Source organism: Azohydromonas australica DSM 1124 (assembly GCF_000430725.1).
GTDB lineage: Bacteria > Pseudomonadota > Gammaproteobacteria > Burkholderiales > Burkholderiaceae_C > Azohydromonas > Azohydromonas australica.
Genome location: NZ_KE387203.1, coordinates 146,236 through 202,495, shown reverse-complemented (window position 1 = coordinate 202,495; position 56,260 = coordinate 146,236). Strand labels below are relative to the sequence as shown.

Annotated in this window: 50 protein-coding genes, 4 tRNA genes and 1 pseudogene (1 of these 55 cut by a window edge); 34 read left to right on the top strand and 21 right to left on the bottom strand. The window is 69.6% G+C overall.

Annotated elements, in window-relative coordinates:
* Positions 1-1,387, top strand: partial view of an efflux RND transporter permease subunit gene (locus H537_RS0120015; RefSeq protein ID WP_028999251.1) — the end only. It extends 1,715 nt beyond the left edge of the window; 1,387 of the gene's 3,102 nt are visible here — the last part of the coding sequence; the start codon falls outside the window, past its left edge; its stop codon occupies positions 1,385-1,387.
* A gap of 75 nt (positions 1,388-1,462) precedes the next feature.
* Here the strand turns inward: H537_RS0120015 and H537_RS0120010 are convergent, their stop codons facing one another.
* On the bottom strand, positions 1,463-2,089 hold the full coding sequence (locus H537_RS0120010) for a LysE family translocator (RefSeq protein ID WP_043459328.1): 627 nt from the start codon (positions 2,087-2,089) through the stop codon (positions 1,463-1,465).
* Between the two features lie 19 nt (positions 2,090-2,108).
* Complete coding sequence (locus tag H537_RS0120005; protein ID WP_028999249.1) at positions 2,109-2,642, bottom strand: FKBP-type peptidyl-prolyl cis-trans isomerase; 534 nt, start codon at positions 2,640-2,642, stop codon at positions 2,109-2,111.
* A 38-nt stretch (positions 2,643-2,680) separates the two neighbouring features.
* Here H537_RS0120005 and H537_RS0120000 point away from each other — a divergent pair, with 38 nt between their 5' ends.
* Positions 2,681-3,808: a JmjC domain-containing protein gene (locus H537_RS0120000; protein ID WP_028999248.1), complete on the top strand. Its 1,128-nt coding sequence runs from the start codon at positions 2,681-2,683 to the stop codon at positions 3,806-3,808.
* A 242-nt stretch (positions 3,809-4,050) separates the two neighbouring features.
* Positions 4,051-4,269, top strand: coding sequence for a hypothetical protein (locus tag H537_RS0119995; RefSeq protein ID WP_028999247.1), 219 nt, complete (start codon positions 4,051-4,053; stop codon positions 4,267-4,269).
* Positions 4,270-4,400: 131 nt separating this feature from the next.
* Here H537_RS0119995 and H537_RS44355 read toward each other — a convergent pair whose 3' ends face one another.
* From H537_RS44355 to H537_RS0119965, 6 genes are all read right to left on the bottom strand, one after another.
* Positions 4,401-5,177: an MBL fold metallo-hydrolase gene (locus H537_RS44355; RefSeq protein ID WP_051243073.1), complete on the bottom strand. Its 777-nt coding sequence runs from the start codon at positions 5,175-5,177 to the stop codon at positions 4,401-4,403.
* Between the two features lie 31 nt (positions 5,178-5,208).
* On the bottom strand, positions 5,209-6,342 hold the full coding sequence (bamC, locus tag H537_RS0119985; protein WP_211235046.1) for an NlpB/DapX family lipoprotein: 1,134 nt from the start codon (positions 6,340-6,342) through the stop codon (positions 5,209-5,211).
* 66 nt (positions 6,343-6,408) lie between these two features.
* Positions 6,409-7,290 carry a 4-hydroxy-tetrahydrodipicolinate synthase gene (gene dapA / locus H537_RS0119980; protein ID WP_028999245.1) on the bottom strand — a complete coding sequence of 294 codons (882 nt, stop codon included), beginning with the start codon at positions 7,288-7,290 and terminating at the stop codon, positions 6,409-6,411.
* A gap of 72 nt (positions 7,291-7,362) precedes the next feature.
* Positions 7,363-7,941, bottom strand: coding sequence for a class I SAM-dependent methyltransferase (locus H537_RS0119975; RefSeq protein WP_238446742.1), 579 nt, complete (start codon positions 7,939-7,941; stop codon positions 7,363-7,365).
* Between the two features lie 5 nt (positions 7,942-7,946).
* Complete coding sequence (locus H537_RS54535; RefSeq protein WP_169517056.1) at positions 7,947-8,084, bottom strand: hypothetical protein; 138 nt, start codon at positions 8,082-8,084, stop codon at positions 7,947-7,949.
* 16 nt (positions 8,085-8,100) lie between these two features.
* Positions 8,101-9,327 carry an MFS transporter gene (locus H537_RS0119965; protein WP_028999243.1) on the bottom strand — a complete coding sequence of 409 codons (1,227 nt, stop codon included), beginning with the start codon at positions 9,325-9,327 and terminating at the stop codon, positions 8,101-8,103.
* A 64-nt stretch (positions 9,328-9,391) separates the two neighbouring features.
* Here H537_RS0119965 and H537_RS0119960 point away from each other — a divergent pair, with 64 nt between their 5' ends.
* From H537_RS0119960 to H537_RS0119945, 4 genes are all read left to right on the top strand, one after another.
* Positions 9,392-11,374, top strand: coding sequence for a DNA topoisomerase IV subunit B (locus H537_RS0119960; RefSeq protein ID WP_028999242.1), 1,983 nt, complete (start codon positions 9,392-9,394; stop codon positions 11,372-11,374).
* Positions 11,375-11,460: 86 nt separating this feature from the next.
* Positions 11,461-13,797: a DNA topoisomerase IV subunit A gene (parC, locus tag H537_RS0119955; protein ID WP_028999241.1), complete on the top strand. Its 2,337-nt coding sequence runs from the start codon at positions 11,461-11,463 to the stop codon at positions 13,795-13,797.
* A 172-nt stretch (positions 13,798-13,969) separates the two neighbouring features.
* Complete coding sequence (locus tag H537_RS0119950) at positions 13,970-14,854, top strand: ThiF family adenylyltransferase (protein ID WP_028999240.1); 885 nt, start codon at positions 13,970-13,972, stop codon at positions 14,852-14,854.
* A complete protein-coding gene (locus H537_RS0119945; protein WP_028999239.1) occupies positions 14,844-15,926 on the top strand; it encodes a nitroreductase family protein in 1,083 nt (360 codons plus the stop codon). The genes H537_RS0119950 and H537_RS0119945 overlap by 11 nt, the downstream gene beginning before the upstream one ends.
* Here H537_RS0119945 and H537_RS0119940 read toward each other — a convergent pair whose 3' ends face one another.
* Genes H537_RS0119940 through H537_RS0119925 form a run of 4 tightly spaced genes read right to left on the bottom strand, consistent with a single transcriptional unit; the run spans position 15,927 to position 18,259 of the window.
* A complete protein-coding gene (locus H537_RS0119940; RefSeq protein ID WP_028999238.1) occupies positions 15,927-16,448 on the bottom strand; it encodes an RDD family protein in 522 nt (173 codons plus the stop codon). It abuts the gene before it with no gap.
* Positions 16,445-17,224: a DUF3106 domain-containing protein gene (locus tag H537_RS49520; RefSeq protein WP_051243015.1), complete on the bottom strand. Its 780-nt coding sequence runs from the start codon at positions 17,222-17,224 to the stop codon at positions 16,445-16,447. Before H537_RS49520 ends, H537_RS0119940 begins: the two co-directional genes overlap by 4 nt.
* Positions 17,225-17,234: 10 nt before the next feature.
* Positions 17,235-17,699 (bottom strand): DUF3619 family protein, encoded by a 465-nt coding sequence (locus H537_RS0119930; RefSeq protein ID WP_028999237.1) that lies wholly within the window; start codon positions 17,697-17,699, stop codon positions 17,235-17,237.
* A complete protein-coding gene (locus tag H537_RS0119925; RefSeq protein ID WP_028999236.1) occupies positions 17,696-18,259 on the bottom strand; it encodes an RNA polymerase sigma factor in 564 nt (187 codons plus the stop codon). Before H537_RS0119925 ends, H537_RS0119930 begins: the two co-directional genes overlap by 4 nt.
* Positions 18,260-18,508: 249 nt before the next feature.
* On the opposite strand from H537_RS0119925, the gene H537_RS0119920 reads away from it, so the two are divergent.
* The 8 genes from H537_RS0119920 (at position 18,509) to pbpG (ending at position 28,840) form a co-directional block, all read left to right on the top strand.
* On the top strand, positions 18,509-20,281 hold the full coding sequence (locus tag H537_RS0119920) for an acetolactate synthase 3 catalytic subunit (protein ID WP_028999235.1): 1,773 nt from the start codon (positions 18,509-18,511) through the stop codon (positions 20,279-20,281).
* A gap of 171 nt (positions 20,282-20,452) precedes the next feature.
* Complete coding sequence (ilvN, locus tag H537_RS0119915; protein WP_028999234.1) at positions 20,453-20,944, top strand: acetolactate synthase small subunit; 492 nt, start codon at positions 20,453-20,455, stop codon at positions 20,942-20,944.
* 44 nt (positions 20,945-20,988) lie between these two features.
* Positions 20,989-22,113 (top strand): ketol-acid reductoisomerase, encoded by a 1,125-nt coding sequence (ilvC, locus tag H537_RS0119910; protein WP_259375238.1) that lies wholly within the window; start codon positions 20,989-20,991, stop codon positions 22,111-22,113.
* 344 nt (positions 22,114-22,457) lie between these two features.
* Complete coding sequence (locus tag H537_RS0119905; RefSeq protein ID WP_051243014.1) at positions 22,458-22,874, top strand: diacylglycerol kinase; 417 nt, start codon at positions 22,458-22,460, stop codon at positions 22,872-22,874.
* 456 nt (positions 22,875-23,330) lie between these two features.
* Positions 23,331-24,170, top strand: coding sequence for a CDP-diacylglycerol--serine O-phosphatidyltransferase (gene pssA, locus H537_RS0119900; RefSeq protein WP_028999231.1), 840 nt, complete (start codon positions 23,331-23,333; stop codon positions 24,168-24,170).
* Positions 24,171-24,435: 265 nt separating this feature from the next.
* Positions 24,436-26,121: a 2-isopropylmalate synthase gene (gene leuA / locus H537_RS0119895; protein ID WP_028999230.1), complete on the top strand. Its 1,686-nt coding sequence runs from the start codon at positions 24,436-24,438 to the stop codon at positions 26,119-26,121.
* 13 nt (positions 26,122-26,134) lie between these two features.
* A complete protein-coding gene (locus H537_RS0119890; protein WP_028999229.1) occupies positions 26,135-27,676 on the top strand; it encodes a 2-isopropylmalate synthase in 1,542 nt (513 codons plus the stop codon).
* A gap of 162 nt (positions 27,677-27,838) precedes the next feature.
* Positions 27,839-28,840 carry a D-alanyl-D-alanine endopeptidase gene (gene pbpG, locus H537_RS0119885; RefSeq protein ID WP_043459322.1) on the top strand — a complete coding sequence of 334 codons (1,002 nt, stop codon included), beginning with the start codon at positions 27,839-27,841 and terminating at the stop codon, positions 28,838-28,840.
* A gap of 113 nt (positions 28,841-28,953) precedes the next feature.
* Here the strand turns inward: pbpG and H537_RS0119880 are convergent, their stop codons facing one another.
* The 4 genes from H537_RS0119880 to hpnC all read right to left on the bottom strand — a co-directional run bounded on the left by H537_RS0119880 (position 28,954) and on the right by hpnC (position 32,870).
* On the bottom strand, positions 28,954-29,727 hold the full coding sequence (locus H537_RS0119880) for an IclR family transcriptional regulator (RefSeq protein WP_028999227.1): 774 nt from the start codon (positions 29,725-29,727) through the stop codon (positions 28,954-28,956).
* Positions 29,728-29,857: 130 nt separating this feature from the next.
* Positions 29,858-31,174, bottom strand: coding sequence for a hydroxysqualene dehydroxylase HpnE (hpnE, locus tag H537_RS0119875; RefSeq protein ID WP_051243013.1), 1,317 nt, complete (start codon positions 31,172-31,174; stop codon positions 29,858-29,860).
* Positions 31,174-32,022: a presqualene diphosphate synthase HpnD gene (gene hpnD, locus H537_RS0119870; RefSeq protein ID WP_028999225.1), complete on the bottom strand. Its 849-nt coding sequence runs from the start codon at positions 32,020-32,022 to the stop codon at positions 31,174-31,176. The genes hpnE and hpnD overlap by 1 nt, the downstream gene beginning before the upstream one ends.
* Entirely contained in the window at positions 32,019-32,870 is an 852-nt protein-coding gene (hpnC, locus tag H537_RS44345) for a squalene synthase HpnC (protein WP_043459320.1), read from the bottom strand. The genes hpnD and hpnC overlap by 4 nt, the downstream gene beginning before the upstream one ends.
* Positions 32,871-32,994: 124 nt before the next feature.
* Between hpnC and H537_RS0119860 the strand changes: the two genes are divergently transcribed.
* The 7 genes from H537_RS0119860 to H537_RS0119830 all read left to right on the top strand — a co-directional run bounded on the left by H537_RS0119860 (position 32,995) and on the right by H537_RS0119830 (position 39,347).
* A tRNA-Leu gene (locus H537_RS0119860) sits at positions 32,995-33,081 on the top strand.
* A gap of 26 nt (positions 33,082-33,107) precedes the next feature.
* The gene (tig, locus tag H537_RS0119855) at positions 33,108-34,415 is read left to right on the top strand and encodes a trigger factor (RefSeq protein WP_028999224.1); all 1,308 of its coding nucleotides are present in this window, start codon (positions 33,108-33,110) and stop codon (positions 34,413-34,415) included.
* Positions 34,416-34,519: 104 nt separating this feature from the next.
* On the top strand, positions 34,520-35,128 hold the full coding sequence (clpP, locus tag H537_RS0119850; RefSeq protein WP_028999223.1) for an ATP-dependent Clp endopeptidase proteolytic subunit ClpP: 609 nt from the start codon (positions 34,520-34,522) through the stop codon (positions 35,126-35,128).
* 160 nt (positions 35,129-35,288) lie between these two features.
* Positions 35,289-36,551 (top strand): ATP-dependent Clp protease ATP-binding subunit ClpX, encoded by a 1,263-nt coding sequence (clpX, locus tag H537_RS0119845; protein ID WP_028999222.1) that lies wholly within the window; start codon positions 35,289-35,291, stop codon positions 36,549-36,551.
* Between the two features lie 100 nt (positions 36,552-36,651).
* Positions 36,652-39,081 (top strand): endopeptidase La, encoded by a 2,430-nt coding sequence (lon, locus tag H537_RS0119840; protein WP_028999221.1) that lies wholly within the window; start codon positions 36,652-36,654, stop codon positions 39,079-39,081.
* 77 nt (positions 39,082-39,158) lie between these two features.
* Positions 39,159-39,234, top strand: a tRNA-Gly gene (locus tag H537_RS0119835).
* A 39-nt stretch (positions 39,235-39,273) separates the two neighbouring features.
* Positions 39,274-39,347 (top strand) — tRNA-Cys (locus H537_RS0119830).
* A gap of 127 nt (positions 39,348-39,474) precedes the next feature.
* On the opposite strand, the gene H537_RS0119825 is transcribed toward H537_RS0119830, so the two are convergent.
* The 3 genes from H537_RS0119825 to H537_RS44340 are packed head-to-tail and all read right to left on the bottom strand — an operon-like array spanning position 39,475 to position 42,172.
* On the bottom strand, positions 39,475-40,575 hold the full coding sequence (locus tag H537_RS0119825; RefSeq protein ID WP_051243012.1) for a radical SAM protein: 1,101 nt from the start codon (positions 40,573-40,575) through the stop codon (positions 39,475-39,477).
* The gene (locus H537_RS0119820; RefSeq protein WP_051243011.1) at positions 40,575-41,489 is read right to left on the bottom strand and encodes a glycosyltransferase family 2 protein; all 915 of its coding nucleotides are present in this window, start codon (positions 41,487-41,489) and stop codon (positions 40,575-40,577) included. The genes H537_RS0119825 and H537_RS0119820 overlap by 1 nt, the downstream gene beginning before the upstream one ends.
* Positions 41,486-42,172: a PIG-L deacetylase family protein gene (locus H537_RS44340; protein ID WP_043459318.1), complete on the bottom strand. Its 687-nt coding sequence runs from the start codon at positions 42,170-42,172 to the stop codon at positions 41,486-41,488. Before H537_RS44340 ends, H537_RS0119820 begins: the two co-directional genes overlap by 4 nt.
* Before the next feature lie 227 nt (positions 42,173-42,399).
* Here H537_RS44340 and H537_RS0119810 point away from each other — a divergent pair, with 227 nt between their 5' ends.
* From H537_RS0119810 to H537_RS0119770, 9 genes are all read left to right on the top strand, one after another.
* A complete protein-coding gene (locus H537_RS0119810; RefSeq protein WP_028999218.1) occupies positions 42,400-43,563 on the top strand; it encodes an ABC transporter substrate-binding protein in 1,164 nt (387 codons plus the stop codon).
* Between the two features lie 92 nt (positions 43,564-43,655).
* On the top strand, positions 43,656-45,074 hold the full coding sequence (locus tag H537_RS0119805; RefSeq protein ID WP_238446740.1) for an efflux transporter outer membrane subunit: 1,419 nt from the start codon (positions 43,656-43,658) through the stop codon (positions 45,072-45,074).
* 80 nt (positions 45,075-45,154) lie between these two features.
* The gene (locus H537_RS0119800; RefSeq protein ID WP_028999216.1) at positions 45,155-46,465 is read left to right on the top strand and encodes an efflux RND transporter periplasmic adaptor subunit; all 1,311 of its coding nucleotides are present in this window, start codon (positions 45,155-45,157) and stop codon (positions 46,463-46,465) included.
* Between the two features lie 59 nt (positions 46,466-46,524).
* Complete coding sequence (locus H537_RS0119795; RefSeq protein WP_028999215.1) at positions 46,525-47,268, top strand: ABC transporter ATP-binding protein; 744 nt, start codon at positions 46,525-46,527, stop codon at positions 47,266-47,268.
* Positions 47,268-48,494 carry an ABC transporter permease gene (locus H537_RS0119790; protein ID WP_028999214.1) on the top strand — a complete coding sequence of 409 codons (1,227 nt, stop codon included), beginning with the start codon at positions 47,268-47,270 and terminating at the stop codon, positions 48,492-48,494. The genes H537_RS0119795 and H537_RS0119790 overlap by 1 nt, the downstream gene beginning before the upstream one ends.
* 72 nt (positions 48,495-48,566) lie before the next feature.
* Positions 48,567-49,664 carry an AI-2E family transporter gene (locus H537_RS0119785; protein WP_051243009.1) on the top strand — a complete coding sequence of 366 codons (1,098 nt, stop codon included), beginning with the start codon at positions 48,567-48,569 and terminating at the stop codon, positions 49,662-49,664.
* Between the two features lie 164 nt (positions 49,665-49,828).
* On the top strand, positions 49,829-50,893 hold the full coding sequence (locus tag H537_RS0119780; protein ID WP_028999212.1) for a 6-carboxytetrahydropterin synthase: 1,065 nt from the start codon (positions 49,829-49,831) through the stop codon (positions 50,891-50,893).
* Positions 50,894-50,910: 17 nt separating this feature from the next.
* On the top strand, positions 50,911-51,540 hold the full coding sequence (gene queE / locus H537_RS0119775) for a 7-carboxy-7-deazaguanine synthase (RefSeq protein WP_028999211.1): 630 nt from the start codon (positions 50,911-50,913) through the stop codon (positions 51,538-51,540).
* 67 nt (positions 51,541-51,607) lie between these two features.
* Positions 51,608-51,695 (top strand) — tRNA-Leu (locus tag H537_RS0119770).
* A gap of 173 nt (positions 51,696-51,868) precedes the next feature.
* On the opposite strand, the gene H537_RS55845 is transcribed toward H537_RS0119770, so the two are convergent.
* The gene (locus H537_RS55845) at positions 51,869-52,930 is read right to left on the bottom strand and encodes a PEP-CTERM sorting domain-containing protein (protein WP_084150831.1); all 1,062 of its coding nucleotides are present in this window, start codon (positions 52,928-52,930) and stop codon (positions 51,869-51,871) included.
* A gap of 445 nt (positions 52,931-53,375) precedes the next feature.
* On the opposite strand from H537_RS55845, the gene H537_RS0119760 reads away from it, so the two are divergent.
* The gene (locus H537_RS0119760) at positions 53,376-53,714 is read left to right on the top strand and encodes a hypothetical protein (RefSeq protein ID WP_028999209.1); all 339 of its coding nucleotides are present in this window, start codon (positions 53,376-53,378) and stop codon (positions 53,712-53,714) included.
* Positions 53,715-53,903: 189 nt separating this feature from the next.
* Positions 53,904-55,196: an MFS transporter gene (locus H537_RS0119755; protein ID WP_028999208.1), complete on the top strand. Its 1,293-nt coding sequence runs from the start codon at positions 53,904-53,906 to the stop codon at positions 55,194-55,196.
* Positions 55,197-55,211: 15 nt separating this feature from the next.
* Here H537_RS0119755 and murI read toward each other — a convergent pair whose 3' ends face one another.
* Positions 55,212-56,009, bottom strand: a complete 798-nt coding sequence (gene murI, locus H537_RS0119750; RefSeq protein ID WP_028999207.1) for a glutamate racemase — start codon at positions 56,007-56,009, stop codon at positions 55,212-55,214.
* A 102-nt stretch (positions 56,010-56,111) separates the two neighbouring features.
* On the opposite strand from murI, the pseudogene H537_RS53255 reads away from it, so the two are divergent.
* Positions 56,112-56,260: pseudogene (locus H537_RS53255) on the top strand (electron transfer flavoprotein subunit beta/FixA family protein); the annotation flags it as partial.

The window sequence follows — 56,260 nt, the reverse complement described above, 5'->3', positions numbered from 1 at the left end:
CTCCTTCCCGGCCATGGTGCAGCTGCAGGACCGCGCGGCCGAGATCATCCGGCGCGACCCCAATGTGCTGAGCGTCAACTCCTTCCTGGGCGGCAGCAACGCGACCAACAACGGGCGCATGTTCATCAACCTCAAGCCGCGCGGCGAGCGCAAGCCGATGAAGGCGGTGGTGGACGGGCTGCGGCGCGATCTGCGCGCGGTGGCGGGCCTCAACGTCTTCATGCGCCCGGTGCAGAACCTGCAGCTCGGCGGCCGGCCCAGCAAGGCGCAGTACCAGTACATCCTGCAGAGCGTGCAGGCCGGCGAGCTCAACGACTGGGCCGTGAAGCTGCAGGAGAAGCTGCGCACCGACGCGCTGTTCCGCGACGTCACCAGCGACGCGCAGCTGCGCGGGCTGCAGGCCTCGCTGTCCATCGACCGCGACCGCGCCAACACGCTGGGCGTGTCCATCGACGCGGTGCGCACCGCGCTGTTCAGCGCCTTCGGCGAGCGGCAGGTCTCCACCATTTACACCAGCGCCGACAGCTACCAGGTGATCATGGAGGCGGCACCCGAGGCCAAGCAGGACGAGGCGGACCTCTCGCGCATCTACGTGCGCTCCTCCGCCGGTTCGCTGGTGCCGCTGTCGGCCTTCGCGACGGTGTCGCGCACGGTGGGGCCGATCTCGATCAACCACGTGGGGCAGCTGCAGGCGGTGACGGTGTCGTTCAACCTCGCGCCGGGCGCGGCGCTGGGCGACGCCACGGCCAACCTGGAGCGCTACCGCGCGGAGCTGGGCATGCCCGAGTCGATCATCACGCGCTACGGCGGCGACGCGGCGGTGTTCAAGAGCTCGCAGGGCAGCCAGGCGATGCTGATCGTGGCGGCGCTGCTGGTGATCTACGTGCTGCTGGGCGTCCTCTACGAGAGCTACATCCACCCGCTGACGATCCTGGCCGGGCTGCCCTCAGCGGCGGTGGGCGCGCTGCTGATGCTCAAGTTCTTCGGCATGGACCTGACGCTGATCGCCACCATCGGCATCCTGCTGCTGATCGGCATCGTCAAGAAGAACGCGATCATGATGATCGACTTCGCGCTGGAGGCACAGCGCGAGCGCGGCATGAAGCCGGTGCAGGCGATCCGCGAGGCCTGCATCCTGCGCTTCCGCCCGATCATGATGACCACGCTGGCGGCGCTGATGGGCGCGCTGCCGATCGCCATGGGCATCGGCGCCGGCGCCGAGCTGCGCCAGCCGCTGGGCCTGGCGGTGGTGGGCGGGCTGGTGTTCTCGCAGGCGGTGACGCTCTACATCACGCCGGTGATCTACCTGGCGCTGGACCGCTTCAGCGGCAAAGGGCCGATCACGGCGGCGGAAGGCGAGGCGTCGCAGGAGGCCCACGCCGCCTGAGCGCGACGGCGGCCCGGGCCACCATGAAAAACGCCGGCCCGAGGGCCGGCGTTTCCTTTTGCGGCGGAGGCGCGATCAGCGCTGCGTCACCAGCAGCCGCAGGCCCAGGATCAGCATCAGCGCGCCGCTGAAGCGGAACATGCTGCACACCGCGCGCTGGTTGCGGCGCAGCGCCTGGCTCAGCGAGCCCGCCACCCAGCCTGCCAGCGCCTGCACCGGCACGCCGACGGCGCCAAAGGCCAGGCCCAGCATGACGGTGTCCAGCGCCGGCGAGGCGCTGTCAGCCGGCACGAACTGCGGCAGGAAGGCCAGGAAGAACAGCGCCAGCTTGGGGTTGAGCAGCGCCGAGAGCGCGCCCTGCAGGAACAGCGCCTTGGTGCCGAGCCGGTCGCCGGCGGCGTGGATGTCGATGCGCGGCGCGCTGCGCCACAGCTGCACGCCCATCCACAGCAGGTAGCACGCACCCAGGACCTTCAGCGCCGTGAACGCCAGCTCGGAGGTCTGCAGCAGCACCGTCACGCCGAAGGCGGCGAAGAAGGTGTGCGCCAGCACGCCCAGCGACAGCCCGGCGGCCGAGACCAGCGCGGCCTTGCGGCCCTGCGCCAGCGCGCGCGAGACGACGTAGATCATGTCCGGCCCCGGCGTGAAGGCCAGCGCCGTCGCGGCGGCGAGGAACAGGTCCCACTGGATGCCGGAGCTCATGGCGACAACCGCTCCCGGCTCAGTGCAGCGTCTCGTCGCGCGGCGCGCCGCCCGTGGGCGGCGCCATCAGTGCCAGCACGCTGTCGCCGACGCTGCCGGCCTCGATCTCCTCCTCGGTGGCCTCGCGCACGTCGCGCACCTTGATGTGCAGCTGCAGCGCGATGCCGGCCAGCGGGTGGTTGCCGTCGAGTACCACGTGCTCCGGGTACACCTCGGTGACCATGTAGACGGTGTCGGGCGGCATGTCGGTGGTGACGCTGCCTTCGGGCAGGCCCTCGAAGGCCATGCCGGGCTCGACCTGCTCGGGGAAGAGGTTGCGCGCCTCGAAGCACACCAGCTCGGGCTTGTAGTCGCCGAAGGCATGCTCGGGTTCCAGGTGCAGCCAGGCTTCGTGGCCGGCCTCGTGGCCCGCCAGGGCCTCCTCGACCTTGGGCAGCAGGTCCTCGCCGCCAAAAAAGAATTCGACCGGGGCTGCCAGCTCGTCGATGGTCTGGCCTTGTCCGTCGGCCAGCGTCCAGGTGAGGCTGACCACGCAGGGTGCGTTGATGTTCATCGTCCGAGGATGCCACAAGGGCCCTGACAATCCCGGAAATGCAGATTGACCAACCAATGACTTTGCTGGGCGGACTTTCGCCCGAGACCTTCATGCGCCGCCACTGGCAAAAGAAGCCGCTGCTGGTGCGCCAGGCGCTGCCCGGCGTGCAGCCGCCGGTGACGCGCACGCAGATGTTCGCGCTGGCGCAGCAGGAGGACGTGGAATCGCGCGTTATCGTCGCCAAGGGCGACACCTGGAAACTGCGCCACGGCCCGCTGCCGCGCCAGGCGCTGCCGGCGGTCAAGCAGCCGCGCTGGACGCTGCTGGTGCAGGGCCTGGACCTGCACGTGGCCGAGGCCCACGAGATGCTGTCGCGCTTCCGCTTCGTGCCGCAGGCGCGGCTGGACGACCTGATGATCTCCTGGGCCAGCGAGGGCGGCGGCGTCGGCGCGCACATGGACAACTACGACGTGTTCCTGATCCAGGTGCACGGCAAGCGGCGCTGGCGCATCGGCCCGGTGGCCGACGAGTCGCTGGTGCCGGGCGTGCCGCTGAAGCTGCTGGCGAACTTCGAGCCGACCGAGGACGTGGTGCTGGAACCCGGCGACATGCTGTACCTGCCGCCGCGCTGGGGCCACGACGGCATCGCCGTGGACGGCGAGTGCATGACCTGCTCGGTGGGTTTCCGCGTGCCTTGCGAGGACGACCTCGCGCGCGAGCTGCTGCAGCGGCTGCCCGAGCTGATGGACGAGGAGGAGAAGGGGCGCCTCTACCGCGATCCGAAGCAGCTGGCCACGGCCACGCCGGGGCAGATTCCGGCGGCGCTGTCGGACTTCGCGCGCCAGGCGCTGGAGCGCGCGCTGCGCGACCCCTCGCGGCTGCAGGCGGCGCTGGGGGAGATCCTGAGCGAGCCGAAGCCCAACGTCTGGTTCGAGCAGGACGGCGAGACCGACGTGGCGGGCGGCGTCGCGCTGCACCGGCGCAGCCGCATGATGTATGACGAGAAGTTCGTCTTCCTCAACGGCGAGTCCTTCCATGCCGGCGGACGCGATGCGCGCCTGATGCGACGCCTGGCCGACGCCGGTGCGCTCAGCGCGCGCGAGGTCGCGACCCTCAGCAACGACGCGCGTGAATTGCTGGAGGACTGGGCCGCCGCGGGCTGGGTGCAGCCACTCGGAAGCTGAGCCCGCGGCCGCTGGAAAACTCCCGATCAGGCGCAGGCACAAAAGTGATGCGCCGCCGCAACGCTCGCACCTTCACAGGGCGGCGCCGCTTGCCGTCAGTAAGGGCCTTCCCTAGTGCGACGGTATAATTTGGGGTTGGACAAGGTTCTCCAGTAACGATCCGCGTCTACGTGAGTCGGGGCTTCGAACACCCCAGCCGATCGGTAATTGTTCGACCACTTTTCGAATTCGAGGACATACAAATGAACAAGTCGCTCCTGCTGGCCGCCGTGATCGCTGCCGCTGCCCTGACCGCCTGCGGCAAGAAGGAAGAAGCTCCGGCTCCCGCTGCTCCGGCTCCCGCCCCGGCCGTGACCGACGCCGCCTCCGCCGCCGCTTCCGCCGTGGCCGGTGCTGCCGAAGCCGCTGCCTCCGCCGCCTCGGGTGCTGCCGACGCCGCTGCTTCCGCCGCCTCGCAGTAATTCGAGCCAGCTGGAACGCCAAAAGCCGCCTTCGGGCGGCTTTTTTGTGCCCGCCGCAGACGTAGCCGCTGCTGGCCTCGGCCCTGGCGGAGTGCGGTGTGCCTGCGGGCGGCCGAAGGCCGGGCTGAAGCTCAGTGCAGGTCCAGCCAGTCGCAGCCCAGCGCAGGGTCGGCCACGACGATGTCCTGCGCGCCCGTGCCCAGCGCCGCGGCCAGCGCCTGCGCGGCCAGCGCCGGGCTGTTGTTCTGGCGGCTCAGGTGCGCCGCGACCACGTGGCGCAGGCCCGCGTGGTGCAGCCGCTGCAGCAGCGCCGCGGCCAGGCCGTTTTCCAGGTGGCCGAAGCGGCCGCTGATGCGGCGTTTGAGCACCCAGGGGTAGGGGCCGGCGAGCAGCATTTCGCGGTCGTGGTTGGCTTCGAGCAGCAGCGCGTCGCAGCCGGCCAGCGCCTGCGCGACCGCGTCGGTGACCTCGCCCAGGTCGGTCAGCAGCCCCAGGTGGTGCTGGCCGTCGTGCACGCGCAGCTGCAGCGGTTCGCGCGCGTCGTGCGGCACCGCGAAGGGCTGGAGCTGCAGCGCGCCGACGTCCAGCGTGTCGCCGCAGGCCAGCAGGTGCAGCGACGCCGGGGCGCTGTCCTGCCGCAGCGCGGACCAGGTGCCCGCGCTCATGCACAGCCGCACGCCATGACGGCGCGCCAGCGTCAGCGCGCAGCCGACGTGGTCGCCATGCTCGTGGGTGACGAAGACGGCGTCGATCTGGCCCGGCTCCACGCCGCGCAGGGCCAGGCGCCGGGTGAGCTCGCGCAGCGAGAAGCCGCAGTCCACCAGCAGCCGCGTGGGCCGCGCGGGATCGCCGGCTTCCACCAGCGTGGCGTTGCCCGAGCTGCCGCTGCCCAGGTTGCTGAAACGCATCACGCGCGATGAAACCGCCGGGGAGGGCGGCTTACTTCAGGTCGTCGAGCAGCGACTTCACGATGCGCTGCGCGACCTCGCCGGTGTCGGGCGTGCCTTGGGCGTTCTGCACCGACACCGTGCTGGCGTTGCCCTCGGACTTGACGGCCACGCGGTAGCGGTCGGTGGTGGCGCGCTTCTGGTCGCGGCCGAAGAGGCGGCCAAAGAAGCCGGGCTCCTCGCGCTGGGCTTCCTTCGGGTCGACGTAGCGCACGTAGTACAGGCCGCTGGTGCGGTCGCGGTCCTCGACCGTGAAGCCGCTGCGGTCCAGCGCCACGCCCACGCGGCGCCAGGCGCGCTCGAAGCCGTCGTCCAGCTGCAGCGTGGCGCCCTGGCCGGCCACCGCGCGGGCACGCGGCGCCTGCACGGGCGCCTGGGCCACGGTGGTGCGGGCAACCTCTTCCTTGGCGCCGAGCTTGACCATCAGGCGGCTGAGGAACTCGGCCTCCAGCGCGGGATCGCTGGGGCGGCTGGTCCACTTGGTCTGGTCCTGGCGCTGGGAGGTGAAGACCTCCTCCATGCCGCGGTGCGTGATGGTGATCTCGGTGCCGCGCGCGGTGCGCTCCACGCGGGTGCGGAACATGTCGCGCTCGCTGGTGGAGTAGGCCCCGTCGAAGACTTTGCCGATGCTGCGGCGGATGAAGTCCTGCGGGATCTTGGCGCGGTTCTCGGCCCACTCGGTCTCGATCACACCGGCCTGCGCGTCCTCCTTGGCCAGCGCGAAGCCGCGCTCCTGCCAGAAGGCCACGAGCTGCGGCCACAGCTGCTCGGGCGTGGCCGAGCTCACCAGCCAGCGCTCGTTGCCGGCGCGCTCGATGCGCATGTCGCCCAGCGCCTGCGGCGCCACCGTGCTGGCGGCGGGCGTGGTGCCCGCGGCCGGTGCCGTGGCGGTGGCCGCCGGGGCAGCCTGCTGGTAGGCAGCGGCGCTGACCGGGCCGGTCTGCGGTTGGTAGCGCTGCTGCTCGCGGGAGAGCTGCGACAGGTCGGGCGGGACTTCCAGCGGCGCGGTCTTGGCGGCCTGGCTGCGGTAGTCCAGCTTGTCGCCGGAGAGCACGCCCTCCACGGAGGAGCAGCCGGCGAGTCCAAGGGCCAGCACCAGCGCGGACGGGACGACGAAACGGTTCATTTCAGGCATCGAAAACGCTGCCGCCGCGCGGCGGACGGTAAGTACGGACAAGAAGCGGGCCGAGGCTCAGAGCAGGCCGCTGTCGCGCAGCGCCTGTTCCACCAGCGGCTGCGCCGCCTCGGACAGGCCGGTGAGCGGCAGCCGCAGCGCGCCGCCGCAACGGCCCATGCGCGCCAGCGCCCACTTCACGGGGATCGGGTTGGGCTCGACGAAGAGCTGCTTGTGCAGCGGCAGCAGCTGCATGTGCAGCTCCACCGCGCGGCGGGCATCGCCGGCCATCGCGGCCTTGCACAGCTCGGCCATGGCGCGCGGCGCGACGTTGGCCGTGACGCTGATGTTGCCGTGGCCGCCGGCGAGCATCAGCGCGAAGGCGGTCGGGTCGTCACCGGAATAGATGCCGAAGCCCTTGGGCGCCTGCTTGATCAGCCAGGCGGCGCGGTCGATGTTGCCGGTGGCTTCCTTGACGCCGATGACGCCGGGCACCTGCGCCAGGCGCAGCACGGTGTCGTGCGCCATGTCGGCCACGGTGCGGCCGGGCACGTTGTAGAGCACCACGGGGATGTCCACCGCCTCGGCGATGGCGCGGAAGTGGCGGTAGATGCCTTCCTGCGTGGGCTTGTTGTAGTAGGGCACCACCTGCAGCGTGCAGTCGGCGCCGACCTTGCGGGCGAACTCCGACAGCTCGATGGCTTCGCGCGTGGAGTTGGCGCCGGCGCCGGCCATGACGGGCACGCGGCCCGCGGCCTGCTCGACGGCCACGCGGATGATCTCGCAGTGCTCCTCCACCGACACGGTGGGCGACTCGCCCGTGGTGCCCACGACGCCGATGCAGTCGGTGCCCTCGGCGATGTGCCAGTCGATGAGGCTGCGCAGCGCGGCGTAGTCCACGCTGCCGTCCTCGTGCAGGGGCGTGACCAGTGCGACGATGCTTCCGGTAATCGGTGTCATGGGAAAAGGGGAGAGGCTTCCTGGAATCGCGGGATTCTATCCGCGCTGTTTCATGCCCCCGCCGCCCGGGGACTACAGCGGATGGCGCGCCGGCGCGGCCTCCGCCGGGTGGGGCGCGTCGCGCATGGCGGCAATGCGTTGCACGAAGCGGGGCGGTCCGTCCAGGAAGCCGTCCTCGTAGGCCACCACGCGCAGGCCGCGCGCAGCTTCCAGCAGCTCGCCCGGGCGCAGCAGGAAGTCCGGGCTGCGCGGCCGGCCCACCGTCTCGTTGCCTACGGCGAAGGTTTCATAGAGCAGCACGCCGCCGTCGGCCAGGCTGTCCAGCAGCCGCGGCAGCAGCGGGCGCCACAGGTAGTTGGTCACCACCACCGCGCCGAAGCGCTCGCCGGGCAGCGGCCAGGGGCCGTTCTCGATGTCGGCTACCACCACGCGCGCCAGGCCGCGCAGCGGCGCCACGGCCTGCGCGTCGCGGTCCACCGCCACCACCTCGAAGCCCTGCTGCAGGAACCAGTGCACGTGGCGGCCGCCGCCGCAGGCCACGTCCAGCACGCTGCAGCCCGGGCGCAGCAGCGGCGTGAAGCGGCGGATCCAGGGCGAGGCGGCATCGGCGGGAGAGGAACCAGGGTGCATGGCGAAGGAGGTTTCAGGCATGAAGTTCAGAAGCAGCTCCAGAGCTGGTTCGCGACGCTGAACACCATCGCGGGCCGCAGGTAGGCCGCGAAGACCAGCGCCAGCGCCAGCAGCGCCGCGGCCCAGGTCAGCAGGCGCTTGAAGCGGGCGATGCGCGGCGGCATGGCGAAGGCCTCGCCGTCAGGCCGCGCTGGAGGCCGCGGCGGGCCGCGCGATGGGCTGCTCGCGCACCGGCTGGTTCACGAGCGCCGCGAACACGCCCAGCGCCACCGCGATCCACCACACCACGTCGTAGCTGCCGGTGGCGTCGTAGAGCTTGCCGCCCAGCCACACGCCCAGGAACGAGCCGAGCTGGTGGCTCAGGAACACGAAGCCGCCCAGCATCGACAGGAAGCGCACGCCGAAGATCTGGGCGATGACGGCGTTGGTGGGCGGCACCGTGGACAGCCACAGCACGCCCATCACCGCGGAGAAGACGTAGACGCTCAGCGGCGACAGCGGCAGCGTCACGAAGGCCGTGATGGCCACCGCGCGCAGCGCGTAGATGGTCGAGAGGATGTGGCGCTTGGCCAGGCGCTGGCCCAGCACGCCGGCGGCGTAGGTGCCGAAGACGTTGAACAGCCCGATGAGCGCCAGCGCCGTGGTCGCCACCTGCGGCGCCAGCCCGTGGTCCTTGAGGTAGCTGGGCAGGTGCACGCCGATGAACACCACCTGGAAGCCGCACACGAAGTAGCCCGCGGTCAGCAGCTGGAAGCTGCGCGAGCCGAAGGCCTCCTTCAGCGCCGCGCCCATGCTCTGCTGCGGCATGCCGCTGCCCGCAGGCAGCGCGCGCGGTTCGCGCAGGCCGAAGGACAGCGGCACGATCGCCAGCGCCGCCGCGCCCAGCACGAACAGCGCGTTCTGCCAGCCCATCCCGGCGATGAGGCCGTTTTCCACCGGCACCATCAGGAACTGCCCGAAGGAGCCCGCGGCCGCCGCCACGCCCATGGCCCAGCTGCGCTTCTCGGGCGCGACGTGGCGGCCGATGACGCCGTAGATCACGGCGTAGGTGGTACCCGACTGCGCCATGCCGATGAGCAGCCCGGCGCTGCCGGTGAAGGCGAGGCCGGAGGTGGACAGCGCCATCAGCACCAGCCCCAGCGCGTACAGCAGCGCCCCGGCGACGAGCACGCGGAAGGCGCCGAAGCGGTCGGCCAGCATGCCGGCAAAGGGCCCGGCCAGGCCCCAGGCGAGGTTCTGCACCGCCAGCGCGAAGGCGAAGGTCTCGCGCGTCCAGCCGCGCTCGGCCGTCACCGGCTGCAGCCACAGCCCGAAGCCGTGGCGGATGCCCATGGACAGCGTGACGATGGCGGCGCCGCACAGCAGCACCTGGGTCATGGAAAGGCGGGGCGTGGTGGCTGTGGTCATGGAATTGGAAAAAGAAGGCTGTGTAAAAACACAGGACCCGATTGGGGGTCCTTAGAATTGTGCAATGGCGACCAAGAGCACCACCCCCGCTGCCGCTTACGGCGAAGGCTCCATCCGCGTCCTGAAGGGACTGGAGCCCGTCAAGCAACGGCCGGGCATGTACACCCGAACCGACAATCCGCTGCACATCGTGCAGGAAGTCATCGACAACGCTGCCGACGAGGCGCTGGCCGGCCACGGCAGGCGCATCGCCGTGACGCTGCATGCCGATGCCTCCATCTCCGTGGAGGACGACGGCCGCGGCATTCCCTTCGGCCTGCACCCCGAGGAAAAGGTGCCGGTGCTGGAGATCGTGTTCACGCGGCTGCACGCCGGCGGCAAGTTCGACAAGGGTGCCGGCGGCGCCTACAGCTTCTCCGGCGGCCTGCACGGCGTGGGCGTGAGCGTGACCAACGCGCTGGCGACGCGGCTGCAGGTGGAGGTCTGGCGCGAGGGCAAGGCCGCGGCGCTGGCCTTCAGCGGCGGCGACGTGATCGAGCCGCTGGTGGTGCGCAAGGCGGGCTCCTCCGAGAAGAAGGGCGGTACCCGCGTGCGCGTGTGGCCCGACGCGAAGTACTTCGAGAGCCCCGACCTGCCGCGCAGCGAGCTCGTGCACCTGCTGCGCAGCAAGGCCGTGCTGATGCCCGGCGTGAGCGTGACGCTGCACATCGAGAAGAGCGGCGAGACGCTGGAGTGGCTCTACAAGGGCGGCCTGCGCGACTACCTGCAGCAGAGCCTGGTGGCCGATCCGCTGATCCCGCTGTTCGAGGGCGAGCGCTACGCCACCGCGGCCGAGACCGAGAACTTCGCCGAAGGCGAGGGCGCCGCCTGGTGCGTGGCCTTCACCGAGGAGGGCGGCACGCTGCGCGAGAGCTACGTCAACCTCATTCCCACCGTGGCCGGCGGCACGCACGAGGCGGGCCTGAAGGACGGCCTGTTCAACGCCGTCAAGGGCTTCGTGGAGCTGCACGGGCTGCTGCCCAAGGGCGTGAAGCTCATGCCCGAGGACGTGTTCTCGCGCGCGAGCTTCGTGCTCTCGGCCAAGGTGCTGGATCCGCAGTTCCAGGGCCAGACCAAGGAGCGGCTGAACTCGCGCGACGCGCTGCGGCTGGTGTCGGCCTTCGTGCGCCCGGCGCTGGAGCTGTGGCTGCACCAGCACGTGGAGCACGGCAAGAAGCTGGCGGAGCTGGTGATCAAGCAGGCGCAGACGCGCCAGCGCGCGGCGCAGAAGGTGGAGAAGAAGAAGGGCTCCGGCGTGGCCGTGCTGCCCGGCAAGCTCACCGACTGCGAGAGCCGCGACCTGACGCTCAACGAGCTGTTCCTGGTCGAGGGCGACAGCGCCGGCGGCAGCGCCAAGATGGGCCGCGACAAGGAGACGCAGGCGATCCTGCCGCTGCGCGGCAAGGTGCTCAACGCCTGGGAGGTCGAGCGCGACCTGCTGTTCAAGAACAACGAGATCCACGACATCGCGGTGGCGGTGGGCGTGGACCCGCACGGCCCCAACGACGACCCCGACCTCTCCGGGCTGCGCTACGGCAAGGTGTGCATCCTCTCGGACGCGGACGTGGACGGCTCGCACATCCAGGTGCTGCTGCTGACGCTGTTCTTCCGCCACTTCCCCAAGCTGATCGAGCGAGGCCACGTGTTCGTGGCCAAGCCGCCGCTGTTCCGCATCGACGCGCCGGCGCGCGGCAAGAAGCCCGCGGCCAAGCTCTACGCGCTGGACGAGGGCGAGCTGGAGGCGATGCTGGACAAGCTGCGCAAGGAAGGCGCGCGCGAGGGCTCGTGGGCCATCAGCCGTTTCAAGGGGCTGGGCGAGATGAACGCCGAGCAGCTGTGGGAGACCACGCTCAACCCCGACACGCGCCGGCTGCTGCCCGCGGCCCTGGGCCAGCTCGACTTCGCCGCCACCACCGAGTGGCTCACCAAGCTCATGGGCAAGGGAGAGGCTGCGGCGCGGCGCGAGCTCATGGAGCTGCATGGGGACGCGGTGGAAGTGGACGTCTGAAGCGCAAGCGGTTTTCCGACTCAACCCATGGCGGCGGTGCTGGGGCACCGTCGCCTTCGGCCTTTCAGGGCTGACGAAACAACAAGATGGACCAAAGCACGCTTGAATTCGACAGCGGCGCCGGCGGCGACAGTGCCGCGGGCGACGCCATCACCCTGGCGCACTACGCGCAGCAGGCCTACCTGGAGTACGCGCTCAGCGTGGTCAAGGGCCGCGCGCTGCCCGACGTGTGCGACGGCCAGAAGCCGGTGCAGCGCCGCATCCTGTACGCGATGCAGCGCATGGGGCTGTCCTTCACCACCGCCGCCGGGCCCAAGCCCGTGAAGAGCGCGCGCGTGGTGGGCGACGTGCTGGGCCGCTACCACCCGCACGGCGACACCGCCGCCTACGACGCGCTGGTGCGCATGGCGCAGGACTTCTCCCTGCGCTATCCGCTGATCGACGGCCAGGGCAACTTCGGCAGCCGCGACGGCGACGGCGCCGCGGCCATGCGCTACACCGAGGCGCGGCTGGCGCCCATCACGCGGCTGCTGCTCGACGAGATCGACGAGGGCACGGTGGAGCTGGTGCCCAACTACGACGGCTCCACCGCCGAACCCAGGCAGTTGCCCGCGCGGCTGCCCTTCGTGCTGCTCAACGGCGCCTCCGGCATCGCCGTGGGCCTGGCCACCGAGGTGCCCAGCCACAACCTGCGCGAGGTGGCGGCGGCCACGGTGGCGCTGATCAAGAACGAGCAGCTCTCCGACGACGACCTCTTCACGCTGCTGCCGGGCCCCGACTTCCCTGGCGGCGGCCAGATCATCAGCAGCCCGGCCGAGATCCGCGACGCCTACCGCTCGGGCCGCGGCAGCCTCAAGGTGCGCGCGCGCTGGAAGGTCGAGGACCTGGCCCGCGGCCAGTGGCAGATCGTGGTCACCGAGCTGCCGCCGGGCGCCAGCGCGCAGAAGGTGCTCGAAGAGATCGAGGAGCTGACCAACCCCAAGGTCAAGACCGGCAAGAAGGCGCTTTCGGCCGAGCAGCTGCAGCTCAAGCAGACCGTGCTGGGCGTGCTGGACGCGGTGCGCGACGAGTCCAGCAAGGACGCCCCGGTGCGCCTGGTGTTCGAGCCCAAGAGCCGCACCGTGTCGCAGCAGGAGTTCATGACCGTGCTGCTGGCGCACACCAGCCTCGAAGGCGGCGCGCCCATGAACCTGACCATGGTCGGCGCCGACGGGCGGCCCACGCAGAAGAGCGTGCGCCAGGTGCTGCTGGAGTGGATCGGCTTCCGCGTGGACACGGTGCAGAAGCGCACCCGCCATCGCCTGGACAAGGTGCTGGACCGCATCCACGTGCTGGAAGGCCGCCAGCTGGTGCTGCTCAACATCGACGAGGTCATCCGCATCATCCGCCACGCGGACGAGCCCAAGGCGGCGCTGATCGAGCGCTTCCGCTTGAGCGACCGGCAGGCGGAAGACATCCTCGAAATCCGGCTGCGCCAGCTGGCGCGGCTGGAGGCGATCAAGATCGAGCAGGAGCTCAAGCAACTGCGCACCGAGCAGGAGAAGCTGGAGAACATCCTGGCCACGCCGGCGTCGCTGCGCCGCACCGTCGTCAAGGAGATCGAGGCCGACGCCAAGGCCTTCGGCGACGACCGCCGCACGCTGATCCAGGCCGACAAGCGCGCCAGCGTCGAGCTCAAGGTGGCTGACGAGCCGGTGACGGTGGTGGTGAGCCTCAAGGGCTGGGTGCGCGCGCTCAAGGGCCACGAGATCGATGCCGCCACGCTGGGCTTCAAGGCCGGCGACTCGCTCTACGGCGTCTTCCCCTGCCGCAGCGTGGACACGCTGCTGGTGTTTGGCAGCGCGGCCAAGGGCAGCGGGCGGGTGTACTCGGTGGCGGTGTCGCAGTTGCCGGGCGGGCGCGGCGACGGCGTGCCCATCACCAGCCTGATCGAGCTGGAAGCCGGCACGCAGCCGGCGCACTACTTCGCCGGCAATGCCGCCACCACGCTGCTGCTGGCGCACACCGGCGGCTTCGGCCTGATGGCGCGCGTGAGCGACCTGCAGGGGCGTAACCGTGCGGGCAAGGCCTTCCTGACGCTGGAGGACGGCGAGCACCTGCTGCCGCCCTCGGTGGTGCTGCCCAACCACAAGCAGGTCGCCTGCCTGAGCCTGGACGGGCGGCTGCTGGTGTTCGCGCGCGAGGAGCTGAAGCTGCAGCCCGGCGGCGGGCGCGGGCTGATCCTGATGGAGGTCGATGCCAAGGAGCCGCTGCTGTCGGCGGCCACCTTCGGCGACACGCTCACCGTCATCGGCAGCGGCCGCGGCGGCAAGGCCAAGGAGGAGACGCTGCGCTGGTCCGGCGTCGCGTCCTACCAGGCCAAGCGCGCCAAGCGCGGGCGCAAGGCCGAGGGCTTCGTGAAGGTGCTGCGCGTGGTCGGCTGACGCCACGCCCGGGGCCCGCACCACGCACGCAGGCCCCGGTTACCGCCGGTTGCCACGACGCGGCCATGTGGTGGTTTGGAGCGTGAATTCGTGACGCTCGCCCCTGCATGCGTGCTGGGCTCTTGGCCTACAGTCCCCGCAATTCGAATAAGCGGGGACACACTGCCGGCGTATGGATGTGCAGTTTCAATACCGGGAGGCATTTTCCCGGAACGTCGGCTGGGTCACGCGCGCGGAGCAGAATCTGCTGCGCGGCAAAAAGGTGGCCATTGCCGGCATGGGTGGCGTGGGCGGGGTGCATTTGCTGACGCTGGCGCGTCTGGGTATCGGCGCCTTTCATATTGCCGATTTCGACGACTTCGACCTCGTGAATTTCAATCGCCAGGTCGGCGCCACCATGAGCAGCCTGGGCCAGCCCAAGGCGCAGGTGCTGCGCGCCATGGCGCTGGACGTCAACCCGGAGCTGGAGCTGCAGGTATTTGACGAGGGCGTGAATGCCGGGAATGTCGATGCCTTTCTGGAGGGCGTTGATTTGTATGTCGACGGGCTGGATTTCTTTGCATTCTCCGCACGTCGCCTGGTTTTCGAGGCCTGCCGGGTAAAAGGTATTCCGGCCTGCACGGCGGCGCCGCTGGGCATGGGCGCGGCGGTATTGAATTTCATGCCGGGCGGCATGTCCTTCGAGGAATATTTCGGCTGGGGTGATTTGCCGGACGCGGAAAAGGCGCTGCGCTTCCTGGTCGGCCTGGCGCCCGCGGGGCTGCACGGGCCTTACCTGGTGGACCCGTCGGCTGCCAATTTCGCCGAGCAGCGCGGGCCCTCGACCATCATTGGCTGCCAGCTGGCCGCGGGGATGGCGGCGACCGAGAGCCTGAAGATCCTGCTGAAGCGCGGCAAGGTCTGGGCCGCGCCGCACGGGCTGCACTTCGACGCCTACCGCAACCGCTTCGTGCGCACCTGGCGGCCGGGCGGCTACCGCCACCCGCTGCAACGGCTGGCCGCATCGGTCGGCCGCCGCCGCCTGGGCGCGGTGGCCGGAGCACGCCATGCCGGCTGAAGCGGGGCTGCGCGCCGTGCTGGAGCTCGCGCGCTGGGCGCCCAGCGGCGACAACACCCAGCCCTGGCGCTTCGAGGTGCGCGGCGAGCGCGAGGTGGTGGTGCACGGCTTCGACACCCGCGCGCATTGCGTCTACGACCTCGACGGCCACGCCAGCGAGATGTCGCTGGGCGCGCTGCTGGAAACCATGGCCATCGCCGCCACGGGGCAGGGCTGGGCCATGCAGGCGCACCGGCGCACCGGCGGGGTGCCTAGCGGGCGCACGGCCTTTGACGTCCGCTTCGAGCCGGAGGAGGGCCTCCGGCCGGATGCGCTGATCGGCTGCATCGCGTCGCGCAGCGTGCAGCGCCGCGCCATGCGCACGCGGCGGCTGGCGGCGGCCGAGAAGCAGGCGCTCGAAGCCGCGGTGGCGCCGCACTACCGCCTGCTGTGGCGCGAGCGCGTGGCCGAGCGGCTGGACATGGCGCGGCTGCTGAGCGCCGTGGCGCGGGTGCGGCTGAGCATGCCCGAGGCCTGGCACGTGCACCGCGAGGTCATCGAGTGGAACGCGCGCTACAGCACCGACCGCATGCCGGACCAGTCCCTGGGCGTGGACGCGCTCACGCGCCAGCTCATGCGTTTCGTGCTGGGGCGCTGGGAACGCGTGCGCTTCTTCAACCGCTACCTGGCCGGCACGGCGATGCCGCGGCTGCAGATGGACCTGATCCCCGGGCTGGCCTGCGGGGCGCATTTCGCGCTGGTGGCCGCGCGCGAACCGCACACGATCGACGACCACGTGGCCGCCGGACGCGCCATGCAGCGCTTCTGGCTCACGGCCACGCGGCTGGGGCTGTCGCTGCAGCCGGCCATGGCGCCGCTGATCTTTGCGCGCTACCTGCGCGAGGGGCGCCGGTTCTCGGCCGAGCCCGGCATGGAGGCCGCTGCCGCGCAGGCGGTGCGGCGGCTGGAGGCGCTGCTGGGCGGGCAGGCGCTGCGGGCGGCGGTGTTCATGGGCCGCATCGGCGAAGGGCCGGCGCCGCGCAGCCGCTCGCTGCGGCGGCCGCTGCAGCAGCTGGAAAGCGTGGAGGGCTGATCAGCGCTTCTTGCGCGGCCGCGGGCGCGAGATCACCAGCTGCGTGCCGCAGAGGTGGTCGTGCCAGTACTGGCGCCGCGGCTGCAGCAGCGCCAGCAGCGCGTAGGCCAGGGCGCCCGCCGCCAGCAGCCCGAAGATCGAGGCGCTGGATTGCAGCCGCGCCAGCCAGGCCGCGATGAGTGCCGGCAGGAACCACAGCCAGCTCGCCAGGTAGCGGCACAGCGCGCGCTTGGGCGTCACGGGGAGACCCTGCGCATCGACCAGCCGGATGTGCCAGGCCTTCATGGCCACGGTCTGGCCGCCGTAGATCCAGAAGCCGATGAAGTACAGGCCCAGCACCACGAACAGGAAGGCCTGCATGCCGTGCTGGCCCTGCAGCGCGTGGCGCTGCTGGGTCAGCGTCGAATAGAGGAAGCCGGCCAGCATGAGCACGCCGAACAGCAGCACGCCTTCATAGACCATGCAGGCCAGGCGGCGCGGCAGGCTGGGCGTCTGCAGCGCGTCGGGAACGGGGGCGGTCACGGGCGCTTGGCCGCCTGGGAAGCAGCGGGTTCGGCGATGGTGGCGGCGGCTTGCGCGCCGCGCTTGGGCAGCAGGGTGTTCTTGTCCACGAAAGTCGGCGTGGCGGCCATCTTGGGCAGCCCGGGTTGCTGGTGCAGCGGCGGCGCGGGTGGGCGCGTGACGCTGGTGGTGGTGGCGCCGGGTGCGACCTGCATCTGCGTCGGTCCCACCGGCTTGAGCACGGGCGGCGTGCTGGGCACGCGCACGATGGTGGATTTGGCCGTCCCGTCGGCGCTCAGCGGCGCGGGGCGCGCCGGCCCGGGCGTGGCGCGCTCCGCCAGCTCGCGCCGTTGCTCGGCCGGCAAGGCCTGGTAGGCCTCCCAGCTGGCCTGGCGTTCCTGCGGGCTGAACTGGCGTATTTCCTGGAACTGCACGCGCGCGCGGCCGCGCTCCTCGGGCGTCATGCGCGCCCATTCGTTCATGCGCTCCTGCACGCGCTGCTGCTCTTCGGCGGAGAGGCCGGGAAAGCGCATGGCGATCTCCACCCACTTGCGCTGGCGGCCGGCGTCGATGCTGTCCCAGTCGCGTTGCAGCGGCGCCAGCGTGGCGCGCTGCGCCGGGGTCAGGGACCACCAGGAGGCGGAGCGTTGCGGTGCCGGCTTGGCCGCCACGGGCGTGGCCGCCCGCGGCTGCTGCACGGGCGTCGCGGGTGCGGCGGCGCTCTGCGCCAGGGCCGCAGCGGCGCAGGCCAGCCCTGGCAGGGCCAGCAGGAGCAGGCGGCAGCGGCGCAGGCTCATTGCTCGGGAGTCAGGGGTTCTGCTGCTTGCGCAGGTATTCGAAGAAGCCGGGGTCGCTGTAGGCGGTGGGCGGCAGGTCGTCCACCAGCAGCTCGGCGTCGATCTGCGCCGCGGCCTCGATCTGGGCGTGCGTCTGGTTCCAATGGATCAGCGCCAGTCCGCTCAGCAGCACTGCCAGCGGCAGCGCCGCGGCCACGGCGCGCTGGAACCAGCCGGCGCGCGGCTCGCCGCCGTCGCCCAGGGCCAGCGTCGAGCCCATGGCGTACACGCTCGGCGCGGTCGCGGCCACCGGTGCCGTGCGGCGCCGCGCCCGTGCGCGCTCCAGCGCCTGCTGGCGCGCGAATCGCAACCGCTCCTCGATGGCGTGCGGCTGGCGTTGCGCATGCTCGCTCAGGCGCGCCGTCACGCGCAACGCGAAGCGGGCTTCGAGCGCCTGCGCGTCAAACGGGGGCGGGAGGGATCGGGAGTGGTTCATGGCGCAATACCTTTGGCGCGCAGAGCCTTGGCCAGCGCATGCACTGCCCTGGAACAGTGCGTTTTGACACTGCCCTCGGAGCAGCCCATGACGGCCGCGGTCTCGGCGACATCGAGCTCTTCCCAGTAACGCAGCAGGAACGCCTCTCGTTGACGTGCCGGCAACACTGCAACTTCCTGTTCGATCACTTGCAGCATCTGTGCCCGCGAGGCCTCGGCGTCGGCACCTTCGGCGCCCATGCTGCCGTCCTGCGTTTCAAGCATCTCCAGCAGGTCGAAGTCCTCGTCGCCGCTGCCCTCGAAGCCCGAGAAGTTGGTCTCCACCGCCGAGCGCACCTTGCGGCGTCGGAACCAGTCCATGGTGGCGTTGGAGAGGATGCGCTGGAACAGCAGCGGCAGCTCCGCGGCGGGCCGGTCCGCGTACTTCTCCGCCAGCCGGATCATCGAGTCCTGGACGATGTCCAGCGCCGCGTCCTCGTCACGGACGCTGTAGGCGGTGCGCTTGAAGGCACGCTTTTCGACGCTGGCTAGGAAGTCGGAGAGTTCTTTGTCGGAGGCCAAGAGAGAGGGGGCCGGCGGCGGCGAAACGCGCGCGATTATGCCTGCGCTGTGACAGGGTCCCGCGACCCGTCAAGACCCTGTCGTGGCGGTGATGCCATAATCACGGGTTCGCACAACGCTCTTTGGTCTGAAGCCGCCGCCCGATCCCGGGTGTCTCGTTTTTGACCGCGCAGGTTCCGAATCCGCCCCACAAGGGCGCGAGGAGGGACACCGATGGTTTTTCGTCAGAGAAAATCGCAAAGGTTCTCCATGGACATGTCTGCCGCGGAAGTCAAGGGTGCCCTCCGGGCCCAGCCGCAATCTCCCTCCGCCGAGCTCAACGGCTCCGAAATCCTCGTCCGCAGCCTGCAGGCCGAGGGCGTCAAGTACCTCTGGGGCTACCCCGGCGGCTCGGTGCTCTATATCTACGACGCGCTCTACAAGCAGGACAGCATCCAGCACGTGCTGGTGCGCCACGAGCAGGCGGCCGTGCACGCGGCCGACGGCTATGCGCGCGCCACCGGCGAGGTGGGCGTCGCGCTGGTGACCTCGGGTCCGGGCGTGACCAATGCCGTCACCGGCATCGCCACCGCCTACATGGATTCGATCCCGATGGTGATCATCACCGGGCAGGTGCCTACGGCCGCGATCGGCCTGGATGCCTTCCAGGAGTGCGACACCGTGGGCATCACGCGTCCCATCGTCAAGCACAACTTCCTGGTCAAGGACGTGCGCGAGCTGGCGCTGACGCTGAAGAAGGCTTTCCACATCGCGCGCACCGGCCGTCCGGGCCCCGTGGTCGTGGACATCCCGAAGGACGTGTCGCTCAAGACGGCGCCGTTCAGCTATCCCGACAAGGTCGAGATGCGCTCCTACAACCCGGTGCGCAAGGGCCATGGCGGGCAGATCCGCAAGGCGGTGCAGCTGCTGCTGCAGGCCAAGCGCCCGTACATCTACAGCGGCGGCGGCGTGGTGCTGGCCAACGCGGCGGCCGAGCTGCGCGAGCTGGCCGACCTGCTGGGCTATCCCTGCACCAACACGCTCATGGGCCTGGGCGCCATCCCCGCGAGCGATCCGAAGTTCCTGGGCATGCTGGGCATGCACGGCACCTACGAGGCCAACATGACCATGCAGCACTGCGACGTGCTGCTGGCCGTGGGCGCGCGCTTCGACGACCGCGTGATCGGCAACCCGGCGCACTTCGCCTCGGTGGAACGCAAGATCGTCCACGTGGACATCGACCCGTCGTCGATCTCCAAGCGCGTGAAGGTGGACATCCCCATCGTCGGCGACGTCAAGGAAGTGCTGCAGGAGCTCATCGCCCAGATCCGCGAGGCCCAACAGCGCCCCGACCAGCAGGCGATGGCGCACTGGTGGAGCCAGGTCAACGGCTGGCGCCAGCGCGAGTGCCTGGCCTACAAGAACAGCTCCGAGGTCATCAAGCCGCAGTACGTGGTGCAGAAGCTCGCCGAGCTCACCCGCGGGCGCGACACCTACATCACCTCCGACGTGGGCCAGCACCAGATGTTCGCGGCGCAGTTCTACGGCTTCGAGGAGCCGCGGCGCTGGATCAACTCCGGCGGCCTGGGCACGATGGGCGTGGGCCTGCCCTACGCCATGGGCATCAAGCTGGCCAAGCCCGAGAGCGACGTGTTCTGCATCACGGGCGAAGGCTCGATCCAGATGTGCATTCAGGAGCTCTCGACCTGCCAGCAGTACAAGACGCCGGTCAAGGTCATCTCGCTCAACAACCGCTACCTGGGCATGGTGCGGCAGTGGCAGGAACTCGACTACGAGGGCCGCTACTCGCACAGCTACATGGACGCGCTGCCCGACTTCGTCAAGCTCGCCGAGGCCTACGGCCACGTGGGCCTGAAGATCGAGCGCCCGGCGGACGTGGAGCCCGCGCTGCGCGAGGCCATCCGCCTCACCGACCGCACGGTGTTCCTCGACATCCGCACCGACCCGACCGAGAACGTCTGGCCGATGGTGAAGGCGGGCAAGGGCATCAGCGAGATGCTCCTGGGCTCCGAAGACCTGTAAGGCAAGCCGCACCGGCGCTGCAGCCGGCGCGGGGCAGGGCGTTACCGCGTCCCGTCCCGGCGCCGGCGAGGCCCCGGTCAGCACTGGACCATTCCTACTGACTTCGAACGCGGGGCCACGGCCCGGCAGTTACCGCTGCCGGCGCTCAGGAGCCCCGAAGGACGAAACGCCATGAAGCACATCATTGCCCTGCTGCTGGAGAACGAGCCCGGCGCCCTCTCGCGCGTGGTCGCGCTGTTCTCCGCGCGCGGCTACAACATCGAGAGCCTGACCGTGGCGCCCACCGAGGACGCCTCGCTCTCGCGCATGACCATCGTCACCACCGGCAGCGACGAGGTCATCGAACAGATCACCAAGCACCTGAACCGCCTCATCGAGGTCGTGAAGGTGGTGGACCTCACGGAAGGCAGCTACATCGAGCGCGAGCTCATGCTCGTGAAGGTGCGCGCCGTGGGCAAGGAGCGCGAGGAGATCAAGCGCACCGCCGACATCTTCCGCGGCCACATCGTGGACGTCACCGACAAGAGCTACACCGTGGAGCTCACTGGCGACGGCACCAAGCTCGATGCCTTCCTGCAGGCGCTGGACCGCAGCGCCATCCTGGAGACGGTGCGCACCGGTGCCAGCGGCATCGGTCGCGGCGAGCGCATCCTGCGCGTGTGAGTTCGCGCGCCCAACCGGACTTTTTCCCCTGTGAAGCGTGAAGAGTGAAGGGTGAGCGGGGGCCGCCGTGCCATCCGTCCCTTGCTGTTCCAGCGTCCCACGCTTCACGTCTCACCCTTCACGCCTTCGAGAACCCCACTAGGAAGCACCACATGAACGTCTACTACGACAAGGACGCGGACCTGAGCCTGATCAAGGGCAAGAACGTCACCATCATCGGCTACGGTTCGCAGGGCCATGCCCACGCGCAGAACCTCAACGACAGCGGCGTGCGCGTCACGGTGGGCCTGCGCCGCGGCGGCGCGTCCTGGACCAAGGCCGAGAAGGCCGGCCTGAAGGTGGCCGAGATCGCCGACGCGGTCAAGGAAGCCGACGTGGTCATGATCCTGCTGCCCGACGAGCAGATCGCCACCGTCTACAACGCCGAAGTGGCCCCCAACCTGAAGCCCGGCGCCTCGCTGGCCTTCGCCCACGGCTTCAACGTCCACTACGGCCAGGTCGTGCCGCGCGAGGACGTGGACGTGTGGATGGTCGCCCCCAAGGCTCCCGGCCACACCGTGCGCTACACCTACACGCAAGGTGGCGGCGTGCCGCACCTGATCGCCGTGTACCAGGACAAGACCGGCCGCGCCCGTGACCTGGCCCTGTCCTACGCCGCGGCCAACGGCGGCGGCAAGGCCGGCATCATCCAGACCAACTTCCGCGAAGAGACCGAGACCGACCTGTTCGGCGAGCAGGCCGTGCTGTGCGGCGGCACCGTGGAGCTGATCAAGGCCGGCTTCGAGACGCTGGTGGAAGCCGGCTACGCGCCCGAGATGGCCTACTTCGAGTGCCTGCACGAGCTCAAGCTGATCGTGGACCTGATCTACGAAGGCGGCATCGGCAACATGAACTACTCGATCTCCAACAACGCCGAGTACGGCGAGTACGTCACCGGCCCGCGCGTGGTGACCGAGGAGACCAAGAACGCCATGCGCCAGTGCCTGAAGGACATCCAGACCGGCGAATACGCCAAGAGCTTCATCCTGGAGAACAAGGCCGGCGCCCCGACCCTGATCTCCCGCCGCCGCCTGACCGCCGAGCACCCGATCGAGCAAGTGGGCGAGAAGCTGCGCGCCATGATGCCCTGGATCAAGGCCAACAAGATGGTGGACAAGAGCCGCAACTGATGCCGGCTTGACCCCCGCAAAGGCCGCCGCGTGCGGCCTTTTTTCATTGGTGCGGCCATGCTGCACGGCCGTGGGCGATATGCCCTCAAGCTTCTGCACCAGAGGGTCCGGGACTAAAATTGCCCGTTTGGGGCGTGAAAATTTCGCGACCACGGCTCCAGCCTCTCGCTGCAGCCCTGTCGAATCGCCTCAAATGTGTCCTGGTGGTCCGGCGTCACAGGTGATGGGTGCGCGGGGCGGTGCAATGGCCGTGTCGGCGCTATTTGGTGGCGTCGCGGGGCGTTGCCAATATGTCGGTGTTCCTGACGTGCGCTGCGGTGCCGTCGCTTGAAAATGGGTGGTGCATGGACGGCAGTTCTTCTCCGGTGTCGGCATTCAAGAGCCGGGGTGGCGTGGCTCGGATATTCAAGGCCCTCGGCTATTCGCTCTCGGGGTTGGCGGCCGCCTTCCGCTTCGAAAGCGCCTTCCGGCAGGAGCTGCTGCTCATTGCCGTCGTGGTGGGGCTGGCCCTCGTGGCGAAGCTGCCGGCCATCGAGTGGGTGATGCTGGTGCTGAGCATGGGCTTCGTGCTGGTCACGGAGCTGCTGAATTCCGCCCTGGAAGCGGTGGTGGACCGCGTGTCGCTGGAGCGGCATCCCTTGTCCGGCCGCGCCAAGGACATTGCCAGTGCCGCAGTGCTCATCAGCATGGGTTGCCTGGCCTTTACTTTCATCGTCCTGGTGCTTCCCCGGCTGGCCGTGGTGCTGGGTCTGCTCAAGTGAAACAGCGCTGCGCCGGCAAAGGTGTGTGCTCGGCCCGGCGCATGCAACCCTGATTTGAAAGAAAAATGCCGATGGCCTGATGAAGAAATTATTCGGGGCGATGGTCGGCTGATTCGTGTGCGCCTTTTCCTGGCTATGGGTGACGGCTATATCTGGCGTGCTCGCAGTTTGCCGGGTGGGTTTGAATGAATGCCAACCAGGTATGCCTCCGCAGGGAATTCAGGAATCTTCGGTATTTGCCTCTTCGGGCTGGAAGCCACAGCCGCTGCACCGCGCGTTTTATTCGGAAATTTTTCCGAAAATTGACGCAAGGTAAAAACATTGCTTGGCCACGGCGATGCGGTGGTTTATTGGCGGGCGCGCCGTGCCGGCTGGGGCGTGGATGACTTCGGTTATCCTTTGGGGTTTTCAAAATCAATCCCTGGGGCTTGCGAGGTCTCGCTGCTCCCACGCTGCATGAGTGACTTGAACCACGACGACGCCGAGGCTGTTGAGGCGAACGAGGCGTCCGAGCCCGTGCGCCCGCGCCGCAAGGGCATCTACATCCTGCCCAACCTGTTCACGCTGGCAGCGCTGTTCGGCGGCTTCTACGCCGTGGTGATGGCGATGAACGGTCGCTTCGAGCAGGCGGCCATCGGCATCTTCTGCGCGGCGGTGCTCGACAGCCTGGACGGCCGCGTGGCGCGCATGACCAACACGCAGAGCGCCTTCGGCGAGCAGATGGACAGCCTCTCCGACATGGTGAGCTTCGGCGCCGCGCCTGCGCTCATCGTCTACGAGTGGGCGCTCAAGGGGCTGGGCAAGCCGGGCTGGATCGCGGCCTTTGTCTATTGCTCGGGCGCGGCGCTGCGGCTGGCTCGCTTCAACACCAACATTGCCGTGGTGGACAAGCGCTTCTTCCAAGGCCTGCCCAGCCCGGCCGCGGCGGCGCTGATCATCGGTTTCATCTGGGTGATGGACAACGCCGGCTGGCGCGAGGCGTGGAGCGTGAACTGGCTGTGCTGGAGCGCCTTCGGGCTGACGCTGTACGCGGGGCTGACCATGGTCACCAACGTGCCCTTCTACAGCTTCAAGGACGTGAACTTCAAGCGCACGGTGCCCTTCATCGTCATCGTGGCCATCGCGCTGGGCATTGCAGTGATCACGCTGCACCCGCCGCTGGTGCTGTTCGGGCTCTTCGTCGTGTACGGCTTCTCGGGCTACGCGGTGTACGCCTACAAGCGCAGCAAGGGCCGCCCGGTGAGCGTGATCGCCACCTCCACCGACGAGCCCGACGAGGCTGGCCTGCACCGCTGAACGCCGCGTCGGTCGGCTGCGCGTGGCGCCCTGCACGTTATGGTCGCGATAGACAACCCCCTTTGGGGTGACCCTGGAGGGGCGTGCTATATTGGACCGATGTCGTCCCGCGCCACCGCCCTGTCTCTACTGCTGCTAGGAGTGCCGCGGGCGCGCTGATCGATTTCGTCCTTTCTACGGATCAACGGCCCGCCAGCGTCTCGCAGCGGGCCGTTTGCTTTTTTCCGTGGCTGCGAGGCATCCCTTCCCAGGAGTTTCCATGCCGATGTTGCTTGACCCCGCCAAGAAGTACCGTGCCTTCGCGCCCGTGCGGCTGTCCGACCGCACCTGGCCGGACGCGGTGCTGACGCGCGCGCCGGTGTGGTGCAGCGTGGACCTGCGCGACGGCAACCAGGCGCTGATCGAGCCCATGGACCCGGCGCGCAAGATGCGCCTGTTCAGCGCGCTGGTGGACATCGGCTTCAAGGAGATCGAGGTCGGCTTCCCCTCGGCGTCGCAGGCGGATTTCGACTTCGTGCGCCAGCTCATCGAGCAGGGGCTGATTCCCGCGGACGTCACGATCCAGGTGCTCACGCCGGCGCGCGAGGAGTTGATCCGTCGCACTTTTGAAGCGCTGGCCGGTGTGCCGCGCGCCATCGTGCACGTCTACAACGCCACCGCGCCGCTGATGCGCCGCGTGGTGCTGGGGCTGGACGAGGACGGCATCGTGGAACTGGCCGCGAGCCACGCGCGGCTGATCCGGCAACTGGCCCAGGAACGGCCCGATACGGCCTGGACCTTCCAGTACTCGCCGGAGATGTTCTCCGGTACCGAGCTGGCATTCAGCAAGCGCGTGGTCGACGCCGTCACCGCCGAGTGGGCGCCCACGGCCGAGCACAAGTGCATCGTCAATTTGCCGTCCACCGTCGAGCACTCCACGCCCAACGTCTTCGCCGACATGGTCGAGTGGATGCACCGCCACCTGGAGCGGCGCGACGCGATCGTGCTGTCGGTGCACCCGCACAACGACCGCGGCACCGGCACCGCCGCAGCGGAGCTGGCGCTGATGGCCGGCGCCGACCGGCTCGAAGGCTGCCTCTTCGGCAACGGCGAGCGCACCGGCAACCTCGACCTCGTCAACGTCGCGCTCAACCTCTACACGCAAGGCGTGTCGCCGAACCTGGACTTCTCGGACATCGACGACATCCGCCGCACCGTCGAGCACTGCAACCAGCTGCCGGTGCCGGCGCGCCACCCCTACGCGGGCGACTTGGTCTACACCTCCTTCTCCGGCTCGCACCAGGACGCGATCAAGAAGGCCTTCGCCGCGCGCCGCGACGGTGACGTCTGGGACATGCCCTACCTGCCCATCGACCCGCAGGACCTGGGCCGCAGCTATGAGGCGGTGATCCGCGTCAACAGCCAGTCGGGCAAGGGCGGTATCTCGTACCTGCTGGAGAAGGAATACGGCCTGGCGCTGCCGCGGCGGCTGCAGATGGAGTTCAGCCGCCGCGTGCAGGCGGTGATGGACACCGAGGGCCGTGAGCTCAGCGCCGCCGACCTGTGGGCGCTGTTCGACCGCGAGTACCGCCTGGAGCGCGTGGCGCTGGGCGCGGTGCGGCTGGAAGAGGCGGGCGACGGCCGCATGCGCGTGCAGGCGCAGGCCACGCTCGAAGGCCAGGCGCTGGTGCTGCACGGCGAGGGCAACGGCCCGGTGGACGCCGTCGTGGCCGCGCTGCGCGCGCACACCCATGCCGACGTGCAGGTGCTGGACTATCACGAGCATGCGCTGGGCGCGGGTGCGCAGGCACGCGCGGCCGCCTACATCGAGCTGCGCGTGGGCGCGCAGGTGCTCTTTGGCGCCGGCATCGACGCCAACATCGTCAACGCCTCGCTCAAGGCGCTGCTGTCGGGACTGGCGCGCGCCGGTGTCGTGGCGGGCCCTGCGGCGGTGCAGGAACAGGCTGCCTGAAGGAGACAAGGCCATGAGCGACAAGCTGATCATCTTCGACACCACCTTGCGTGACGGCGAGCAGTCGCCCGGCGCGTCCATGACCCGCGACGAGAAGCTGCGCATCGCGCGCCAGCTGGAGCGGCTGCGCGTGGACGTGATCGAGGCGGGCTTCGCCGCCGCCAGCCCCGGCGACTTCGAGGCCGTGCGCGCCATCGCCTCGCACGTCCGCGAGGCGACCGTGTGCTCGCTGGCACGCGCCAACGACCGCGACATCTCGCGCGCGGCCGAGGCGCTCAAGGACGCGCCGCGCTCGCGCATCCACACCTTCATCGCCACCAGCGAGCTCCATATGGAGAAGAAGCTGCGCATGACGCGCGAGCAGGTGCTGGAGCAGGCGCGGCTGGCGGTTCGCTTCGCGCGCAACCTGTGCCCGGACATCGAGTTCTCGCCCGAGGACGGCTACCGCTCCGATCCGGACTTCCTGTGCCGCGTGCTGGAGGCGGTGATCGAGGAGGGCGCTACCACCATCAACGTGCCCGACACCGTCGGCTACGCCATCCCCGAGCTCTACGGCAACTTCATCCGCATGCTGCGCGAGCGCGTGCCCAACTCCGACAAGGCGGTGTGGTCGGTGCACTGCCACAACGACCTGGGCATGGCGGTGGCCAACTCGCTGGCCGGCGTGAAGATCGGCGGCGCGCGCCAGGTGGAATGCACCATCAACGGCCTGGGCGAGCGCGCGGGCAACACCTCGCTGGAAGAGGTGGTGATGGCCGTGCGGACGCGGCGCGACCACTTCGGGCTGGAGGTGGGCATCGACACCACGCAGATCGTGTCGGCCTCGCGCCTGGTGGCGCAGACCACGGGCTTCGTGGTGCAGCCCAACAAGGCGGTGGTGGGCGCCAATGCCTTCGCGCATGCCAGCGGCATCCACCAGGACGGCGTGCTCAAGGCGCGCGACACCTACGAAATCATGCGCGCCGAGGACGTGGGCTGGAGCGCCAACAAGATCGTGCTGGGCAAGCTCTCGGGCCGCAACGCTTTCCGCCAGCGGCTGCAGGAGCTGGGCGTGGAGCTGGAATCTGAAGCCGAGCTCAATGCTGCCTTCGCGCGCTTCAAGGACCTGGCCGACCGCAAGAGCGAGATCTTCGATGAGGACATCATCGCGCTGCTGGGCGACGAGAGCGTTACCAGTGAACACGAACATTACCGGTTGCTTTCGTTGGCTCAGCGTTCTGAAACCGGTGAACGACCCTTTGCCCGCGTGGTGTTCGCCGCCGGCGAGCAGGAGCACCATGCGGAAAGCGATGGCAACGGGCCGGTAGACGCCAGCCTCAAGGCCATCGAATCGAAAGTAAGAAGTGGTGCAGAACTGTTGCTGTATTCGGTCAATGCCATCACCTCGGGCAGCACAGAATCCCAGGGCGAGGTGACGGTGCGGCTGCAACTCGGTGGCCGAGTGGTCAACGGTGTCGGGGCCGACCCCGACATCGTCATCGCTTCGGCCAAGGCCTATCTGTCGGCGCTGAACAAGCTCCACAGCCAGGCCGAGCGCGTGGCCGCACAGGGCTAGCAAGGGGTGCGGCTGGCCTGCAGGGACCAGAGCATGTGCAAGTTCAACTTGAGGAAGTTGCTCTAAGTTTTTGATATTGCATATGTTTTTCCCCTCCTTTAAACTCTGCGGCCCCCGCAGTCCGGAAGTTTGACCGTGCGTCGCCTTAACAATCTCCGCCTGATGACCTGGTCGCTGGCCGTGCTGGCCGGCACAGCTTTGTTGCAGCCCTTCGACGTCGAAGCAGCTGGGCGAAAACCGGTGCGCAAGGCGCCGGCTCGCGTTGAGGCGAAGGTGGAGAAATCCAAGGTAGTGCGCACGGTGCTGGCGCGCCGCAGCTCGCCGGAGATCGAGGCCGCGCCGGCCCGGCTCTCCTTTGGCCACATCTACGGGCTGCATGGCACCAGCGATCCGCTGGACCTGAAGTCCAGCGTTGCCTTGGTGATGGACCAGGACACCAACGAGGTCCTGTTCAGCAAGAACCCGCAGGCCGTGCTGCCTATCGCCTCCATCACCAAGCTGATGACGACGCTGGTGGTGACCGAGGCCCAGCAGCCGCTGGACGAGGTGCTGACCATCACCGAGGAGGACGTCGACACCGAGAAGAACAGCAGCTCGCGTCTGGCCGTGGGCACCAAGCTGACCCGCGACGAGATGCTGCATCTGGCGTTGATGGCGTCCGAGAACCGCGCCGCCAATGCGCTCGGCCGCCACTATCCGGGCGGGCTGGAGGCCTTCGTGGCCGCCATGAACCGCAAGGCGCGCGAGTTGGGCATGAACGACACGCACTACGCCGAGCCCACGGGGCTGTCCAGCCGCAACCAGTCCAGCGCGCGCGACTTGGCGGCGCTGGTCAAGTACGCGCACGGCAACCAGATCCTGCGCGAGTACTCGACCTCGCCCGAGCACGTGGTGTCCATCGGCAGCCGCCAGGTGGCGTTCCACAACACCAACGGCCTGGTGCGCGGTGGCAGCTGGGACATCGGCCTGCAGAAGACCGGCTACATCACCGAAGCCGGGCGCTGCCTGGTGATGCAGGCAGACCTGGCCGGCCGCAAGCTGATCATGGTGCTGCTGGACTCCGCCGGGAAATATTCGCGTATCGGCGACGCCGAGCGGTTGCGCAAGTGGCTCGTCCAGGGCGCCTCTTCCGGCGTCAAGGCCATGGCCAACAGCGGCGGCTGAGCCGGGAAGACATCTCGCAGCGCCTGATGCCTCAGGCGGCTGCAAGGCAAAAGGCCTGTCCCAGCGGACAGGCCTTTTCGTTTGGGGCTTGAAGCGCAGCGCGCCTGGCGGCTTCAGCCCTGGTGGGATTGCCCCAGCGCGCGCGAGATATCGGCCGCGGTGGACTTGATACGCTCGATCCAGCCTTCTTCCAACCGGTCGGACGGCGCCGACAGCGACAGGCCGGCCACGAGCTGGTTCTGGTCGTCGTAGATGCCCGCGGCCATGCAGCGCACGCCCAGCTCCAGCTCCTCGTCGTCGCGCGCGATGCCCTGCTGGCGCACGCTGGTGAGTTCGCGTTCCAGCCGCGGCAGGTCGGTGATGCTGTTGCGCGTGTGCCCGGCCAGCCCGGTGCGCGTGGCGTAGGCACGCACGCGCTGCGGCTCGTCATGGGCCAGGAACAGCTTGCCGACCGAAGTCAGGTGCAGCGGGGCACGGCCGCCCACCGCACGCACCACCTGCATCCCGGAGCGTTCGCTGTAGGTGCGCTCGATGTAGACAATCTCATCGCCCTGGCGCACCGACAGGTTGACCGTCTGGTGCGTGAGCTTGTGGAGCTCGCGCATCGGCCCCAGCGCCGCGTCGCGCACATCCAGCCGTGCCTTCACGAGATTGCCCAGCTCCAGCAACCGCATACCCAGCCGGTAGCTGCCGGCTTCGGGACGGTCCACGAAACGGCCCGCCGCCAAGTCGTTGAGGATGCGGTGCGCCGTGGACGGATGCAGTCCAGTGCGCTCGCTGATCTCCTTGAGCGACACCGGGTCGCGATGAGCCGCCAGCACATCCAGCAGGGCAAAGCTGCGCTCCAGGACCTGGATCGTGGGCGTCTGAACTTCCTTCTTCTGCATGGCGCTGATTGTGCTGTGGTTGGCAATATTTTGCATCGCGAAAATTCACTCTGCCCGTTGATATGACGCCTGCGGGTTCCTACGGGTGTGCAGCCCTCCACGGAGGGGCCCGCCACACAGGGGGAGGCGATCAGCGCAGAGGTTGTTCCAGCGCGCGAGCGGCCGCGACACCGGCGAGCACAGCGCCTTCCAGCGTGGCGGGGTAGGGGCCCTGCACGTAGTCGCCGGCGGCCCACAGGCCCGGTGCGATGCGCGCGGGCGGCCGCTGCAGATCGGGCGTGCAGGCGAAGGTGGCGCGGCGCTCGGCGACCACGCGTTTCACGCAGGGTGGCTGGCGCCAAGTGCCAGCGGGGAAATCCCTCAGCAGTTGCTCCCGCACGGCCTCGCCGGTGGCCGGGAGTCCGCGCGCCGTCCACGGGGCCGCGCCGCTGACGACGGCGGCAAAGCAGCCCGGCATGCCACTCAGCGCGCCGTGGTCGAAGAGGAACTGCGCCGGGGCGGTGTCGGAGTCCTGCAGCTGCAGCATGGGCTGCGCCAGCTGGGTGCCCGGGCTTTCCAGGTAGACGGTCACGATCGGTTCGTACCGCAGCGCCGCGGCCTGCGCGGCCCAGTCCGGCGCCAGCGGCTGGGCGAGCCGCGTGGCCTCGGCGGCGCTGGCTGCCAGCACCACGGCATCGAAACGCTGGCCCTGCACCTGCCAAGCGCCGTTGTCTTCACGCGACAGTGCCTGGACGCGGGTACCGACGCGCAGCGTGGCGCCCTGGCGGCGCAGCCAGTCGGCGGCGGGTTCCGGCAGCAGCGCCGAGAGCGGGCGGCGCGGCAGCAGCAGGTCGGCCGCGCCGGCGCCGCCGAAGAGCGCGTCCTTCAGCACGCGCAGGAATACCGAGGCGCTGGCGCGCTCGGCCGGCGTGTTCAGTGCCGCCACGCACAGCGGGTCGATCAGCTCGGCGCGCACGCGCGGCGACAGCGGCTGGCACAGCCGGGCCACGCTCCAGTCCGAAGGGCAGCGGAAGCGCATTGCCGCCCAGCGCAGCGAGGCGCCCAGCAGGCCCAGCCGCTCGCCCACGCTCCAGCCCTCGCGGCGCAGCACGGCCCAGCCGAAGGTGGCCAGCGGAGGGCCCGGCGGCAGGCGCAGTCCCCGCCCGTCGGGCGTGACCAGCGCCAGCGGCAGGCGTTGCAGCACCTGCTCCGGTTCCACGCCGACATGGCGCATCAGGGCCAGCGTCTGGCGGTAGGCGCCGATGAGGATGTGCTGGCCGTTGTCCAGCACGCCGTCGGGCAGGGCGCGCGCGCGCCCGCCCAGGCGCGGCGCCATCTCGAACAGCGTGACGCGGTGGCCGCGCGCCACCGCCTCCACCGCCGCGGCCAGGCCGGCCCAGCCGCCGCCGACGACGCCCACGTCCAGCGACCGCGCCGCCGCGCCGGGCCGCAGCGCCGGCGCGGCCATCAGCGCGCCTGCCAGTTGGTGCGCATGGCGATCCAGACCTTGCGCAGCGGCGTGAGCGAGATGCGCTGGTGCAGCACCTGGAAGCCGGCCGCCTCGATCTCGCGCAGCAGCGTGCGGTAGATCTCCGCCATCATCAGTCCCGGCCGCTGGGCGCGCCGGTCCTCCTCGGGCAGCAGCGCCAGCGCCTCGTCGTAGAGCCGGTGCGCGCGCTCGGCCTGGAAGCGCATCAGCGCCGTGAAGCGATCGCTGTAGCCCCACGGTGCATCGCGCCGCAGGATCTCGTTGGCCTTGACGTCGAAGCGCTGCAGCTCGCTCACCGGCAGGTAGATGCGCCCGCGCCGCGCGTCCTCGCCCACGTCGCGAATGATGTTGGTGAGCTGCATCGCCTGGCCCAGCGTGTGCGCGTACTGCAGCGTCTTCTCGTGCGTGCGGCCGAAGATGCCGGCGGCCACCTCGCCCACGATGCCGGCCACCAGGTGGCAGTAGCGCTGCAGCGCGGGGAAGTCCAGGTAGCGCGTCTGCTGCAGGTCCATCTCGCAGCCCTCGATCACGGCGTGGAGCTGGCGCGGCTCGATGCCGTAGTCCGCCACGTGCGGCATGAGCGCCTGCATCACCGGATGGCTGGGCTTGCCGGCGAAGGCGGAAGCCACCTCCTGGCGCCACCAGGCCAGCTTGGTGGCGGCCACGCCGGGGTCGTGGGCCTCGTCCACCACGTCGTCCACCTCGCGGCAGAAGGCATAGAAGGCCGTGATGGCCTCGCGCCGCGGCGGCGGCAGGAAGCGGAAGGCGTAATAGAAGGACGAGCCGCTGGCCGCTGCCTTCTCCTGCACGTATTGCTGCGGCGTCATGCGGGGCTCCGGGCCGCGGTGCCGGCGCGCATGCCCAGGGCACGCCACAGCAGGCGCGGCACGTCGAAGGCGTCCAGCTTGGGACGCCGGGCGAGGGTGGCGTGGTTCATCCGCTCGATTTTCTCAAGGATGCGCAGCCCGCCCTGCACCACCAGGCGCAGCTCCCAGCCGGCGCGCCCGGGCAGCCGGTGCACCAGCGGCGCACCGGAAACCATCAGCGCACGCGCCCAGTCGCAGAGCTCGCGCACCAGGGCCTGCGTCGCGGTGCTGTCCTGCTGTGCTTCGAGCTGCTGCAGCGTCAGGCCGTGGCGCGCCGCGTCGGCCAGCGGGACGTAGTGGCGGCCGCGCGGCAGGTCCACGCTGAAGTCCTGCCAGAAGTTGATGAGCTGCAGCGCGCTGCAGATGGCGTCGGACTGCGCCAGCGCGGCGCGCTCCTGCACGCCGTAGAGGTGCAGCAGCAGCCGCCCGATGGGATCGGCCGAGCGGCGGCAGTAGTCCAGCAGCGCGGCGCGGTCGGGGTAGTGCGGGTTGCCGGTGTCCTGCTCGAAGGCGCTGAGCAGGTCGCCCAGCAGCTGCGGCGGCAGCGCGAAGCGGCGCATCTGCACTGCCAGCGGCTCGAACACGCGGCGCCAGCGCGGGTCCAGCGGCGGCAGCCCTGCAGCGCAGCGCTCCAGCTCGGCGCGGTAGGCGCCCAGTGCCGCCAGGCGCTGCGCGGGCGGCGCGTCGCCCTCGTCGGCGATGTCGTCGGCGGTGCGCGCGAAGTGGTAGATGGCGACCACGGCCGGGCGCAGGGCCGGCGGACACAGCACGGAGGCGACGGGAAAGTTTTCGTAGTGGTCGATGCTCACGGGGCGCGATTGTCCATGGCAGATCCCTTGTCCACGGGGACGTCGCGGCGGCAGGCTAAAATGCAGGGTTTGCCGAATCACTGCGCAATGCCGGCCTCGCTCGGGCGGCACTGCTGGGACAACGGCGCGGGTGGCGAAATTGGTAGACGCACCAGGTTTAGGTCCTGACGCCAGCGATGGCGTGCCGGTTCGAGTCCGGCCCCGCGCACCACACAAGCAACGAAAGAGCACGACATCATGACCGTCCAAGTGGAAACCCTCGACAAGCTGGAGCGCCGCATCACGCTGACGCTGCCCGCGGACGCCATCAACAACGAGGTGCAGTCGCGCTTGAAGAAGCTTTCGCGCACTGTCAAGGCTGACGGCTTCCGTCCGGGCAAGGTGCCGATGAGCGTGGTGGCGCAGCGCTACGGCTTCTCGGTGCAGTACGAGGTCATGAACGACAAGGTGGGCGAGGCCTTCGCCAACGCTGCCACCGAAGCCAAGCTGCGCGTGGCCGGCGCGCCCAAGATCACGCAGAAGGACGAGGCCGGTGAAGGCGAGCTGGCGTTCGACGCCACCTTCGAGGTCTATCCGGACGTGAAGATCGGCGACCTGGCCGCTGCCGAGGTTGAGCGCGTGGCCACCGAGGTCAGCGAAGAGGCGATCGACAAGACCATCGACATCCTGCGCAAGCAGCGCCGCAGCTTCTCCGAGCGTGCCGCCGAGGAAGGCGCTGCCGAAGCCGACCGCGTCACCATCGACTTCGAAGGCAAGATCGACGGCGAGCCTTTCGCCGGCGGCAAGGCCGAGGGCTTCCAGTTCATCATCGGCGAAGGCCAGATGCTGGAGCAGTTCGACAAGGCCGTGCGCGGCATGAAGACCGGCGAGAGCAAGACCTTCCCGCTGCAGTTCCCCGAGGACTACCACGGCAAGGACGTCGCGGGCAAGGAAGCCGACTTCCTGGTCACGATGAAGAAGATCGAGCAGCAGCACCTGCCCGAGGTGAACGAGGAGTTCGCCAAGTCGCTGGGCATCAGCGAAGGCACCGTGGAAGCGCTGCGCGCCGACGTGAAGAAGAACCTCGAGCGCGAGGTCAAGTTCCGCGTCCAGGCCAAGAACAAGGCCGCCGTGATGGATGCGCTGGTCCAGGCCGCCGAGCTGGACCTGCCCAAGGCGCTGGTGGAAGACGAAGTCGCGCGCATGACGCAGAACGCCCGCGCCGACCTCAAGCAGCGCGGCATCAAGGACGCCGACAAGGCCCCGATCCCCGCCGAGATCTTCCAGCCGCAGGCCGAGAAGCGCGTGCGCCTGGGCCTGGTGGTGGCCGAGCTGGTGCGTGCCAACAACCTGCAGGCCAAGCCCGAGCAGCTGCAGGCGCACATCGAGGAGATGGCGCAGAGCTACGAGAACCCGGCCGAGGTGGTGCGCTGGTACCTCAGCGACCGCCAGCGCATGGCTGAAGTCGAGGCCGTGGTGATCGAGAACAACGTCACCGAGTTCGTGCTGGGCCAGGCCAAGGTCAACGACAAGCAGCTGCCCTTCGAGGAGCTGATGGCCGGCTAAGGCTTTGCTTTCAGAGGGCCGAAGGGCGCCGCGCCGCAAGGCCGGCGCCCTTGTTTTCTTCACGACATAATCGTCGCGGAACCTCCCCTTTAAGGACAATCCTCATGAGTGCGCTGGATACGAACAACCTGGGCATGGTGCCCATCGTCATCGAACAGTCGGGCCGCGGCGAGCGCGCGTACGACATCTACAGCCGGCTGCTGCGCGAGCGGGTGATCTTCCTGGTGGGGCCGGTCAACGACCAGTCGGCCAACCTGGTGGTGGCGCAGCTGCTGTTCCTGGAGAGCGAGAACCCGGACAAGGACATCTCGCTCTACATCAACTCCCCGGGCGGCAGCGTGAGCGCGGGCATGTCGATCTACGACACGATGCAGTTCATCAAGCCCGACGTGTCCACGCTGTGCATGGGCATCGCAGCCAGCATGGGCGCGTTCCTGCTGGCGGCCGGCGCGCAGGGCAAGCGTTTCTCGCTGCCCAACTCCAAGGTCATGATCCACCAGCCGCTGGGCGGGGCGCAGGGCCAGGCAACGGACATCGAGATCCACGCCCGCGAGATTCTCAAGACCCGCGAGCAGCTCAATCGCATCCTGGCCGAGCGCACCGGCCAGCCGCTGGAGAAGATCCAGGCCGACACCGAGCGCGACTATTTCATGTCCGCATCCGAGGCCAAGTCTTACGGCCTGATTGATCAGGTTATTGACCGCCGGCCCTGACTGCAGCCCGCCGCGTGCCGTTTTCACAGAGGAAACGGCGCTTGGCGTGGCTTCTTAGGCACCTTGGGCGACGGGGCTCTCTGGACACGGAGAGCCCCGTTTCCCATTGCACTATCATTGACCCGACCCCCCTTAACGCGCACTTGCGACCCTAAATTCCATGGCCGACAAAAAAGGCGCTTCGAGCGAGAAGGTGCTGTATTGCTCGTTCTGCGGCAAAAGCCAGCACGAGGTGAAGAAGCTCATTGCCGGCCCCTCGGTGTTCATCTGCGACGAGTGCATCGAGCTGTGCAATGACATCATCCGTGACGAGGTGCCGCCTGAAGGCGCCGCCAAGTCCGCCAAGTCCGACCTGCCCACCCCAGGCGAGATCAAGTCCAGCCTCGACCAGTACGTGATCGGCCAGGAAGTGGCCAAGCGCACGCTGGCCGTGGCGGTCTACAACCACTACAAGCGTCTGAAGCACATGGGCGGCGGCAAGGAGGAGGTGGAGCTCAGCAAGAGCAACATCCTGCTCATCGGCCCCACCGGCTCAGGCAAGACGCTGCTGGCGCAGACGCTGGCGCGGCTGCTCAACGTGCCCTTCGTCATCGCCGACGCCACCACGCTGACCGAGGCCGGCTACGTGGGCGAGGACGTCGAGAACATCATTCAGAAGCTGCTGCAGAACTGCAATTACGACGTCGAGCGTGCGCAGCGCGGCATCGTCTACATCGATGAGATCGACAAGATCAGCCGCAAGGCCGACAACCCCAGCATCACGCGCGACGTCTCCGGCGAAGGCGTGCAGCAGGCGCTGCTCAAGCTGGTGGAAGGCACCATGGCCAGCGTGCCGCCGCAGGGCGGGCGCAAGCATCCGAACCAGGATTTCCTGCAGATCGACACGACCAACATCCTGTTCATCTGCGGCGGTGCCTTCGACGGACTGGAGAAGGTGATCCAGAACCGTACCGAGAAGTCGGGCATCGGCTTCGCCGCCACGGTCCACAGCAAGAGCGAGAAGCGCGTGTCGGACCTGTTCCGCGAGGCGGAACCTGAAGACCTCATCAAGTTCGGCCTGATTCCGGAACTGGTTGGCCGCCTGCCGGTGGTCGCCACGCTGGGCGAGCTGACCGAGGACGCGCTGGTGCAGATCCTCACCGAGCCCAAGAACGCGCTGCTCAAGCAGTACCAGCGGCTGTTCGGCATGGACGGCGTGGAGCTGGAGCTTCGTCCCTCGGCGCTGTCGGCCATCGCGCGCAAGGCGCTGGCGCGCAAGACCGGCGCACGTGGCCTGCGCTCGATCATGGAGCACGCCCTCATCGACACCATGTTCGACCTGCCCAACCTCGACGGCGTGGCCAAGGTGGTGGTGGACGAACACAACATCGAAGAGGGGGCCAAGCCGCTGCTCGTCTACCGCGAGCAGAAGGCCAGTGCCTGAGACCACCCTCGTTTCTTTCTGATCTCCGACACGGCGGCGGCCGTTCCCGCTTGCAAATGAATGCTCGGGCCCCAAGTGGGCCTGAGAAAGAGAGGAACCCATGTCAGGACATCCTGTATTGCCCGCCGAATCGACCACGCTGCCGCTGCTGCCGCTGCGCGACGTGGTGGTGTTTCCCCACATGGTGATCCCGCTGTTCGTGGGGCGGCCCAAGTCGATCAAGGCGCTGGAAGCGGCCATGGAGGCCGGGCGCCAGATCATGCTGGTGGCGCAGAAGGCTGCCGGCAAGGACGAGCCGAAGGCGGACGACATGTTCGAGATCGGCTGCGTCTCCAGCATCCTGCAGATGCTCAAGCTGCCCGACGGCACGGTGAAGGTGCTGGTGGAAGGCACGCAGCGCGCGCGCACCACCAAGATCACCGAGAACGGTGAGCACTTCGTGGCCGAGGTCAGCCCGATCCCGCCCGAAGCCGACGCCAAGCCCGAGGTCGAGGCGCTGCGCCGCGCGGTGACGCAGCAGTTCGACCAGTACGTCAAGCTCAACAAGAAGATCCCGCCGGAGATCCTGACCTCCATCGCCGGCATCGACGACGCTGGCCGCCTGGCCGACACCATCGCCGCGCACCTGCCGCTCAAGCTCGAAGCCAAGCAGTCCGTACTGGACCTGCACGAGGTGGACAAGCGGCTGGAGAAGCTGCTGGAGCTGCTGGAGCACGAGGTCGACATCCTGCAGGTGGAAAAGCGCATCCGCGGCCGCGTCAAGCGCCAGATGGAGAAGAGCCAGCGCGAGTACTACCTGAACGAGCAGGTCAAGGCGATCCAGAAGGAACTCGGCGACGGCGAGGAAGGTGCCGACCTCGAGGAGCTGGAGAAGAAGATCGTCGCGGCCAAGATGCCCAAGGAAGCACGCAAGAAGGCCGACAGCGAGCTCAAGAAGCTCAAGCTGATGTCGCCCATGTCGGCCGAGGCCACCGTGGTGCGCAACTACATCGACACGCTGATCAACCTGCCCTGGGCCAAGAAGACCAAGATCAAGCACAACCTGGGCCACGCCGAGGAAGTGCTCAACGAGGACCACTACGGCCTGGAGAAGGTCAAGGACCGCATCCTCGAATATCTCGCGGTGCAACAGCGCGTGGACAAGGTCAAGGCGCCGATCCTGTGCCTGGTCGGGCCCCCGGGCGTCGGCAAGACCTCGCTGGGCCAGAGCGTGGCCCGCGCCACGGGTCGCAAGTTCGTGCGCATGGCCCTGGGCGGCGTGCGTGACGAAGCCGAGATCCGTGGCCACCGCCGCACCTACATCGGCTCCATGCCGGGCAAGGTGCTGCAGAGCCTGACCAAGGTCGGCACGCGCAATCCGCTGTTCCTGCTCGACGAGATCGACAAGCTGGGCATGGATTTCCGCGGCGACCCGTCGTCGGCGCTGCTGGAGGTGCTCGACCCCGAGCAGAACCACACCTTCGGCGACCACTACGTCGAGGTCGATTTCGACCTCTCGGACGTGATGTTCGTGGCGACCTCTAACTCCATGAACATCCCGCCGGCGCTGCTGGATCGCATGGAAGTGATCCGCCTGTCGGGCTACACCGAGGACGAGAAGCTCAACATCGCCCGCCGCTACCTGCTGCCCAAGCAGCAGAAGAACAACGGCGTGCGCGACGACGAGATGGAAGTCACGGAAAGCGCGCTGCGCGGCATCGTGCGCTACTACACCCGCGAGGCCGGCGTGCGCTCGCTGGAGCGCGAGATCTCGAAGATCTGCCGCAAGGTGGTCAAGGGCCTGCAGCTCAAGACCTACGAGGGCAAGGTGGTCGTCACGGAGGAAAACCTCCACGACTTCCTGGGCGTGCGCAAGTTCGACTTCGGCCGTGCCGAGAAGAAGAACCAGGTCGGCCAAGTGGTCGGCCTGGCTTGGACGGAAGTGGGCGGCGACCTGCTGACCATCGAGGCGGTGGTGATGCCCGGCAAGGGCAACATCATCCGCACCGGCCAGCTCGGCGACGTGATGAAGGAGTCGGTCGAGGCGGCCCGCTCGGTGGTGCGCTCGCGCGCCCGCCGCCTGGGCATCAAGGATGAGATGTTCGAGAAGCGCGACATCCACATCCACGTGCCCGACGGCGCCACGCCCAAGGACGGTCCGAGCGCGGGTATCGCCATGACCACCGCTTTCGTTTCCTCGCTCACCGGCATCCCGGTGCGCGCGGACGTTGCGATGACCGGCGAGATCACGCTGCGCGGCGAGGTCACGGCCATCGGCGGCCTCAAGGAGAAGCTGCTGGCCGCGCACCGCGGCGGCATCAAGACCGTGCTGATCCCCGAGGAAAACGTCAAGGACCTGCAGGACATTCCGGAGAACGTCAAGAACCAGCTCGAGATCGTCCCGGTCCGCTGGATCGACCGCGTGCTGGAAGTGGCACTGGAAGCCGTGCCCGAGGCGCTGCCCGAGGAAGACCTGCCCGCCAAGGAGCCGGCGGCGGCCGCCAAGCCCGAACCCGCAACCGCGGCCACCGGCGACGCGATCAAGCACTGAAAAAAGGCTTGCGCAGGTCCAGAAAAGCGGTATATACTGCGAGTCTTCGCTGAGCAGCAATGCAACGCGAAGACCACGCGGGAATAGCTCAGTTGGTAGAGCGCAACCTTGCCAAGGTTGAGGTCGCGAGTTCGAGTCTCGTTTCCCGCTCCAATCCCAAAGGGAAGCCCCGGCTTCCCTTTTTCATGCAGCGGCGCGGTAGCAAAGCGGTTATGCAGCGGATTGCAAATCCGTCCAGGGCGGTTCGACTCCGCCCCGCGCCTCCAAAGAACTCCAAAGACATCAAATACTTAGCGGCCCCTTGTGGGCCGCTTTTCTTTTTGGTGCCGCAAAAGCCGCAGCCCGGACGGAGTCCTTCAGCAAGCCTCCTTGAGCCCGGAACGCAAGCCGGTGTCAGAACATCCCGCGGTACAGCGCGCAGGAGCGGCACAGGCTCGGCGGCTCGTCCGCCGCCAGCGCGGCGCGCAGCGCCACCGCCTGCTCGCCGTGCCAGCGCGCCTGCAGCCCCTGGTCCGACTCGAACACGTCGCCGAAGCTGGCGCGGTCGGCGCTCGCGGCCATGCAGCAGGGCAGCATCTGCCCGGCGGCGGTGATGTAGAGCTGCTCCCAGGGCCAGTCGCAGCGCGGCCCGCTCGACGATCGTGTCGTGCGCGGACGCAGCCGCGGCAGGTTCAGCCGCAGGCCCAATTCCGCCGCCAGCGCGCGCGACTCTTCGAACAGCGTCTCCAGCGCCGGCAGCTCGGCTTCTGAAATCTCGTGCTCGTTCACGTAGCTGCGGATGGGGATGTAGCGCCCCGGCAGCTCCGGCTGCTGCAGGTCGCTGGACAGGCGCTGCACCAGCAGTTCCGGCACGCCATGCGCGTGCAGCAGCCGCAGCAGCGCCGGCAGCTCGTGCGCGTTGTGGCGCATCAGCACCATCACGCCGCGCACCTCCAGCGCGCTGCCGGCCTCCTGCCGCGCCGACATCAGCCGGCCCAGGTTGCGCACCACCTTCCCGAAATTGGCCTTGCGCCGGATCGATTCGTAGACCGCCGCGCTGGCGCCGTCCAGCGACACCGACAGCGCGCTCAGCCCGCTGTCCACGCAGCGACGCGCGCGCGCCGGCGTCAGCAGCGTGAGGTTCGTGTTCGCCGAGACGCGGATCCCGCGCGCCACCGCCAGCGCCACCATGTCGAAGAACTGCGGATGCAGCATCGGCTCGCCCAGCCCCTGCAGGTGCAGCTCCTGCAGCCCCTGCATCTGGTCCAGCAGCCGGGTGAAGCGCTCCAGCGACAGCTCCGCCACCTCGTCGCCGCGGTCGTTCACGGTGCACATGCGGCAGGCCAGGTTGCAGCGGCCCACCGGCTCGATCTGCGCGAAGCGCGGCAGTGGGGGATGGAGGTCCACGTCCGAAGTCGCCGGCGCCGCGGTTGGGAGGGCTCCCTGTTGCGGTGGCAACGTCACCGGCGAGCGTTCGGCCTGCGGCAGCGCGGCCTCGTGCAGCGGGGCGGCCATCAGCGTTGCGCTCCCGGCAGGACGGCCAGGCGCTGCCGCCGCGCGGGCGGCGGCCCGCCGTGCACCTTCACGACCATCTCCACCACCGCCCGCGGCAGCACGCGCCGGCGCGCCAGCGCCCAGGGCAACCCCGCCAGGGCCGAGCACAGCGCCGCGCCGAGCACGCCTTGCGCCCGGCCGTCACGCCAGACCTTGCGCGTCTCGTGCCAGGCCAGCCGCCACGGCAGCCGCAGCCACGCCAGCCAGAAGCGGTTGCGCGTGGTCACGATCTGGCGCGCGCGGCGGTCGCGCGCCGGGGAGGGGTGGTGGTGCGTCTGCACCGCCGGCACGTAGGCCATGTCCCAGCCCGCGGCCATCAGGTCCTGGCCCAGCAGGACTTCTTCCGCGCCCAGGAAGAAGCGCGGCTCGTAGCCCCCGGCCTCGCGGAAGGCTTGCGCCCGCATCACCACCGCGCCGGCCATGAAGCTCACCAGCCGCGGCCCGGGCAGGCCGCGCGAGTCCAGCGGGCTGGCGGCCATGCTCTTGCAGGCCGGATCGACCCGGTTCTCCGGACCCACCAGCACCTGCGCGTTGAGCACGCCCAGGCGCGGATACATGTCCAGCACCGCCACCGCCCGCGCCAGCGCGCCGGGCTCCCACCAGGTGTCGTCGTCGCAGAAGGCGACGTAGGGCGTGCGCACCAGTTCCACGCCGTGGTTGCGCCCGGCCGCGCCCAAGTTGCCGGGACAGCACACGAGCTGCGCGCGCTCGAAGCGCCGCACCACCTCGGCCGTGGCCGGCGAGGCGCCGTTGTCCACCACGATCAGCGCCGGCGCCTCGGGCAACGCCTCCAGGTGGCGCAGCGTGCGCTCTAGCTCCTGCGGGCGCTTGTGGGTGAGCACCACCACGCTCACGCGCGGGTCCGTGTTCTTCATGAGGTCTCCTCGGCAGCTTGTGGTTCGTGGATCTCGAAGCGCCAGCGCCGCTCGGGGCGGGCCGTGTCGTCGTAGCCGCCGGGGCCGAAGGCGCGCAGCTGGCTGGCGTAGCACTGCACCGCGCGCGCCTTGGGCGCCGCCGCCTCGACGGGCTTCTCCTTGGTTGGCGTGAGCTGCAGCCCTTGCCGCAGCAGCTCCGCCAGCCGCTGCTGCAGCAGCCCCGGAATGCCGCGGTAGAGCGCGTCCTCGTACATCAATGCGGGGCGCGGATGGCGCCGCCACGCCGCCATGCAGGCCTCGTGCACCAGGTGGTGGTCCGAATGGAACAGGCCCAGCGGGAACACGAAGGCGTCGTCCTCGCCCTGGCGCTCCAGCAGCGGCGACAGCGCCCCGGCCACGGCCTCGACGGTGGGCGTGGCGCCGTACTGGCTGTCGCCGAAGTCCAGCCAGCACGGCTCACAGCCCAGCAGCGCCAGCGCGGCGCGGTCTTCCTCGCGCCGGGCCAGCACCGCCTCGCGGGCGCTGCCGAAGCCGCAGCGCACATCCCAGTCGGTGCGCACGCCGCCGTCGGCCGGCAGCCCCGCGAACACCGTCGCCACGCGCGTGCCCGGATGGGCGCTCAGCCATTGGCCGCAGCCGAAGACGGCGTCGTCGAGGTGGGGCGAGATGAGCAGGGCGGGCATGGGTGGCAGACAGGGTTTGTGTGCAGTGCAGCAAACTCCAAGCCCAGGCAGGGCGGCCGTGCCCTTCGTTCAGGCACCGGGATGACCGGTGCTTCGCTGCGGTGCAAGCCGGCAGTCCGGCCCGGGAGAACCCCCCAGCGTCAGGGGTGACAATGGCGTCCTGCAGCAGGACGGCCGGGGTTGTTCTTCCCGGCGCACGCCGTTCCGCGCCCCGGAGACCGATGCCCATGAAGAAGCCGACGCCGAAACTCGCCGTCCTGGTTGCCGCGCTGCTGGCGACCGCGCTGGCGCAGGCCGACGTCAACGTCGGCGTGACGCTCTCGGTCACGGGGCCGGCCGCCTCGCTGGGCATTCCGGAGCGCAACACCATCGCGCTGCTGCCCTCGGTGGTGGCCGGGCAAAAGATCAACTACCTGGTGCTCGACGACGCCTCCGACACCACCACTGCCGTCGCCAACGCGCGCAAGCTGGTGGGCGAGCACAAGGTGGACGTGCTCCTGGGCTCCACCACCTCGCCCAACTCGCTGGCGATGATCGAGGTGGCGGCCGAGTCGCAGACGCCCATGCTCTCCCTGGCCGCCAGCGCCCGCATCGTCGAGCCCATGGACGCCCGGCGGCGCTGGGTGTTCAAGACGCCGCAGAACGACAGCGCCATGTCGCAGGCTATCGCCGAGCACATGGCCGCCCAGGGCGTGCGCAACGTGGCCTTCATCGGCTTTGCCGATGCCTACGGCGAGGGCTGGTTCCAGGAGTTCAGCCGCGCCGCGGCGCTGCGCAAGATCAAGGTGGTGGCCAACGAGCGCTATGCGCGCACCGACGCTTCCGTCGCCATCCAGGCCTTCAGGATCCTGGCCGTCAAGCCCGAGGCCGTCCTCGTCGCCGCGGCCGGCACCCCGGCCGTGCTGCCGCAGAAGACGCTGCGCGAGCGCGGCTACACCGGCCGCTTCTACCAGACGCATGGCGTGGCCAATGCCGACTTCCTGCGTGTCGGCGGCAAGGACGTGGAGGGCACGTACCTGCCCGCCGGCCCGGTGCTGGTGGCAGAGCAGCTGCCCGCGGCGCACCCGGTGAAGAAGAGCGCGCTGACCTACGTGACGCTCTGGGAAGGCCTGTACGGCAAGGGCACGCTGTCCGCCTTCGGCGCGCATGCCTGGGACGCCGGACTCCTGCTGACCACCGCGCTGCCGGCGGCGCTGAAGAAGGCGCAGCCCGGCAGCGCCGAGTTCCGCGCCGCGCTGCGCGACGCGCTCGAAGCCGTGCACGAGATGCCCGGCGCGCACGGCCTCTTCACCATGACCCCCACCGACCACCTCGGCCTGGACCAGCGTGCGCGCGTGATGGTGCGCGTCGAGAACGGGACGTGGCGGCTGCAGGCGGGGGCGGGGCCTTGAGGCCGGGTTGAGCGCCGTCTTTACGCTGCAGCAAAGGACGCGCAGCAGCCTCGCCACATCGCGCTGTCAGACTGCATGGCGTGAAGCAATCCGTGTCCTCCCTCAGTCCGTTGCCGCAGGTCCTGGCGCTGGCGGCGGTGGCGCTGCTGTCGGGCTGCGCGGCGCTGCGGCCGCCCGCAGATGCCAATGCGGCGCCCATCCCCACCAGCGCCGCCTCCGCGGTCCAGCTCGGCACCAGCGCCGCCGCCGCCACGCCCCGCGCTGAAGCCGCCTGGTGGTCCCGCTTCGGCGACCCGCTGCTGCCCACCCTCGTGGACGAGGCGCTGCGCGCCAACCCGCAAGTCACCTCGGCCCAGGCGGCGCTGCGCCAGGCGCGCGCGCTGCGCGACCTGGCGGCGTCGGGGCTCTATCCCAACGTGGGCGCCTCGACCTCGGCCGGGCGCAGCCGCGCGCGCAACGCCAGCAGCAACCAGTTCCAGGCCGGCTTCGACGCGGCCTGGGAGCCCGACCTCTTCGGCCGCACCCGCGCCGGCGTGACGGCTTCGGAGGCCGACGTCGCCGCCGCCGCGCTGTCGCTGGCCGACGTGCAGGTGTCGCTGGCCGCCGAGGTCGCCGTGGACCTGATCACGCTGCGCGGCCTGCAGTCGCGCCTGGCCATCGCCCAGGCCAACCTCGCGAGCCAGCAGGAAACTTTCCAGATCGCCCAGTGGCGGCTGCAGGCCGGGCTGGCCACCTCGTTGGAAGCCGAGCAGGCGCGCGCCGCCGCCGAGCAGACGCAGGCGCAGATCCCCGCGCTGCAGCTCTCGCTGGCCCAGTTCGCCAGCGCGCTGGCGGTGCTCACCGGCCGCCCGCCGGGCCTGCCGGCGCTGGAGCGCGCGGCGCCCATTCCCGCCGCGCCGGCCGACCTGGCGCAGAGCCTGCCTACCGACACGCTGCGCCAGCGCCCGGACATCCGGGAGGCCGAGGCGCGGGTGCGCGCCGCGCTGGCCCGCGTCACGCAGGCCGACGCCGCGCGCTACCCCACCTTCCGCCTCAGCGGCTCGCTGGGCCTGAGCGCGCTGACCGTGGGCGGGCTCACCGGCCCCGGCGCCGTGGTCAGCTCGCTGCTTGCCGGGCTGTCGCTGCCGGTGTTCGACGCCGGCGCCATCAACGCCCAGGTGCGCTCCCAGCAGGCCGCGGCGCAGCAGTCGGGCGCCAACCTCCAGGCCGTGGCGCTGAACGCGCTCAAGGAAGTGGAGGACGCGCTGGTGGAAGTGCGCAGCAGCCGCGAGCGCCTGGCCACGCTGGGCCGCGCCGCCGAGGCCGCCGCCAACGCCGCGCTGCTGGCGACCCAGCAGTACGGCGGCGGGCTGGTGGACTTCCAGACTGTGCTGCAGACCCAGCGCACCCAGCTTGCCCTGCAGGACAACCTGGCCGCCGCGCAGGCCGACGCCGCCGTCGCCCACGTGCGCCTCTACAAGGCGCTGGGCGGCGGCTGGCAGCCGGACACCGCCACGGCGGCCACGCCCTGACCGAACACGCGCCGGCCGCGGCCCCCGGATCACGCCCGATCGCCGCGGCCAGCCGACCTTTCCGACCCGGAAACGCCTCCATGAAAGCCCAAGACAACGCCTCCGACCTCGAATCGCTGCTCGGCGCCGACGCCAAGCCGCGCCCCTGGTGGCGCCGCACCACGCCGTGGCTGGCCGTGGCCGTGCTGGCCGCCGCCGTGGCCGGCGGCCTGGCCTGGCAGAAGCGCGAGGCGCAGCAGGCCGCGCCGGTGTACGTCACCGAGCCCGTGACGCGCGGCGACCTGCAGCTCAGCGTCAGCGCCAACGGCACGCTGCAGCCCACTCGCACGGTGAACATCGGCAGCGAGCTCTCCGGCACCGTGGCCCGCGTGCTGGTGGACGTGAACGACCAGGTGAAGAAGGGGCAGGTGCTGGTGGAGCTGGACCGCACGCGGCTGCAGGGCCAGCTCGAACGTTCGCGCGCCACGCTGGCCTCCAACCGCGCCAAGGTGTCGCAGGTGGAGGCCACGCTCAAGGAATCGCAGGCGCAGCTCACCCGCTACGAGGAGGTCGCGCGCCTGTCCGGCGGCAAGGTGCCGTCGGCGGCCGAGCTCGACACCGCGCGCGCCACCGTCTCGCGCGCGCAGGCCGACCTCAACGCCGCGCGCGCGGCGGTGACGGACGCGCAGGCGCAGGTGCTCATCGACGAGACCAACCTGGGCAAGACCGCCATCCGCGCGCCCATCGACGGCGTGATCCTCACCCGCACCGTGGACCCGGGCAACGCCGTGGCCGCCTCGCTGCAGGCGGTGACGCTGTTCACGCTGGCCGAGGACCTGAGCCGGATGCGGCTGCAGGTCAACGTGGACGAGGCCGACGTGGGCTCGCTGCGCGTGGGGCAGGAGGCGGACTTCAGCGTCAGCGCCTGGCCGCAGCGCCGCTACCCCGCCACCGTGACGCGCGTGGCCTACGGCTCCACGACTACCGACAACGTCGTCACCTACCCGACGCTGCTGGACGTCGCCAACCAGGACCTGTCGCTGCGCCCGGGCATGACGGCCAGCGCCACCATCCGCGGCGAGCCGCGCCGCGGCGTGCTGCTGGTGCCCAACCAGGCGCTGCGCTTCGCGCCCGCGCTGCCCAGCGCACCGCAGGACGGCGCCGGCCCCAGCGGCGGGGGCGGTGGCGTGGCCTCGGTGCTGATGCCGCGCATGCCGCGCGGCGCGCGCAAGCAGGCCGGTGACGCCGCCGGCGGCGGGGGCACCAAGACGCTGTGGCTGCTGCAGGAGGGCCGCCCCGTGTCCGTGAGCGTGAGCACCGGCGCCAGCGATGGCCGCCGCACCGAGGTGCGCAGCGAACAGCTGCAGCCCGGCATGCAGGTGATCGTGGACCAGCGCAGCCAACCGCGATGAGCCCGTCCGCCGCTTCTGCCACTGCCGCTGCCGGCGGCCTCGCCTCCACGGCGCAGCGCATGCCGCTGATCCGCCTGCGCGGCATCACCAAGCGCTACGGCCAGGGCCAGGCCGCCTTCCTCGCGCTCAAGGGCGTGGACCTGGACATCGAGGAGGGCGATTTCGTGGCCGTCATGGGCCCCAGCGGCTCAGGAAAAAGCACGGCGATGAACCTGCTGGGCTGCCTGGACGTGCCCACCAGCGGCCAGTACTTCTTCCGCGGCGTGCCGGTGCACGAGCTCAGCCGGGACCAGCGCGCCCGCCTGCGCCGCGAACAGCTCGGCTTTGTCTTCCAGGGTTTCAACCTGCTGGCCCGTACCTCGGCCCAGGAGAACGTGGAGCTGCCGCTGCTGTACCGGGGCACCCCGGCCAAGGAGCGGCGCCGGCTGGCGCTGGAGTCGCTGGACACCGTGGGGCTGGCGCAGTGGGCGCACCACACGCCGGCAGAGCTTTCCGGCGGCCAGCAGCAGCGCGTGGCCATCGCGCGCGCGCTGGTGACGAGCCCGAAGGTGCTGCTCGCCGACGAGCCCACCGGCAACCTCGACACCCAGCGCAGCCGCGAGATCATGGAGCTGCTGTGGCGGCTCAACGGCGAGCGCGGCATCACGGTGCTGATGGTCACGCACGAGAGCGACATGGCGGCCTACGCCAAGCGCATCGTGCGCTTCGTGGACGGCCTGGTGGACAGCGACGAGCGCAACGCCCATCCGGCCGGCGCCGCCGCTGCGGGCGCCGCGACCACCCCGCTGCAAGGAGCACGCTGATGCTGTGGAACAGCCTGCTGCTGGCGCTGCGCGAGATCCGCCGCCACCTGCTGCGCAGCTTTCTCACCATTCTGGGCATCGTCATCGGCGTGAGCGCCGTCATCACCATGGTGACGCTGGGCAAGGGCGCCACGCAGGCGGTGCAGGACCAGATCACGAGCCTGGGCACGAACCTGCTGATGGTGCGCCCGGGCCAGCGCCTGGGCCCCGGCGCCTCGGGCGCGGGCGCGCCCAGCTTCACGGTGGAGGACGTGGCGGCCATGCGCACGCAGATCGGCGGCATCGCCGCCGTGGCGCCGGAAGTGCGCTCGGGCGTGACGGTGGTGGCCAACGGCCGCAACTGGGCCACCAGCGTCACCGGCACCACCAACGACTACTTCTTCACCAACAACTGGAGCCTGGCCGCAGGCCGCAGCTTCGAGGAGACGGAGGAGCGTGCCGGCGCCGCTGTGTGCCTCATCGGCGAGACCATCCGGCGCGAGCTCTTCGGCGCCAGCGCCGGCAGCAATCCCGCCGACGCGCTGGGTCAGCGCCTGCGGGTGAAGCAGTTCAGCTGCGACATCGTGGGCGTGCTGGCCTCGAAGGGGCAGGGCGCCATGGGCAACGACCAGGACGACGTGGTGCTGCTGCCGCTGGCCACCGTGCAGCGCCGGGTGACGGGCAGCACGCGGGTGCAGACCATCCTGGTGTCCATGGCCGAGGGCAGCGACGCCGAGCGCGTGAAGGCCGGCATCCGCGACCTGCTGCGCGAGCGCCGCAAGCTGGGCGCGGGCGACGAGGACAACTTCAACGTGCTCGACACCGCGCAGCTGGCGCAGACCTTCTCCAGCACCACGCGCGTGATGACGATGCTGCTGGGCGCGGTGGCCGCGGTGAGCCTGCTGGTGGGCGGCATCGGGATCATGAACATCATGCTGGTGAGCGTGACCGAGCGCACGCGCGAGATCGGCGTGCGGCTGGCCATCGGCGCGCTGGAAGCGGAGGTGCTGCTGCAGTTCCTGATCGAGGCCGTGGCGCTGGCGGCGCTGGGCGGCGTGGTGGGCATCGTGCTGGCGGCGATCTTCTCCATCACCGGCGCGCGGCTGATGGACGTGCCCTACCAGTTCGACGTGCCCATCAACCTGCTGGCCTTCGTGTTCTCGGCCGGCATCGGGGTGCTGTTCGGCTACTTCCCGGCGCGCCGCGCGGCGCGGCTGGACCCGATCGAGGCGCTGCGGCACGAGTAAGGGCGCGCGGATTGCTAAGGGGGCCGTCGTGCAAAGTGGCGGCTTCCCGTTGCCCTGTCCACGTGAGGCCCGATGACCCAGCTCCCCGACGATCCTGAAATCAACGCGCGCGCGCGCAGCGGCGGCCTGGAGTTCCGCACCCTGGTGTGGCTGCTGGTGCTGGTGACGCTGGCCTTCGGCTGGATCCTGCTGCCTTACTACACCGCGGTGTTCTGGGCCGTGGTGACGGCGATCCTGTTCGCCCCGGTGCAGCGGCGCATCCGCGTCAACCTCAAGGGCCGCTCCAACGTCGCGGCGCTGCTGACGCTCCTGATCGTGCTGGTGATCGTGATCCTGCCCATGGCCGTGGTGGGCTCGATGCTGGTGCAGGAGGCGCTGGGGGTGATGCAGCGCATCCAGAGCGGCGACATCAACTTCACCCGCTACGCCGAGCAGATCTACGCCGCGCTGCCGGCGTGGCTCACGGGGCTGCTGGACCGCTTCGGGCTGGCGGACCTGGCCGGGCTCAAGGCCCGGGTGGGCGAGCAGCTGACGACCGGTACGCAGGCGCTGGCCGCGCGCGCGCTGAGCGTGGGGCAGGACACCTTCAACTTCCTCATCACCTTCGGCGTGATGCTGTACCTGCTGTTCTTCCTGCTGCGCGACGGCAACGGGCTGGCCGCGCGGGTGCGCAAGGCCATCCCGCTCAACGAGGAGGACAAGCGCGAGCTGCTGGCGCGCTTCGCCACCGTGATCCGCGCCACCGTGAAGGGCAACATCGTCGTGGCGGTGGTGCAGGGCTCCCTGGGCAGCCTGGCCTTCTGGTTCCTGGGCATCCACGGCGCGCTGCTGTGGGGCGTGGTGATGGCCGTGCTGTCGCTGCTGCCGGCCGTGGGCGCGGCGCTGGTGTGGGCGCCGGTGGCCGTGTACCTGATGGTCACCGGCGCGCTGTGGAAGGGCGTCGCGCTGGTGGCCTGGGGCGTGCTCGTGATCGGGCTGGTGGACAACGTGCTGCGCCCGATCCTGGTGGGCAAGGACACCAAGATGCCCGACTACCTGGTGCTGATCTCCACGCTGGGCGGCATCGCGGTGTTCGGGCTCAACGGCTTCGTGCTCGGCCCCGTCATCGCGGCGCTGTTCATGGCCGCCTGGGACATCTTCATCGACCGCCGCGCCGAGCGCGAAGGCTGAAGGCGCGCCGCGCCGGCGTGGCGAAGTGCACGCGGCGCCCGATGGCGTGCAGGGACTTCCCGATCGGTATCCTGGGCGCGGCGGTGGCGCCCGTAGACTCGCGCCCTTTTGCGTGTGCCGGCATGGCACGCGCGGTGTTGGGATCAAGGAGCAGTACGGTGGTGATGGACGGCAGGGTGTGGCATGCGGCGTCGGCTGAATTCGAGGCGGCGCGGCGTCTGGTACAGGTGCCGCCCAGCCATCGCGCGCGCAACCTGCACGGCCATGGTTTCCAGGCGCGGGTGCGCGGCGAGCTGCCCGCCGGCTGGGCCGAGTTCCCCGGCGGCGAGGTGCAGCGGCTGCAGGCCGAGCTGCGCGAGGTGGCGGGCATGCTGGACTACCGGCTGCTCAACGAGGTGCTGACCGAGCCCAGCGACGAGCGCCTGGCGCGCTGGATCGCCGCGCAGCTGCCGCTGCCGCTGGAGGTCGCGCTGCAGAGCCGCCCCGACCGCGGCGTGGACCTCGATGCCGAAGGCCGCGCCCATGCCTGGCGCCGCCACGCCTTCCATTCCGCGCACCGGCTGCCCAACGTGCCCGAAGGGCACAAGTGCGGGCGCATGCACGGCCACGGTTTCGAGGTGCTGATCCATGCCCAGGGCGTGGACCACGACGCCATCGACGACGGCTGGGCGCCGCTGCAGGCGCAGCTGCACCACGTCTGCCTCAACGAGCTGCCCGGGCTGGAGAACCCCACCAGCGAGATGCTGTCGAGCTGGATCTGGGAGCGGCTGCTGCCGGCGCTGCCCACGCTGGCGCACGTGACGGTGTTCGAGACCGCCTCCTGCGGCGCCTGCTACGACGGCCGGCACTGGCGCACCTGGAAGGAGTTCAGCCTGGACAGCGCGCTGTGCCTGCGCCGCGCGCCCGAAGGCAGCCCGCTGCGCCGCCTGCACGGCCACACCTACACGCTGCGGCTGCACCTGCAGGCGCCGCTGGACGCGCTGATGGGCTGGACGCTGGACTTCGGCGACGTGAAGCGCCTGTTCGACCCGGTGTTCCGCGCCCTGGACCACCAGCCGCTGCACGAGATCGAGACCCTGACCGACTGCGACCCGGCCTCGCTGGCGCGCTGGGCGCTGGGGCAGGCGCGCGAGCGGCTGCCGCAGGTGGACCGCGTGGACCTGTTCGAGACGCCCGGCTGCGGCGCCACGGTGCAGCTCGGCGCCGCGACGCCGGCGCTGCCGGTCTGACGCGAGCGGCGCGCGCCATGGCCTACGCCGTCAAGGAAATCTTCTACACGCTGCAGGGCGAGGGCGCCCAGGCGGGCCGGGCGGCCGTGTTCTGCCGCTTTGCCGGCTGCAACCTCTGGAGCGGCCGCGAGGCGGACCGCGCACAGGCCGTGTGCCGCTTCTGCGACACGGACTTCGTGGGCACCGACGGCCCGGGCGGCGGCAAGTTCGCCGACGCGGCGGCGCTGGCCGACGCGGTGGCTGCACAGTGGCCCGGCGGCGGGAAGCCGTTGGTGGTGTGCACGGGCGGGGAGCCGCTGCTGCAGCTGGACGCGCCGCTGATCGAGGCGTTGCACGCGCGGGGCTTCCAGATCGCGGTGGAAACCAACGGCACGCAGCCCGCGCCGGCGGGGCTGGACTGGATCTGCGTCAGCCCCAAGTCCGACGCGCCGCTGGCGCTTTCGTGCGGCGACGAGCTGAAGCTGGTGTTCCCGCAGCCGGAGGCGATGCCGGAGCGCTTCGAGGCGCTGGATTTCGACCATTTCATCCTGCAGCCCATGGACGGCCCGGAGCGCGAGCGCAACACGCAGCTGGCGCTGAGGTACTGCCTGGAGCATCCGCGGTGGCGGCTGGGCTTGCAGACGCACAAGCTGCTGAACATTCCTTGACGCCTGAAGGAAGCCGCCGCGCTTGCGGCGATAATGCGCCGCTGCGCCAGCGCAGCACGGCAACCCTGCCCGGGTGGCGAAATCGGTAGACGCAGCGGACTTAAAATCCGCCGCCCTAAACAGGCTTACGGGTTCGAGTCCCGTCCCGGGCACCAGGATCATCAATATGTCCAGGCCATTGGGCCTGAATGGTGTGGCGTGCCGGTGGGTTGGATGAATTCAGATGAGCCTGGAGTTTCATCCCGCCATGTGGCCGAAGACGGAAATGCTGGATCCGGAATGAACAGGCCGACCGTCTCGGCTTTCGGTGCCGCGCCGCGTGTGCAAATCAGGCTTGGGGCCGCCGCCGCCCTGCCATCAGACCCAGTACGCCCAGGCCCGCGAGCATCAGCCCGGCGGTGGCCGGTTCGGGCACCGGCGTGGCGATGAAAACACTGCTTTCGCCGTCCAGTACCCCATAACCCGTGATCTGCCCCTTGTTGTTGAGGCCGATGCCGGAAATCAGCGCCCAGTGCTGGGCGTCTTCCGGGCTTATCAGGTCATTGAGGTCTTGGATTTGCCCGTTGCGGTACAGCACCGCGTGCGCGTCAGCGGTACCATTGCCTGCGATGCCCGTGATCCAGCCCCGGTCGTTCATGTCCCCCGCAAGGAACTCCGAGAAACTTGCCACTCGCGTGATCCGGTCGCCTTCGACCATGACGTACTCTTTGTTCCGGGTCGCCAATACCTGTCCGGCATTGTTGATGTCGCCGTAGTATTCCACGCCCTCAAGGTAATCTACCCGTCCCTGGCTGTACAGGAATAATCGCGAGGTGCCTCCGCTCCATTGGGCATAGCCGGCCATCACGTCGTGGTCGTTGAGGCCCACCAGGCTGACGGAATCGGCTTCAGGAACCAGATCCACGTAACGACTTTGGCTGCCGTCGTAGTAGAACGGCTTGCCGTCGAACCGGCCCACGGCATGGCCGAGGTTGTTGAGCGCCGAAACCTCGCCGCCCTTGTAGAGCGTCACTTCCGGGCTGATATTGGTATAGCGGTCGGTGAGGGTGTCATAGATGTAGGGCTGCGTGTAATCGTGGCGTCCAATCTCGTAATTGGCCGCCGCCTGGCGGCGGTCGTTGATGCTCACAAGTCCCGCCGAGTAACCTGCGCTCAAATGGTATATCTGCAGCGAGCCGTCATTCCGGTAAATGTAGGCGTCGTCGTAAGGATTGGCGACCAAGCCGCCGGCAACGTCGCCCAGGTTATTGATGTCTCCTACGCTGAAATAATCATAGCGGCCTGGATCGGGCGGTACAGGCACCCGCTCTACCCGGTACGTCAGCGCCGCTTGGGATGCGGTGCACAGCATCGTGGCCAAAGACAGCAGGACGGCATGAACTCGTCGCATGGCAGGCCTTTCAAACAAGGCAATGGACCACAGCTTGAAGCCCGGCGGGTGATCTTTCCAAGGGCTGGAAGGCGAACGTTACGCTTTCTTCATCTGGTGAATAAAAACCGGAATGCCTTGAACCGGTTGATTCCAGAATTACAATTCCAATAAAGGATATTTTCAGTGCTGGCATGGGCTGCTGGCTGCATATGGGAAAGCTGCAACGAAACTCAGATCCCCGGGAAAAGAGTGCCGGCCAAAGTGCGTTGCACGAGTTTCAGGCATCAGCGTGGCATGGGAAGAATTCGTGTCCGCAAGGTTTCTCGGCGTCGTTCAGCCGCTAGGCGGCGTGTGTGGCGTCGTGGGCGTGGGACTCTGAATTGCCCTTTATGGACGAGCACGCGCGGCCCAGTGCCGCATCCCGTGCCGGCTTTCTTCATTTGCACAAGCAGGAGACACCGCCATGACCACCCCCGCTGATCGCCCCGTACGTTCAAACCCGCTGGCGCGTTGCCTGGGCGCGCTGGCCCTCGCAGCACTCGTGCCCGCCGCGATGGCGCAGAGCAGCGGCACCGGATCGGCCGGCTCCACCACCGGTGCGGGCACGGGCACCGCCGCGCAGCCGGCGCAGCCCGTGGCCTCGGGCACGGCCGCCGGCGGCAACAAGGCCGCCAAGCCGCCGGTGGAGGCCAAGGCCGCGGAAGGCGCCGCCCCGGCCAAGAAACCGGCCAAGTCCGGCACGCAATCGGGCGCGGCCTCGGGGCCGGCCAACGGCACGGGTACCGGCGGCTCCAGCCGCTGACGCGCCGTCCCGCCCCCTGAGGCGCGAGCCGCGCCTCAGGCCTTTTGCTTTGCCGGCCCGGAGCCGCCGTTCGCGGCGCGCCCGGGCCGGCCTGCATGCGCGCAGGCCGCACACTCTCGGCCTCGTCCAGTCCTGCAACGCGGATTCGTCCCCGGCCCTGAAGCGCCGGCGCCGGCCGCGGCCCGCGCCATGCCTCTATTCCCTCAATCCCTGCTGAACCCCGGCGTGCGCAAGCGCGAGGTCTTCGGCTGGGCCATGTACGACTTCGCCAACTCGGGCTACACGACCGTGGTGCTCACGGCCGTGTTCAACGCCTACTTCGTCGGCGTGGTCGCGGGCAACGCATCCTGGGCCACGCTGGCCTGGACGCTGGCGCTGGCGCTGTCGAACCTGCTGGTGATGCTGCTGCTGCCGGCGCTGGGCGCCTGGGCCGATCTGCACGGGGCCAAGAAGCGGCTGCTGGCCGGCGCCACCGCCGGCTGCGTGCTCGGCACCGCGCTGCTGGCGGCCTGCGGACGCGGCGACGTGGCGCTGGCGGTCGTGGCCGTGCTGCTGTCCAACGCCTTCTACAGCGCCGGCGAGTCGCTGTGCGCCGCCTTCCTGCCCGAGCTGTCGCGGCGCGAGGCCATGGGCCGCGTCTCCGGCTGGGGCTGGAGCTTCGGCTACTTCGGCGGGATGCTGACCCTGGGCCTGAGCCTGGGCTACGTGCTGTGGGCGCAGGGGCAAGGGCAGCCGGCGACGCAGTTCGTGCCGGTGACCATGGGCATCACGGCCGGGGTCTACGCCATCGCCTCGCTGGCGACCTTCAGCCTGCTGCGCGAGCGCGCGCAGCCGCAGCCGGGCACGCGCACGGGCATCGCCGATTCGCTGCGGCGGCTGCACGGCACCTGGCGCGCCGCGCGGCGCTACCAGGACTTCGGCCGGCTGCTGGCCTGCACCGTGGCCTACCAGGCGGGCATCGCGGTGGTGGTGGCGCTGGCGGCGGTGTATGCCGAGCAGGCGCTGGGCTTCACCCAGACGCAGACCATGACGCTGGTGTTCCTGGTCAACATCGCCTCGGCCGCCGGGGCCTTCGCCTTCGGCTACTGGCAGGACCGCACCGGCCACAAGCGCGCGCTGGGCTGGACGCTGGTGGGCTGGATCGGCATGACGCTGCTGGCGGTGGCGGCCCGGGAGCCGGGGCTGTTCTGGGCCGCGGCGGTGCTGGCCGGGTTGTGCATGGGATCGAGCCAGTCGGCCGGGCGCGCGCTGGTGGGGCTGCTGGCGCCGCCGGCGCGGCTGGCGGAGTTCTTCGGGCTGTGGACCTTCGCCACGCGGCTGGCGGCCATCGCCGGGCCGGTCACCTACGGGCTCGTCACCTGGCTCACCGACGGCAACCACCGCCTGGCCATCGGCGCCACGGGGCTGTTCTTCGTGCTGGGACTGGTGCTGCTCAAACCGCTGGACCTGCAGCGGGGGCAGGCGGCGGCGCAGGGGGCTTGAGGGTGGGCAGGGCGTTCAAGGCAACGCCGCCGCCTCCACGTGCCACTCCAGCCACCGCAGCGTGAACGCGCTGAGCTGAGCCGGGTCGCCGCTGCTCCAGAGCTGCAGCGGCGGCAGGTCGCGTGTCGAAGGCGGCAGCTGCGCCGCCAGCCGGGCCGTCTGGCGCGCCACGGCCTCGGCGGTGTCCACCAGCGTCACGCCGGGCAGGGCCTCGCGGATCAGCGGCGCGGCGAAGGGGTAGTGGGTGCAGCCCAGCACCACCACGTCACAGTCGGCCTCGCGCAGCGGCGCGCAGTGTCTCTGCACGACGGCCTGCAGCTCGGTCGAGCGCAGGTCGCCGCGCTCGATGGCCAGTGCCAGCCCGGTGCAGGCCTGCAGGTGAAAGCTCACCTGCGGCGGCTGTGCCAGCAGCAGGCGCTGGAACTTGCGGCTGGAGAGCGTGCCGCTGGTGGCCATCACGCCCACGCGGCCCACGCGCGTGAGCGCCACCGCCGGCTTCAGGCCTGGCTCGATGCCCACCAGCGGGATGTCCCCGTGCGACTGCCGCAGCGCCTCCACCGCGGCGGCGGTGGCGGTGTTGCAGGCGACCACCAGCAGCTGCGCCCCCTGCGCGCGCAGGAACCCGGCAATGCGCTGCGAGCGCTCGACGATGTAGGCCTCGGTGCGCTCGCCGTAGGGCGCATGGCCGCTGTCGGCCACGTACAGCAGCCGTGCGCCGGGCAGCGCCGCGCGCAGGGCGGGCAGCACCGACAGGCCGCCGACGCCGGAATCGAACACGCCGATACAACAGCCGGCGGGAAGGGCAGGGTTCATGGCGGCGGCAGTGTAGCGGCGGGCATCCCTCGCCCTGGAGCGGCGCAGGGGGCACTCTAAAATCCGCCGTCAAGCCTCAATCAGATGACAGGAGCGCACAACATGAAGCTGCTGGTGCCCGTGAAACGGGTGGTGGACTACAACGTCAAGGTCCGCGTGAAGAGCGACGGCTCGGGCATGGACCTCGCCGGCGTGAAGATGAGCATGAACCCCTTCGACGAGATCGCCGTCGAAGAGGCGGTGCGGCTCAA

Coding starts and splice junctions, on each gene's coding strand:
- H537_RS0119785 (WP_051243009.1), top strand. CDS start 48,567: ATGACCCAGCTCCCCGACGATCCTGAAATCAACGCGCGCGCGCGCAGC.
- H537_RS0119950 (WP_028999240.1), top strand. CDS start 13,970: ATGGATGTGCAGTTTCAATACCGGGAGGCATTTTCCCGGAACGTCGGC.
- H537_RS0119755 (WP_028999208.1), top strand. CDS start 53,904: ATGCCTCTATTCCCTCAATCCCTGCTGAACCCCGGCGTGCGCAAGCGC.
- H537_RS0119965 (WP_028999243.1), bottom strand. CDS start 9,327: ATGACCACAGCCACCACGCCCCGCCTTTCCATGACCCAGGTGCTGCTG.
- H537_RS44355 (WP_051243073.1), bottom strand. CDS start 5,177: ATGCGTTTCAGCAACCTGGGCAGCGGCAGCTCGGGCAACGCCACGCTG.
- H537_RS0119800 (WP_028999216.1), top strand. CDS start 45,155: ATGAAAGCCCAAGACAACGCCTCCGACCTCGAATCGCTGCTCGGCGCC.
- H537_RS0119880 (WP_028999227.1), bottom strand. CDS start 29,727: ATGCAGAAGAAGGAAGTTCAGACGCCCACGATCCAGGTCCTGGAGCGC.
- queE (WP_028999211.1), top strand. CDS start 50,911: ATGGCCTACGCCGTCAAGGAAATCTTCTACACGCTGCAGGGCGAGGGC.
- H537_RS0119760 (WP_028999209.1), top strand. CDS start 53,376: ATGACCACCCCCGCTGATCGCCCCGTACGTTCAAACCCGCTGGCGCGT.
- H537_RS0119780 (WP_028999212.1), top strand. CDS start 49,829: ATGGACGGCAGGGTGTGGCATGCGGCGTCGGCTGAATTCGAGGCGGCG.
- H537_RS0119820 (WP_051243011.1), bottom strand. CDS start 41,489: ATGAAGAACACGGACCCGCGCGTGAGCGTGGTGGTGCTCACCCACAAG.
- tig (WP_028999224.1), top strand. CDS start 33,108: ATGACCGTCCAAGTGGAAACCCTCGACAAGCTGGAGCGCCGCATCACG.
- H537_RS0119890 (WP_028999229.1), top strand. CDS start 26,135: ATGAGCGACAAGCTGATCATCTTCGACACCACCTTGCGTGACGGCGAG.
- H537_RS49520 (WP_051243015.1), bottom strand. CDS start 17,224: ATGAGCCTGCGCCGCTGCCGCCTGCTCCTGCTGGCCCTGCCAGGGCTG.
- H537_RS0119945 (WP_028999239.1), top strand. CDS start 14,844: ATGCCGGCTGAAGCGGGGCTGCGCGCCGTGCTGGAGCTCGCGCGCTGG.
- H537_RS0119995 (WP_028999247.1), top strand. CDS start 4,051: ATGAACAAGTCGCTCCTGCTGGCCGCCGTGATCGCTGCCGCTGCCCTG.
- H537_RS0119960 (WP_028999242.1), top strand. CDS start 9,392: ATGGCGACCAAGAGCACCACCCCCGCTGCCGCTTACGGCGAAGGCTCC.
- H537_RS0119930 (WP_028999237.1), bottom strand. CDS start 17,699: ATGAACCACTCCCGATCCCTCCCGCCCCCGTTTGACGCGCAGGCGCTC.
- H537_RS55845 (WP_084150831.1), bottom strand. CDS start 52,930: ATGCGACGAGTTCATGCCGTCCTGCTGTCTTTGGCCACGATGCTGTGC.
- dapA (WP_028999245.1), bottom strand. CDS start 7,290: ATGACACCGATTACCGGAAGCATCGTCGCACTGGTCACGCCCCTGCAC.
- lon (WP_028999221.1), top strand. CDS start 36,652: ATGTCAGGACATCCTGTATTGCCCGCCGAATCGACCACGCTGCCGCTG.
- hpnE (WP_051243013.1), bottom strand. CDS start 31,174: ATGGCCGCGCCGGCGCTGCGGCCCGGCGCGGCGGCGCGGTCGCTGGAC.
- H537_RS0119975 (WP_238446742.1), bottom strand. CDS start 7,941: ATGCCTGAAACCTCCTTCGCCATGCACCCTGGTTCCTCTCCCGCCGAT.
- H537_RS0119825 (WP_051243012.1), bottom strand. CDS start 40,575: ATGGCCGCCCCGCTGCACGAGGCCGCGCTGCCGCAGGCCGAACGCTCG.
- pbpG (WP_043459322.1), top strand. CDS start 27,839: ATGACCTGGTCGCTGGCCGTGCTGGCCGGCACAGCTTTGTTGCAGCCC.
- H537_RS0119795 (WP_028999215.1), top strand. CDS start 46,525: ATGCCGCTGATCCGCCTGCGCGGCATCACCAAGCGCTACGGCCAGGGC.
- murI (WP_028999207.1), bottom strand. CDS start 56,009: ATGAACCCTGCCCTTCCCGCCGGCTGTTGTATCGGCGTGTTCGATTCC.
- H537_RS54535 (WP_169517056.1), bottom strand. CDS start 8,084: ATGCCGCCGCGCATCGCCCGCTTCAAGCGCCTGCTGACCTGGGCCGCG.
- H537_RS44340 (WP_043459318.1), bottom strand. CDS start 42,172: ATGCCCGCCCTGCTCATCTCGCCCCACCTCGACGACGCCGTCTTCGGC.
- H537_RS0120010 (WP_043459328.1), bottom strand. CDS start 2,089: ATGAGCTCCGGCATCCAGTGGGACCTGTTCCTCGCCGCCGCGACGGCG.
- parC (WP_028999241.1), top strand. CDS start 11,461: ATGGACCAAAGCACGCTTGAATTCGACAGCGGCGCCGGCGGCGACAGT.
- H537_RS0119790 (WP_028999214.1), top strand. CDS start 47,268: ATGCTGTGGAACAGCCTGCTGCTGGCGCTGCGCGAGATCCGCCGCCAC.
- pssA (WP_028999231.1), top strand. CDS start 23,331: ATGAGTGACTTGAACCACGACGACGCCGAGGCTGTTGAGGCGAACGAG.
- hpnD (WP_028999225.1), bottom strand. CDS start 32,022: ATGACGCCGCAGCAATACGTGCAGGAGAAGGCAGCGGCCAGCGGCTCG.
- clpP (WP_028999223.1), top strand. CDS start 34,520: ATGAGTGCGCTGGATACGAACAACCTGGGCATGGTGCCCATCGTCATC.
- H537_RS0119810 (WP_028999218.1), top strand. CDS start 42,400: ATGAAGAAGCCGACGCCGAAACTCGCCGTCCTGGTTGCCGCGCTGCTG.
- H537_RS0120005 (WP_028999249.1), bottom strand. CDS start 2,642: ATGAACATCAACGCACCCTGCGTGGTCAGCCTCACCTGGACGCTGGCC.
- bamC (WP_211235046.1), bottom strand. CDS start 6,342: ATGAACCGTTTCGTCGTCCCGTCCGCGCTGGTGCTGGCCCTTGGACTC.
- clpX (WP_028999222.1), top strand. CDS start 35,289: ATGGCCGACAAAAAAGGCGCTTCGAGCGAGAAGGTGCTGTATTGCTCG.
- H537_RS0119905 (WP_051243014.1), top strand. CDS start 22,458: ATGGACGGCAGTTCTTCTCCGGTGTCGGCATTCAAGAGCCGGGGTGGC.
- H537_RS0120000 (WP_028999248.1), top strand. CDS start 2,681: ATGCAGATTGACCAACCAATGACTTTGCTGGGCGGACTTTCGCCCGAG.
- H537_RS0119920 (WP_028999235.1), top strand. CDS start 18,509: ATGGACATGTCTGCCGCGGAAGTCAAGGGTGCCCTCCGGGCCCAGCCG.
- ilvN (WP_028999234.1), top strand. CDS start 20,453: ATGAAGCACATCATTGCCCTGCTGCTGGAGAACGAGCCCGGCGCCCTC.
- leuA (WP_028999230.1), top strand. CDS start 24,436: ATGTTGCTTGACCCCGCCAAGAAGTACCGTGCCTTCGCGCCCGTGCGG.